Annotated in this window: 53 protein-coding genes (2 of these 53 only partly in view); 29 read left to right on the forward strand and 24 right to left on the reverse strand. The window is 62.2% G+C overall.

Features of this window, described 5'->3' with window-relative positions:
- Positions 1-705, reverse strand: the 5' portion of a protein-coding gene (locus N3C12_01515; protein MCX8071117.1) for a sugar ABC transporter permease. Its footprint begins 186 nt before the window's first position; the window shows 705 of its 891 coding nt (coding positions 1-705); the start codon lies at positions 703-705; its stop codon lies beyond the left edge, outside the window.
- A 15-nt stretch (positions 706-720) separates the two neighbouring features.
- Positions 721-1,962, reverse strand: coding sequence for a sugar ABC transporter substrate-binding protein (locus tag N3C12_01520; GenBank protein MCX8071118.1), 1,242 nt, complete (start codon positions 1,960-1,962; stop codon positions 721-723).
- 143 nt (positions 1,963-2,105) lie between these two features.
- Between N3C12_01520 and N3C12_01525 the strand changes: the two genes are divergently transcribed.
- Positions 2,106-3,413: an NCS2 family permease gene (locus N3C12_01525; protein ID MCX8071119.1), complete on the forward strand. Its 1,308-nt coding sequence runs from the start codon at positions 2,106-2,108 to the stop codon at positions 3,411-3,413.
- Between the two features lie 1,548 nt (positions 3,414-4,961).
- Positions 4,962-8,075, forward strand: coding sequence for an Ig-like domain-containing protein (locus N3C12_01530; GenBank protein MCX8071120.1), 3,114 nt, complete (start codon positions 4,962-4,964; stop codon positions 8,073-8,075).
- Between the two features lie 15 nt (positions 8,076-8,090).
- On the opposite strand, the gene N3C12_01535 is transcribed toward N3C12_01530, so the two are convergent.
- Positions 8,091-8,483: a thioredoxin domain-containing protein gene (locus tag N3C12_01535; GenBank protein ID MCX8071121.1), complete on the reverse strand. Its 393-nt coding sequence runs from the start codon at positions 8,481-8,483 to the stop codon at positions 8,091-8,093.
- A 142-nt stretch (positions 8,484-8,625) separates the two neighbouring features.
- Between N3C12_01535 and N3C12_01540 the strand changes: the two genes are divergently transcribed.
- The 14 genes from N3C12_01540 to rplS all read left to right on the forward strand — a co-directional run bounded on the left by N3C12_01540 (position 8,626) and on the right by rplS (position 19,257).
- Complete coding sequence (locus N3C12_01540; GenBank protein MCX8071122.1) at positions 8,626-9,267, forward strand: deoxynucleoside kinase; 642 nt, start codon at positions 8,626-8,628, stop codon at positions 9,265-9,267.
- Between the two features lie 188 nt (positions 9,268-9,455).
- Positions 9,456-10,304 (forward strand): 3-methyl-2-oxobutanoate hydroxymethyltransferase, encoded by an 849-nt coding sequence (gene panB, locus N3C12_01545; GenBank protein ID MCX8071123.1) that lies wholly within the window; start codon positions 9,456-9,458, stop codon positions 10,302-10,304.
- Positions 10,305-10,315: 11 nt separating this feature from the next.
- Complete coding sequence (panC, locus tag N3C12_01550) at positions 10,316-11,215, forward strand: pantoate--beta-alanine ligase (protein MCX8071124.1); 900 nt, start codon at positions 10,316-10,318, stop codon at positions 11,213-11,215.
- Positions 11,212-11,607 (forward strand): aspartate 1-decarboxylase, encoded by a 396-nt coding sequence (locus N3C12_01555; GenBank protein MCX8071125.1) that lies wholly within the window; start codon positions 11,212-11,214, stop codon positions 11,605-11,607. Before panC ends, N3C12_01555 begins: the two co-directional genes overlap by 4 nt.
- On the forward strand, positions 11,564-12,709 hold the full coding sequence (locus tag N3C12_01560; GenBank protein ID MCX8071126.1) for a hypothetical protein: 1,146 nt from the start codon (positions 11,564-11,566) through the stop codon (positions 12,707-12,709). Before N3C12_01555 ends, N3C12_01560 begins: the two co-directional genes overlap by 44 nt.
- Entirely contained in the window at positions 12,706-14,385 is a 1,680-nt protein-coding gene (locus tag N3C12_01565) for an amidohydrolase (GenBank protein MCX8071127.1), read from the forward strand. The genes N3C12_01560 and N3C12_01565 overlap by 4 nt, the downstream gene beginning before the upstream one ends.
- A 330-nt stretch (positions 14,386-14,715) precedes the next feature.
- Complete coding sequence (locus N3C12_01570; GenBank protein ID MCX8071128.1) at positions 14,716-15,021, forward strand: hypothetical protein; 306 nt, start codon at positions 14,716-14,718, stop codon at positions 15,019-15,021.
- 101 nt (positions 15,022-15,122) lie between these two features.
- Entirely contained in the window at positions 15,123-16,457 is a 1,335-nt protein-coding gene (gene ffh / locus N3C12_01575; protein ID MCX8071129.1) for a signal recognition particle protein, read from the forward strand.
- 40 nt (positions 16,458-16,497) lie between these two features.
- Positions 16,498-16,797 (forward strand): 30S ribosomal protein S16, encoded by a 300-nt coding sequence (rpsP, locus tag N3C12_01580; GenBank protein ID MCX8071130.1) that lies wholly within the window; start codon positions 16,498-16,500, stop codon positions 16,795-16,797.
- Positions 16,794-17,030 carry a KH domain-containing protein gene (locus N3C12_01585; GenBank protein ID MCX8071131.1) on the forward strand — a complete coding sequence of 79 codons (237 nt, stop codon included), beginning with the start codon at positions 16,794-16,796 and terminating at the stop codon, positions 17,028-17,030. The genes rpsP and N3C12_01585 overlap by 4 nt, the downstream gene beginning before the upstream one ends.
- A 52-nt stretch (positions 17,031-17,082) precedes the next feature.
- Positions 17,083-17,580, forward strand: a complete 498-nt coding sequence (gene rimM / locus N3C12_01590) for a ribosome maturation factor RimM (GenBank protein MCX8071132.1) — start codon at positions 17,083-17,085, stop codon at positions 17,578-17,580.
- Positions 17,577-18,314 carry a tRNA (guanosine(37)-N1)-methyltransferase TrmD gene (gene trmD, locus N3C12_01595; GenBank protein ID MCX8071133.1) on the forward strand — a complete coding sequence of 246 codons (738 nt, stop codon included), beginning with the start codon at positions 17,577-17,579 and terminating at the stop codon, positions 18,312-18,314. Before rimM ends, trmD begins: the two co-directional genes overlap by 4 nt.
- Positions 18,307-18,867 carry an RNA methyltransferase gene (locus N3C12_01600; GenBank protein MCX8071134.1) on the forward strand — a complete coding sequence of 187 codons (561 nt, stop codon included), beginning with the start codon at positions 18,307-18,309 and terminating at the stop codon, positions 18,865-18,867. The genes trmD and N3C12_01600 overlap by 8 nt, the downstream gene beginning before the upstream one ends.
- Positions 18,868-18,912: 45 nt before the next feature.
- Positions 18,913-19,257, forward strand: a complete 345-nt coding sequence (rplS, locus tag N3C12_01605; protein MCX8071135.1) for a 50S ribosomal protein L19 — start codon at positions 18,913-18,915, stop codon at positions 19,255-19,257.
- Between the two features lie 123 nt (positions 19,258-19,380).
- Here the strand turns inward: rplS and N3C12_01610 are convergent, their stop codons facing one another.
- The 6 genes from N3C12_01610 to N3C12_01635 form a co-directional block, all read right to left on the reverse strand.
- Positions 19,381-20,169 carry an alpha/beta fold hydrolase gene (locus tag N3C12_01610; protein ID MCX8071136.1) on the reverse strand — a complete coding sequence of 263 codons (789 nt, stop codon included), beginning with the start codon at positions 20,167-20,169 and terminating at the stop codon, positions 19,381-19,383.
- Positions 20,170-20,211: 42 nt separating this feature from the next.
- Positions 20,212-22,140 carry a SurA N-terminal domain-containing protein gene (locus N3C12_01615; protein ID MCX8071137.1) on the reverse strand — a complete coding sequence of 643 codons (1,929 nt, stop codon included), beginning with the start codon at positions 22,138-22,140 and terminating at the stop codon, positions 20,212-20,214.
- A gap of 53 nt (positions 22,141-22,193) precedes the next feature.
- Positions 22,194-22,535, reverse strand: a complete 342-nt coding sequence (locus N3C12_01620) for a BolA family transcriptional regulator (protein ID MCX8071138.1) — start codon at positions 22,533-22,535, stop codon at positions 22,194-22,196.
- Positions 22,536-22,597: 62 nt separating this feature from the next.
- Complete coding sequence (locus N3C12_01625; GenBank protein MCX8071139.1) at positions 22,598-23,038, reverse strand: response regulator; 441 nt, start codon at positions 23,036-23,038, stop codon at positions 22,598-22,600.
- An 85-nt stretch (positions 23,039-23,123) separates the two neighbouring features.
- Positions 23,124-25,118 (reverse strand): alpha-galactosidase, encoded by a 1,995-nt coding sequence (locus N3C12_01630; protein MCX8071140.1) that lies wholly within the window; start codon positions 25,116-25,118, stop codon positions 23,124-23,126.
- Positions 25,119-25,239: 121 nt separating this feature from the next.
- Positions 25,240-27,015, reverse strand: coding sequence for a mechanosensitive ion channel family protein (locus N3C12_01635; protein MCX8071141.1), 1,776 nt, complete (start codon positions 27,013-27,015; stop codon positions 25,240-25,242).
- Positions 27,016-27,133: 118 nt separating this feature from the next.
- On the opposite strand from N3C12_01635, the gene metG reads away from it, so the two are divergent.
- The 6 genes from metG to N3C12_01665 all read left to right on the forward strand — a co-directional run bounded on the left by metG (position 27,134) and on the right by N3C12_01665 (position 32,635).
- Positions 27,134-27,457 (forward strand): methionine--tRNA ligase subunit beta, encoded by a 324-nt coding sequence (gene metG, locus N3C12_01640; GenBank protein MCX8071142.1) that lies wholly within the window; start codon positions 27,134-27,136, stop codon positions 27,455-27,457.
- Between the two features lie 95 nt (positions 27,458-27,552).
- Positions 27,553-28,779, forward strand: a complete 1,227-nt coding sequence (locus N3C12_01645) for an acyl-CoA dehydrogenase family protein (GenBank protein ID MCX8071143.1) — start codon at positions 27,553-27,555, stop codon at positions 28,777-28,779.
- Positions 28,739-30,262 carry a sulfatase gene (locus tag N3C12_01650; GenBank protein MCX8071144.1) on the forward strand — a complete coding sequence of 508 codons (1,524 nt, stop codon included), beginning with the start codon at positions 28,739-28,741 and terminating at the stop codon, positions 30,260-30,262. The genes N3C12_01645 and N3C12_01650 overlap by 41 nt, the downstream gene beginning before the upstream one ends.
- A 119-nt stretch (positions 30,263-30,381) precedes the next feature.
- Positions 30,382-30,891 carry a hypothetical protein gene (locus tag N3C12_01655; protein ID MCX8071145.1) on the forward strand — a complete coding sequence of 170 codons (510 nt, stop codon included), beginning with the start codon at positions 30,382-30,384 and terminating at the stop codon, positions 30,889-30,891.
- A 350-nt stretch (positions 30,892-31,241) separates the two neighbouring features.
- Positions 31,242-31,820: a hypothetical protein gene (locus N3C12_01660; protein MCX8071146.1), complete on the forward strand. Its 579-nt coding sequence runs from the start codon at positions 31,242-31,244 to the stop codon at positions 31,818-31,820.
- A 128-nt stretch (positions 31,821-31,948) separates the two neighbouring features.
- Positions 31,949-32,635 (forward strand): matrixin family metalloprotease, encoded by a 687-nt coding sequence (locus N3C12_01665; GenBank protein MCX8071147.1) that lies wholly within the window; start codon positions 31,949-31,951, stop codon positions 32,633-32,635.
- 78 nt (positions 32,636-32,713) lie between these two features.
- Here N3C12_01665 and N3C12_01670 read toward each other — a convergent pair whose 3' ends face one another.
- A complete protein-coding gene (locus tag N3C12_01670) occupies positions 32,714-33,574 on the reverse strand; it encodes an EamA family transporter (protein MCX8071148.1) in 861 nt (286 codons plus the stop codon).
- Positions 33,575-33,673: 99 nt separating this feature from the next.
- On the opposite strand from N3C12_01670, the gene N3C12_01675 reads away from it, so the two are divergent.
- Complete coding sequence (locus N3C12_01675; GenBank protein ID MCX8071149.1) at positions 33,674-34,078, forward strand: VOC family protein; 405 nt, start codon at positions 33,674-33,676, stop codon at positions 34,076-34,078.
- Positions 34,078-35,472 (forward strand): M20/M25/M40 family metallo-hydrolase, encoded by a 1,395-nt coding sequence (locus N3C12_01680; protein MCX8071150.1) that lies wholly within the window; start codon positions 34,078-34,080, stop codon positions 35,470-35,472. Before N3C12_01675 ends, N3C12_01680 begins: the two co-directional genes overlap by 1 nt.
- 102 nt (positions 35,473-35,574) lie before the next feature.
- On the opposite strand, the gene N3C12_01685 is transcribed toward N3C12_01680, so the two are convergent.
- The 4 genes from N3C12_01685 to N3C12_01700 form a co-directional block, all read right to left on the reverse strand.
- Positions 35,575-36,321 (reverse strand): succinate dehydrogenase/fumarate reductase iron-sulfur subunit, encoded by a 747-nt coding sequence (locus tag N3C12_01685; GenBank protein ID MCX8071151.1) that lies wholly within the window; start codon positions 36,319-36,321, stop codon positions 35,575-35,577.
- Positions 36,321-38,234 carry a fumarate reductase/succinate dehydrogenase flavoprotein subunit gene (locus N3C12_01690; protein MCX8071152.1) on the reverse strand — a complete coding sequence of 638 codons (1,914 nt, stop codon included), beginning with the start codon at positions 38,232-38,234 and terminating at the stop codon, positions 36,321-36,323. Before N3C12_01690 ends, N3C12_01685 begins: the two co-directional genes overlap by 1 nt.
- Positions 38,234-38,929, reverse strand: a complete 696-nt coding sequence (locus N3C12_01695; GenBank protein MCX8071153.1) for a succinate dehydrogenase cytochrome b subunit — start codon at positions 38,927-38,929, stop codon at positions 38,234-38,236. Before N3C12_01695 ends, N3C12_01690 begins: the two co-directional genes overlap by 1 nt.
- Before the next feature lie 507 nt (positions 38,930-39,436).
- Positions 39,437-40,405, reverse strand: coding sequence for a DHHA1 domain-containing protein (locus N3C12_01700; protein ID MCX8071154.1), 969 nt, complete (start codon positions 40,403-40,405; stop codon positions 39,437-39,439).
- A gap of 51 nt (positions 40,406-40,456) precedes the next feature.
- On the opposite strand from N3C12_01700, the gene N3C12_01705 reads away from it, so the two are divergent.
- Entirely contained in the window at positions 40,457-41,272 is an 816-nt protein-coding gene (locus N3C12_01705; GenBank protein MCX8071155.1) for an SDR family oxidoreductase, read from the forward strand.
- A gap of 13 nt (positions 41,273-41,285) precedes the next feature.
- On the opposite strand, the gene N3C12_01710 is transcribed toward N3C12_01705, so the two are convergent.
- From N3C12_01710 to N3C12_01730, 5 genes are all read right to left on the reverse strand, one after another.
- Entirely contained in the window at positions 41,286-42,077 is a 792-nt protein-coding gene (locus N3C12_01710; GenBank protein MCX8071156.1) for an enoyl-CoA hydratase-related protein, read from the reverse strand.
- A 329-nt stretch (positions 42,078-42,406) separates the two neighbouring features.
- Positions 42,407-42,559 (reverse strand): hypothetical protein, encoded by a 153-nt coding sequence (locus tag N3C12_01715; protein MCX8071157.1) that lies wholly within the window; start codon positions 42,557-42,559, stop codon positions 42,407-42,409.
- Positions 42,556-42,864, reverse strand: coding sequence for an Ig domain-containing protein (locus N3C12_01720; protein ID MCX8071158.1), 309 nt, complete (start codon positions 42,862-42,864; stop codon positions 42,556-42,558). Before N3C12_01720 ends, N3C12_01715 begins: the two co-directional genes overlap by 4 nt.
- Positions 42,865-42,906: 42 nt before the next feature.
- Positions 42,907-43,980, reverse strand: coding sequence for a hypothetical protein (locus N3C12_01725; protein MCX8071159.1), 1,074 nt, complete (start codon positions 43,978-43,980; stop codon positions 42,907-42,909).
- Between the two features lie 182 nt (positions 43,981-44,162).
- Positions 44,163-45,398: an alkaline phosphatase family protein gene (locus tag N3C12_01730; GenBank protein ID MCX8071160.1), complete on the reverse strand. Its 1,236-nt coding sequence runs from the start codon at positions 45,396-45,398 to the stop codon at positions 44,163-44,165.
- 296 nt (positions 45,399-45,694) lie between these two features.
- On the opposite strand from N3C12_01730, the gene N3C12_01735 reads away from it, so the two are divergent.
- Positions 45,695-47,188: a hypothetical protein gene (locus tag N3C12_01735; GenBank protein ID MCX8071161.1), complete on the forward strand. Its 1,494-nt coding sequence runs from the start codon at positions 45,695-45,697 to the stop codon at positions 47,186-47,188.
- 7 nt (positions 47,189-47,195) lie between these two features.
- Here N3C12_01735 and N3C12_01740 read toward each other — a convergent pair whose 3' ends face one another.
- From N3C12_01740 to N3C12_01755, 4 genes are all read right to left on the reverse strand, one after another.
- Positions 47,196-48,155 (reverse strand): acyltransferase, encoded by a 960-nt coding sequence (locus N3C12_01740; protein MCX8071162.1) that lies wholly within the window; start codon positions 48,153-48,155, stop codon positions 47,196-47,198.
- A gap of 266 nt (positions 48,156-48,421) precedes the next feature.
- Positions 48,422-49,099 carry a hypothetical protein gene (locus N3C12_01745; protein MCX8071163.1) on the reverse strand — a complete coding sequence of 226 codons (678 nt, stop codon included), beginning with the start codon at positions 49,097-49,099 and terminating at the stop codon, positions 48,422-48,424.
- 37 nt (positions 49,100-49,136) lie between these two features.
- A complete protein-coding gene (locus N3C12_01750) occupies positions 49,137-49,745 on the reverse strand; it encodes a nitroreductase family deazaflavin-dependent oxidoreductase (GenBank protein MCX8071164.1) in 609 nt (202 codons plus the stop codon).
- A gap of 180 nt (positions 49,746-49,925) precedes the next feature.
- Positions 49,926-51,017, reverse strand: coding sequence for a prolyl oligopeptidase family serine peptidase (locus tag N3C12_01755; protein ID MCX8071165.1), 1,092 nt, complete (start codon positions 51,015-51,017; stop codon positions 49,926-49,928).
- A 109-nt stretch (positions 51,018-51,126) separates the two neighbouring features.
- Between N3C12_01755 and N3C12_01760 the strand changes: the two genes are divergently transcribed.
- The 3 genes from N3C12_01760 (at position 51,127) to N3C12_01770 (ending at position 56,330) form a co-directional block, all read left to right on the forward strand.
- Positions 51,127-52,455 carry a glycine--tRNA ligase gene (locus N3C12_01760; GenBank protein MCX8071166.1) on the forward strand — a complete coding sequence of 443 codons (1,329 nt, stop codon included), beginning with the start codon at positions 51,127-51,129 and terminating at the stop codon, positions 52,453-52,455.
- Complete coding sequence (ppdK, locus tag N3C12_01765; protein ID MCX8071167.1) at positions 52,452-55,397, forward strand: pyruvate, phosphate dikinase; 2,946 nt, start codon at positions 52,452-52,454, stop codon at positions 55,395-55,397. The genes N3C12_01760 and ppdK overlap by 4 nt, the downstream gene beginning before the upstream one ends.
- A 93-nt stretch (positions 55,398-55,490) precedes the next feature.
- Entirely contained in the window at positions 55,491-56,330 is an 840-nt protein-coding gene (locus N3C12_01770; GenBank protein MCX8071168.1) for a shikimate dehydrogenase, read from the forward strand.
- 88 nt (positions 56,331-56,418) lie between these two features.
- On the opposite strand, the gene N3C12_01775 is transcribed toward N3C12_01770, so the two are convergent.
- On the reverse strand, positions 56,419-57,536 hold the 3' portion of the coding sequence (locus N3C12_01775) for a hypothetical protein (GenBank protein MCX8071169.1). The gene runs 349 nt beyond the window's last position; 1,118 of the gene's 1,467 nt are visible here — the last part of the coding sequence; its start codon lies off the right edge, out of view — the gene reads right to left on this strand; it ends in the stop codon at positions 56,419-56,421.

The raw sequence follows: 57,536 nt of genomic DNA on the forward strand, positions 1-57,536 counted from the left end.
ATAAGGTTCCGCGAACAATTGGAAGGATCCTATCATGGTGATCAGTGCCACGAACGACAGGGCCGGCCGCAAAAGCGGAAGCGTTACGTGCACAAACTGCTGCCGGCGGTTGGCACCATCGACGGCTGCAGCCTCGTACAGCCGCTGCGGAATGCTTTGCAGTGCCGCAACGAAGATGACCATGTGGAACCCGAAGTTCTTCCACACAGAGAAGAAAATGATGGCCGGCATCGCCCAGCGCGGATCGCCAAGCCAGTCCACCGCTGGCAAGCCCAGCGAATTGAGGGTGAAGTTCACCAAACCCACGCGCGGGTGGTACCAGGCACGCCAAACCACCGCTGCGGCAACCAGCGTGGTGACCACCGGAAGAAAGAACACGGTTCGAAATACTGCTTGCAGCGCTCGAGCGGCTGCGGAAACGGCGAGTGCAGCAGCGAGGGCAACGAGCACCGTGAGGCTGCCCCCGGCAACGACGAACACGAGCGTGTTCTTGAGTGCTTGCCAGAACAACGGGTCAGCGAGCAGGGTGCGGTACTGTTCCAGGCCAATCCACCGCAAGTTCCGCCAATGCGCGAGTGTGTAGATGTCGAAGTCGGTAAAGCTGAGGAACAAGCCAGCGAGCACGGGAACGACAAAGAAGGCAACAATGGCGGTCAGTGCTGGAGCAAGAAAGAGCCAGGCGGTGAGGTCGAGCGCGCGTCGCATGTCGCAACCGAGTTCTTAAGGCGCCGTTGCCGAGCGTTGCAACAGCCAGCGGCGTTTTGCCAGCACGCGATCGGTCTCTTCGTCGAGCTGGGTCAGCGCGGTATCGATAGTCAAATGGCCCCGAACGACGAGCTCGGTGTAGCGAACGAGTAAGCCTGCGATCCGCTCCCATTCAGGAATGGGCGGTGTGCTTCGCGCGTGCTCGAGCTGGAGTCGAAAGGCCAGCAAACGCTCGGCGTCGTTGCCTCCGAGCAGCTTCCAGGCGCTCCGTCTTGCCGGTAGGTCCCCAGTAGCTCGATGCAGGCGCACTTGTTCGTCGGTGCTGAGCAAGAAGTCGATGACTTGTTGTGCAGCCTCCGGCTTGGTGCAGGACTTGGTGATCGCCAGGCTCGCCCCGCCCATGACCGACACCGACGGCCTCCCGAGCTCGGGCGTGGGCAGCACAGCCGTTGCCCAGTGCTCTTGCAGCCCCGGGGGAAGGCGACGGCGAAACTCGCCGAGATTCCACGGCCCGGTTACGTAAAACGTGAACAAGCCGGCAGCGAAATCCTGGTACACGTTTGCCACCTGAGCGGGCCCCTGAAACGGGGCAAAGCCATCGTGGAAGAGCGACACGTAAAAAGAGAGCGCTCGCCGAAATGCTGCGCTGCGGAAGTTTCCCCGCGTATCGTGCTCGCGCAGTAAGTCGGCGCCGGCTTGGAATGCGAGGGCAACCAGGAGCTGCCACTCGTCGAGCGGGGCGAGCAGGCCGTAGTGGTCGGGGCCGAGCTCGCGGATGCGCGCCATCGCCTGGCGCCACTCTTCCCAAGTCCGTGGTGGATCGGCAAAACCAGCCCGAGTCAGCAGATCCCGGCGGTAGAACAGCACTCGGGTGTCGACATACCACGGCGTTGCACACCAGGCACCGCCGCTGCGGCTGGATTCTATGGCTCCCGGGAAGAAATCTCTGACCAGCTCTGCCTTGGCCTCGTTTTGGCAAGCCAGAGCGCCCACCGCGACGAATTCGGGAATCCAGGTGCTACCGAGCTGGATCACGTCGGGCAGCGTGCCCGCTACGTACGCGGTCAAGAGTTTCTCGTGCGCCGCGCTCCAGGGAATCCGTTGGACTTCGACACGATGCCCCGCAACGCGTTGGCCATCGACGGTTTGGAACAAGTATTCGGCCTCCTTGCCCATTGCCCAAACCTTGAGCGCCGGTGCGCTTTCCGCCGTGCCTTGGCAACCGGTGAGAACCGCGAATGCTGCCGTGCTCAACATCCACACCCAACCTCGCGCTGGTGGCAATCGCGCCGCACCCATGGCAGAGGTGCTGTAGTGCGGAGGAGTCCGGCGGTCTAGCCCGCGGGTCGTAGCTTCGAACTCTCGCGCATTGAGCGGGGTTGCGGTACGGAGGGTGCGTGCTGCGGGCGCTGGAAGAGTACTTCGAATTCTCCATCCATGGCACCACTTGGGCTCGGGAGATCATGGCCGGTGCGACCACGTTTCTCACCATGGCCTACATTATCGTGGTCAATCCGGCAATCTTGGCCGCGGCCGGCTTGCCGCGCGAGGCGTCGGTCACGGCCACGGTCGTCGTCGCTGCAGTCGGGTCGTTGGCCATGGGTGTTTACGCGCGGCGACCCTTCGCCGTTGCACCGCTGATGGGTGAGAACGCGTTCGTCGCCATGACAGTGGTGGGCGTGTTAGGCGAGCCGTGGCCGGCAGCTCTGGGTGCAGTGTTTTGGAGTGGCGTGACCTTTGCCTTCCTGACGCTTGTCGGTTTGCGACAAACTTTGGCAGAGGCGATTCCCCCTTCGCTGCGCCACGCCATTGCTGCCGGTCTGGGCCTGTTTTTGACGTTCATCGGTTTGCACAGTGCCGGGCTCGTCGTGCCCAGTGCCAGCGGCCCGCCTGTCCGGTTCGGCGATTTTCACGACACGCGCGCGTTGCTTGCCACGCTCGGCTTTCTCGGCACCTGCATCTTGCTCTTGTACCGCGTGCCGGGAGGCGTTCTCTTGGGCATCCTGTTTGTCACGTTCGCTTCCATTCCGCTTGGGCTGGCGGAGCGGCCCGCGGCGATCGTCGCCTGGCCGGCGAGTTTGCAACCGATCGCAGGAAAGTTGGAGTTCGCAGCCATCCTTTACCCACGGCTGTGGCCCATCGTGCTCACCATCTTCATTATGGTGTTTGTAGATACGCTGGCCACGCTTTACGGTCTGTCCATTCGTGCTGGCCTGCTGGATGGTCGCGGCCAGCTACCGCAAATCGAGCGTCCCTTGCTGGTGGACGCGCTCGCCACGGCACTGGCAGCACTGTTGGGTACAACTACCGCGGGTGCGTATGTCGAGTCGGCAACTGGAATCGTGGCTGGAGGTCGCACGGGAGTGGTGGCATGTGTGGTGGGTTTACTGTTTTTGGCGAGCTTGTTTTTTTGGCCGCTGGTGACGGCCGTGCCGAGCCATGCTTACGGCCCCGCGCTCGTTCTCGTCGGCTTGTTGATGTTGGAGACGATCCGCGGCGTGGCCTTCGACGACTGGACTGAGCTCGTACCGTCTTTCGTGACCATCGCGCTCATGGTCTTCACTCTCCACATCGGCATGGGAATGACTGCCGGATTTGCCACTTACGTGGCGATGAAATTAGCCGCAGGGAGGGCGGCGGAGGTCCCTCTTGGGCTTTGGTTCTTGGCCGGTATCTCCGTGCTCTTCTTTCTCGTTGCACCCCACTGATGCGGAGAACGCGCAAGCGTAGAGTTGCCGCGCTCTCACGGGACCAGTGCTCACCCTGTTTCCCTCTCCCCCTTGCGGTGGAGAGTGAGGGTTTTTGTGAGGGGCGGATATCCTTGCCGAGCAATCGCCCACGCCGTGCCATCCACACCCGTGTCGCCTCCAGCGGCGAGAGAGGATGTTTGTCCGCGGCGGACATCGTCGCCAAACACCGGTCGCGCCGCAAGAGGCCCACACCGTCGCCCCTGCGCGCGAGAGCGAGGATGTTTCAGCTGCGGTTGCACGCTTGCCGCACATGTGGTGGCGCCATCCAGACACCCTCGCCTCCTGCTGGGGGAGAGACTGCGGCGTTAGCCGCGGGTGAGGGGGCACAAGTGGCGAGTTACCAGTAGCGAGTGGTGTGGCCCGGCGATTGGCGAATAGCGAATGGGGAACACCCCGATTGGCGGATGCTGTTACCACCGGTGCCCCGCGCGGGCGCTCTTGGCGTGCGGCAACAACACGATCGTAGAGGCGACGCATGCGTCGCCCGTAAGGCTGGGTGGGGCGCCAGCGGCGACCGGAGGGAATCGACGAATGCCGGAACAAGTGCTGTGGGGAGTGTGTGGCGAGCGGTGCCACGTGCGCTGCCATCTTGCCAGCCTGCGCCAACCCGTTCGTAGGGGCGGCCCTTGTGGCTGCCCTCGTTGCCGGCCACCACGCCGCCGCTGCCTGCTCCACGGCCGACAACCCCAACCCCGACGGGCAGGCACAAGGCCTGGCCGTACAATTTCTATTTTTACACGCTTTCTGGCGCCGCGGTCGCGGCGCCCCTGTGCGTGGCCCGGCACACGTGATGAGCCCACCGTAGAGCCACAACCGCTCGTTATTCGCCGCTCGGCCCTCGCCGACCTATTCGCCCTTCACCACTTGTTCGCTGCGGGTGAACGGGCAAGCGAGATTTTGTAGGGGCACGGCATGCCGTGCCCCTACGCTTGTTTGGCACTTCTGGCGTGCCGGGGTAGGGAAGAAAAAATAGCGCATCGAGCTCGTAGTCGAGCTGAAAGCGCCGCTCGCGGTCGTAGCGGAACGGTGAAATAAGCGACAGGCGCGGCAGCGAGCAGCGAGCGGTGAGTGGCGAGTGGTGTGAAATGGGGAATTGTGAATGCGGGACACGCTTCATGCAGCTTGCGGCCCTGCGCCGACGCTATTCGTAGGGGCGACGCATGCGTCGCCCCTATGTTGCCACCGGCCGCAGCGTGCTAGGTGGTGCGAGGGCGCCCCCTTGCGTGTCACCTGTCCGCGCGGATGGAGAATGCTCGAAGCTATGCCCCGGCTTTGAACGCCACGCTGCGGTATCGCGGATTGGTTGCCCTCGCCCGAATGCTGCTTCGGCGCCCGAAGTCGCCGTTCGTGCCCTGAAACGGATCGGTGTCGAGAGGCGCAAAAGGTAAGAACGCGGTTCGCTGCGTTGTTGTGTTGACAGACCGAACCGACCGTGGCAAAACAACTTCTGTTTAAATCAAAAACGAAGGCAGCCAGGAGCAAAGGTTGCCACAGGAGGCAGTGACCATGCGCGTGCGACGATGGCAGCGAAACCTGTTGCTCGGTTGGATTGGCGCTGTGGGATTGGCAGCTTGCGGCGGTAATGGTGACAACGGGCCGGCTTCCCGGGCCACAGCGACTTCGGCACCAACATCGACGAAGACGCGCACGCAAACCCAGATCGCCACACCCAGTCCTACGGCCACACCAACGGCGCCAGGGAGTGCGGTGGAGGGCGTGGTGGTGCTTCGGCGGGAAGTACCGACTGGACCGCAAGACGGCGTTGCCCCGGCACCGCCAGGTTGGGCCGAGGGTGGAGATGCAGAATCGTTCGACCGCGGACTCGGCTACGCCACGCTGCGCTTGGTGGGAGAGGAAGTCGTTACGGTGGAGAGCAACCCGGACGGCACCTTTACGATTCCCCGTGCCCCCCGCGACGTGCGCAGGCTCGAGGTGGAGAAGGTTCTCAACGGCAATTTGATTCAGGCTGCGGTGCCACTGCCCGCTATGCTCGTGGGCCCTCTCCAAGTGGTTGTGCAGGTTGGCTGGGGTGAGATTCGCGTTTGGGTGCGCGGAAGTGATGGTCAGACGAGCGTCGCGCAGGTGTTAGGACCCGAACAAGTCTCCATCCGCTTGCAGAACGGGCTCATCGTCGAGCTTGTGCAAGGGTCGTACATCTGGCGTGACGAGGACAGCGACGGGGTGCTCGAACCGGTCGAGTGCCCGCGCACATTGTGGGAGTGCGCCAGCGACTTTACCTGCGCGGATGGTAGCCGTTGCTCGTGCACGGCAAGTTGCCCGGCATGCGACGACTGCGGGCCGGGAGTGTGTGGCCTCGTGGATGGCAGCGTTGCTTACCGCTGCACAGACGATGGCCAGTGTGCTCAACCGGGCGACGCCTGCGTGTGCGTGGCGAGCTGCCCCACCTGCACCGACTGCAGCCGCCGCGTTTGCGTGCCGGAGTGCAGCCCACTGGAGATCAAAGGCATTGACATTGCGGGCCCCGCGGAGGCCGTTGTTGGGCGGTGGGCTCAATTGCAAGCAACAGCGTATTTTTCCAACGGCACGAAGCTCGACGTGACTCGCTTGGTGTCCTGGCAGGTTTCCGACGAGAACGTTGCCAGCATCGATTCGTGGGGCCAGCTCAGTGCCAAAGCGGTGGGCGAGGTGGTGGTGAGCGCGAGTCTCGGCGAAGTCGCAAGCTCTCGGTTCACCGTGCGCGTGGTCGAGCGAAGTTCTCTGCAACGGATTGTCGTGCGGAATCTTTCCTGCACCTGCCCGGTGTTCCTGCGAGAGCCCGTGGTCGCGCCGCCCGATCCGTCTCTCCCTCCGTGTATCCTGCTCGAGCGGCCCGCTGTGGACCTCTTGCCTGTGCCTCCGTGTCGCGACGTGATCTTGGTAGGCCGCACGCTCCAGTTGGCCGCGCTCGGCGAGTTTGTCGACGGGTCGGTGGAAGACCTCACCGACCTTGTCGAATGGATCGTGGAACCAGCGAGTGCAGCGCGCATCGAGCGGGGAACGCTGACAGCGTTGTCCGCCGGGCCTGTGTCGGTGCGCGCACGGTACGGCGGTGTCGTGAGCGATCCGCTGCAGCTCCGAGTCGTCGAGCGGCCAACGCCAGTGACCCTACGAATTTTCGCGCAAGGCCCTGTTCCCGGTGTTCAACAGGGTGGCTCGGACCCAACGGTCCCCCCGGGAGAGAACCCGTGCCTCGGTTGCGATTACGTGATGACCATGTTGGTGGGTGACCGCTTGGCGTTCAGCGCTTCGGTCGAGTACGACACAGGCGAGTGGGAAGAGGTGACGCAGCGGGTCACGTGGCGCAGCAGTAACGAAGCGGTTGCTGCGTTCGCGGAACCTGGCAGTCTGCTCGCGCTGGCGGTTGGTCAAATTCGGGTGGATGCAACGTTGGGTGAACTTACGAGCAACACCGTTGGAGTGCGCGCAGTGGCTGAGGCATCGGTTACCGGGCTTTACGCGTACGTGGAGAGCAACGACCGCGTGGTAGCCAAAGGAGGCAGCCTCTTCCTCCGGGTGAACGCTACCTATGACTTGGGCTTCGTGCGCGATGTGACCGACGAGGCGACGTGGCGGAGCGCGGACGAGACCGTCGGCACATTTTTTCGCGCGGGGGAATTTGCTGGCCGGGCCGCCGGGCGCACGGAAGTCTGGGCAGAATTCGGTGGCATTGCCAGCAATCGCATCCCGTTGGAAGTCTTTGAGACCAGCGAGCTCGAGTATTGCGATGCCGCAAACGTGAACCGCGCGGTTTGGTCGGACGCGTTCAACCGTGTCGTCCTGGAGTCCGATTGCAACCGGTACGAGATTCCAGCCATCGTCAACCTCCGCTACACGGTCACCGAGATGCAACCCCACGGTGGCATTTTCGACCCCTGCTTGGATTTGTACGTGTACCGTGGCGTCGAACTGATTCGCGTGTTGCGGGAAGAGGGTTGTGGGCAGCCATTTTTGTCGCCCGCCGTTCCCGCGAGTGAGGATGAGGTGCTGCGTTACCAAACCCGGGCTTTTTGGGACTTGCGGGACCAACGTGGGGAACTGGTTCCTCCCGGGGTCTACCGGATCTACGGAAGGTTCTTCCTGTACTATGACCCCGTCGTTTACATTGATGTTACCGTGGGGCAGCCAGGCCCGGAGCCATCGCCAACCCCTGTGTTGTCGGGCGCGGGCTGCTTCTTGGGCGACTGTGGCGCGCCCTTCATGTTTGGCAACCTCGATCGTGCCGGGTGCTGTGCTTATGCGCGAACCAGCGTGCTGCAAATGTCCTGGTGTGAGCAAATCACGAATGGCAAGTGCGCGCCGGGCGCCTGCCGCCATCCTTGCGAGAGTGAGCCGACGTGTTGCCCGCCGAACGCCCGTTGCCTCCCCGAAGTGCCACTGTGCGAAAGCAAGTGCTGCCCGCCGGGGGCCGTTTGTGACCCGACCACGCTGCCCTCGTGCGTGTCGTGCGCCGACGGCGGCAAGATCTCTGGCTGTGTGCCTAATCCTGGTGCGGCTTGTCCGGCTGTGTGGATGCCGGTTTGCGGCTGCGACGGGCGAACCTACGGAAATCGCTGTGAGTCGATGGCGGCGTGCGTTATGCCCGCACACGAGGGTGCCTGCGCGGCCGTACGCTCGCCGTGACCGGATCTTGTTGCGTCACGACGGGCGGATTGTCGTGAGCCAGCGCTGCATCTCCGTTGCCGGCACAAAACCGGAGTGCTCGAAGGCGACCGAGCCACGGTCAAACACGATGAAGTGCGGGATTCCCATCACGCCGTAGCGTGCTGCTAGCTCGGGGTAGCGATCCGTGTCGACTTTGAGCACGATCGCTTGTCCCGCCAAAGCGCGGGCCACTTCCTCCACTTCTGGTGCGGCCCGGCGACATGGGCCGCACCACGCGGCCCAGAAATCCACCAGCACAGGAACCTGCGCATCGCGAACGATCTCTTCGAACGTTTGCGGGTCGACGTTGATCGGCTCAGCAACCGGAGGTAGTGGTGCTTTGCACGCCCCACAGCGGCCGGTGTCCGCCAGGTGTTTCGCAGGCACTCGGTTGTTCCGCCCGCACTGACGACATACACGCAACATGAAATGCTTGTGGCACAACTCAGAGCAGCCGCCAAGCAGAAAGCGGCGGAGTTTGCGGGGAGTAAAATCTGTGGTACGAGCCAGGTTGAAAGGCCCGAGCGAGATGGGGAACTTGCGGTACATTGCTGTCGAGGGGCCGATTGGCGCAGGAAAAACCACGCTAGCGAATTTGTTGGCGGCGGAGTTCGGAGCGCGCGCTGTGCTCGAGCAGGTGGAGGAGAATCCCTTTCTCCGCCGCTTTTATGAGGATCCTCGTGCCTGGGCATTTCAGACCCAGTTGTTCTTCCTGCTGTCTCGCTACCGCCAGCAAAGCTTGCTGCGGCAGCAGGAGCTCTTCGATGCTGGGGTGGTCAGCGACTACCTGTTCGCCAAAGACCAAATCTTCGCTCACGTAAACCTAAAAGGCGAGGAGCTGAGCTTGTACCGCCAAATTTACCACCTGCTCGATTCCCGCTTGCCGAAACCGGATCTTGTAGTATACCTTCATGCCCGTCCAGAAATTTTAATCGAACGGCTACGGAAACGGGATCGTGACTACGAGCGGCGCATACCGCGTGAGTACATCGAAGCCTTGGCAGCAGCGTATCGGAACTTCTTCTTCGATTACAACGAAACCGCGCTGCTCGTTGCGGATGTGTCGGCCGTGGATTTCGTTAATAGCCGGGACGACTTTGTCGATCTCGTCCGCGAGATTCGTTCGATGGGAAAAGGAGTGCAACATTACATTCCGCTTGGATCCAGGTGACCCCAGCGCAATGCGCCCGGGGTGCGGACCGAGACGGAGCGCCTCGCAGCAAGGAATGGTGAAGAGTGGTTCTGAGTACGTCCGCGCGGTGACCGCAATCGGCACCGACCGGTGCTGGGCGGCTGAGTTCCCTTCGCCTGTCCTCGTGCACGAAAGCCCTCCGGGTTCGGTCCCAGGAGGTGCTTTCGATGCAAGGCAAGGTTACCGTACCGGACATTCGCGCGCGTAAGGGATCGGGCGTACCGATCGTTGCGCTCACTGCGTACGACTACCCCTTTGCGCGTTTGGTGGATCAGGCCGGCGTCGACTTGATTCTGGTCGGCGACTCCGTGGGCATGGTGGTCCAGGGGTTGGAGACCACGCTCCCCGTCACGGTGGACGAAATTGTCTACCACTGCCGCATGGTGGCGCGCGCTCGCGAGCGGGCGCTGTTGGTGGCTGACTTGCCATTTGGCTCCTACCAAGTGTCGCCGCGCGCGGCCATTGCCAACGCCGCACGCCTTTTGAAGGAAGGTGGTGCCGAGGCGGTGAAGTTGGAAGGGGGTGTACGGGTAGCGCGCATCATCCGGGCCTTGGCGGAAATGGACATTCCCGTGATGGGCCACATCGGCCTCACCCCTCAGTCGGTGCACCAAATGGGCGGACACAAGGTGCAGGGACGGCGCCCGGCGGAACAAGACCGGCTGGTAGAAGACGCCTTGGCGGTGGAAGAGGCAGGTGCATTTGCTGTGGTTCTCGAGGGGATGCCGCGCGAGCTGGCCGCGGAGATTACAGCAAAGCTCTCGATCCCGACAATCGGCATCGGCGCCGGGCCGGATTGCGATGGGCAGATCCTGGTTTTGCACGATGTACTGGGGCTGACCGAGAGCCGTGCCCCAAGATTCGCCAAGCGATATGTGAATCTCCGAGAAGTGGTTGGCGCTGCGTTGAGCGCGTACGTGGAAGAGGTGCGCACCGGCGCTTTCCCAACCGATGCTCACTCATTTCACACCCTTGTGGGTGTGCCGCGCGACCGCGCCGCGGGGGCGGCTTCGTAGCCGAAACAATGATGCGCTTGGTTGAGAGCGTCCGCACGATGCAGGAATGGGCGGATCGAGAACGCGCCCAAGGCAGGCGGATCGGTTTTGTGCCGACGATGGGTTACCTACACGAAGGGCATCTGAGCTTAGTGCGGTTGGCTCGCGAGCGCGCGGATTCCGTGGTCGTGTCGATCTTCGTGAACCCCTTGCAATTTGGCGCCAATGAAGACTTTGACCGCTACCCGCGGGACCCTGTCGGTGATCGCCGCAAGCTGGAGGCTGCCGGTGTGGATGTGCTCTTCTTTCCGGAGGCCAGCGAGCTGTACCCGCCCGGGTTCCAGACGACGGTCGAGGTTTCCGAGGTCACCCGCGGCTTGTGCGGAATCTCGCGGCCAACCCACTTCCGGGGGGTAACTACGGTGGTGGCGAAGTTGTTCCTTGCGGTCAAGCCGCACGTTGCTGTTTTTGGCGCCAAGGATTTTCAGCAGTTGGTTACGGTCAAGCAAATGGTTCGGGATCTCAATTTTGACGTCGAGATCATTGCCGGGCCGATTGTTCGAGAGGCGGACGGCTTGGCCATGAGCTCGCGCAACGCCTACCTCACTCCCGAGGAGCGGCAAGCCGCGCGGGTCATTCCTGAGTCCCTCGCTGAGGCACGCCGGGCGTTTGCTGCCGGGGAATCGAGTGCCGAGCGGTTGCGGGAAATCGTGATTCGACGCCTCTCCGCCGAACCACGTGCGCGAGTGGACTACGTCGAGGTGGTCGACGCCGAAACTCTGCAGCCAGTAACGGCAATCGAGCGAGCGGCTCTGTTGGCGATCGCTGCCTTTTTTGGCCGAACCCGGTTGATCGACAACTGCGTTCTCGCTCCGTCCGACCGAGCTTTAGAGCACAACACCCAAGAATGTTTCACGGAGGGCAACGTATGAGGACCATGCTGCGAGGCAAGATTCATCGAGCCACGGTGACCGCTGCGGAACTTCATTACGAGGGCAGCGTGACGATCGATGCAGAACTGCTCGAGCTTGCTGATATTTTGCCTTACGAACGCGTGGACATTTGGAACGTGACCAATGGCGAGCGGTTTTCAACTTATGCGATCGCCGGTCAGCGCGGCTCTGGCGTGGTGTGCATTAACGGCGCCGCTGCCCATAAAGCGCGCAAGGGCGACATCGTGATCATCGCGGCGTTCGCCACAGTCGGGGAAGACGAGGCCCGCTCGTGGCAGCCGCGCTGCGTGTTTGTTGACGAGCGGAATCGCCCGATCGAGATCCGCAGTGAACAAGCGGGGCAAGCTCGAGTGGCGAGTGGGTGGCAGTAACTTCGGCTTGTCGCTGCGTTACGCACGAATTCCGCTGTTGCTCGCCGGCGGCGTGAGTTTGCTTGCCGGGCTGTGGGCAGGTCTCGCGCGAGCGGGGTTACCGCTGCCGCGCGTCGGACTCGCCGGACTGCACGGCCCGCTGATGATTCCCGGCTTTCTCGGCACGCTGATTGGCCTCGAGCGAGCTGTCGGCCTGGGCCGCCGGTGGGCTTACCTCTCCCCGCTGGCGAGCGCTGTGGGCACCGCGTTGCTGTTGCTCGGTGCCTCGGCCACTTGGGTTGCAGTGACTTACAGTGTCGGGGCAGTGTGCTTGCTGGCCACGATGATCAGCCTTTGGAGCGGGCACCGTGCTTGGTACACGTTCTTGTTTGTTCTGGGGGCCTCGTGTTTGGTCATGGGAGATCTCTACTGGCTGGCCGAGGGATCCCCCACTCATGGGGCCGGTTGGTGGCTCGCGTTCTTGATTGCCACGATCGCTGCTGAGCGCATGGAGCTCAGCCGAGTGATTGTCCCGCCTCGATGGGCGCAGCCTGCACTGGTAGCGGTATTTTTCCTTCTGGTTGCGAGTCTGGTGAGCGGCGGGCTTGGCACACGCCTCAGTGCAATCGGCATAGGAGTTGCGTTGGTTGCCATCGCGCTCTGGCTCGTTCGCTTCGATGTCGCTTGGCGCACAGTGCGGCATCGGGGCTTGCCGCGCTTCGTGGCCATCGCCCTGCTCTCCGGCTTTACCTGGCTCGGGGTGGCGGGAGCGTTGGCGACGACGCAACCTGCGGCTCTTGCAGGCACGGCCTATGATGCCGTTTTGCATGCCGTGTTTCTTGGCTTCGTGTTCTCGATGATTTTTGCGCACGCTCCGATGATCTTCCCGTCGATTTTGGGGTTGCGCGTGCCGTTTCATTGGATGTTTTACATTCACCTCGCCGTGCTGCATGTTTCCGTGGCGCTGCGGGTGGCGGGCGATGTTGGTCAGGACTGGTTCGTTCGGACCTGGGGAGTGCTCGGCAACGCGGCAGCGATCGTGTTGTTTCTTGCAGTGACGATCAGCCGAATTCTTTTCTCTTCCCAGGAGAAGCATGCAGTGGTGGAGGTGAGACGGGCATGACGAGGCCTGGTGACCACCACAGCGACGGTGGCTGCATTCTCCCCGCAGAGGATGAGCCCCATCCCGTTGTGGTGTTCCACAATGGCAGAATGCTCACGATGGAACGCGGCGCTCCGCCGGATGCTACGGTGCTCGTGACACGAGGCGGGCGCATCGAGGCCGTAGGTGGCCGCGAGCTGCTGCAGCGCTACCCCCATGCATCCCATGTGGATTTGGCAGGATGCTGGTTGTGCCCGGGTTTCATCGATGCCCATAACCACCTGTCGATTGCGGCCTTGCATCCGCTGTGGGCCGACTTGTCTGCCGTGCGCAACGAAGAAGAGCTGGCAAACGTGCTGCGCGCGCAGGCGGCGCGCGACCCTCACGCGCCGTGGGTTCGGGGGGCGAATTGGAACGAAGTGGAAACCGGGCTGCTTCCCGACCGCCGCATGCTCGACCGCATCGGTCTCGATCGCCCAATCTTGATTGCGCATTACACCCTGCACCAAGGAGTGGTGTGTTCCCGCGGGCTCGATGAGCTCGGCATTGGTCGCAGCACGCCCGATCCACCCGGGGGCATGATTGCGCGCGACTGGGAAGGCAACCCCAGCGGCTTGTTGGTGGAGCGAGCCTGGAGCGAAGCCCATGCGCGGTCGGTGATGCCGTACCGTGATCGTGATCGCCACGATGATTGGATTGTGGAGCGGGCTCAGTTGCTGCTTGCTGAGGGGATCACGTGTGTGCACGACGCTGCATGCCCGCCCGCAGCAGAGCAAGCCTATTGGCGGTTGGCGCGTTCGAACCGACTGCCGATTTCGGTGCTCGTCATGCCCCACGCGGAGGCCATCTTGCGCGGCCAGGATCCCCAGCGATGGCATGGTCCACCCACGGGAGAAGGAGACGAATGGCTGCGCGTAGGGCCAATGAAGTTCTTTGCCGATGGCGGCATCGCTCCCGCCTTGGACGTGTGCGCGGCTGGCATCCGCATGCAAATGGGCATGGAGTTCACTGACTTGCAGGCAGAGCTCGAGCGAGCGGTGGCTCACGGCTTTCGGGTCGCCGTGCACGCGATCGGTAACGCGGGGCTGGAACGCGCGCTCTCTTCGTTCGCTGAGATTCGCCGGCGGAACCCGAGCGCAGATTTGCGTTTTCGGGTGGAGCATGCGTGTTTGGCGTCTGAGGAGCAGTTGCGCCGCTTACGCGAGCTAGGAGGTGTCGCGGTGGTCCAACCGGGATTTCTCCACCACTTGGGCGAGGCCGTGCTCGAAGTCCGTTTCGATAATGCCACCTGGCTCCCCTTTGGAACGATGATGGAGATCGGACTTCCCCTGGCAGCCTCCTCTGACGACCCGTGCGCGTTGCGACCACCGTTACTCACAGCCAGCTACGGTGCCAGTCGCCGAACTGCGTCCGCACGCATTCTCGATCCCAGCGAAGCCGTACCCTATGAAGAGTGGCTGCGTGCTTACACGATCGGCGCGGCCTACGCCGGTGGTCAGGAGCATGAGCGTGGCTCGCTTGCCCCGGGTAAGCGAGCCGACCTTGTTGTCTTGCACGGTGAGTTGGACTCTATGGCTCCGCCACGAGTAGTGCAAACCTGGGTGGCGGGTAAGCTTGGCTGGGGTGAACTGGCGCCGCTTGCAGATGCTGGCCACTTTCGCGTTCCTGTGTCCGCGCCTGGTTCTGACACCCTCTGAATTCGCGGCCCCCCCGCTTCAGAGAACAGCCGTGGCAGACGCTGATTCAAAAGTCGGCAGCGTTGGGCAAGTTCCGGGCGGCATACGCGCGGCAAGCAAAGTGAACAAGCAGGCAGAGCGTGGTCGCAAGGCGAGCCGGCAAAGGAGTGTAAACCGTTCTCGGTGCAGACGAGGCGAAATCAGGTAGGCCGGGCGACGCTGATCTTCGCCGCCGAACTTGCAGAACAGTTTGTCGGCGCCGTCGCAGCATCTTCTCACGTCGGAGAGGGTGTGTTAAACAGTTGTTTACCTCTCTACGGTATCTGGCGTTCCACGAAATCGGGGTGTTGCATGCAAGCGTCTTCGTCATTGTCCGAGCGCCAACAGCTACAGGAGAAGTTGTGGACGTATGCGCAGCGTATCGTCGTGCTCCTCGTTGCTGTCGGAGTGGGGGTATTCATCGGCTTTCAATTGTGGGGCGAGGCCGGGCAACTGCGGCAAGAGGTTCGAGAGCTCAAGGATCGCGTGCTCATGCGGGAAAAGGAACGGGATACTCTAAAAAGCCAAATGGCGATTATCGATCGCGACAAGAAGGAATTGGAAAAGCGTTTCCAAGACCTTCAGGCCCGCTGTGGCGCAGAAGTGCAGCCTCGGTGACGGTGGGCAGGGGCGGTCGGGTCGGATTGACAGGAGCGGGAGGCTCGTGTAGCTTGCAGTGCTCCCAAAGTCAGGAGTAATTCACACCACTGGCATCACGCATGTTCGACTCGCTTTCCGAGAAGCTGGATCAGACCATCCGTCGGCTTCGGGGGCTCGGCAAAATCACCGACCGTAACATTGAAGAAGCTGTGCGGGAGGTGCGTTTAGCCCTGCTCGACGCGGACGTGCATTTTCAGGTTGCCAAGGAGTTTACTGAACGCGTCCGCCAAAAAGCGCTCGGGCAAGAGGTTCTCCAAAGCCTCACGCCTGCCCAGCATTTCGTGAAGATCGTCGCCGCGGAGCTCACTCGGGTAATGGGCGGCGAGGCGGTGCCACTTGAAATTAAGGGCCCGCCGCCTGTGGTGCTGTTATTGGTGGGCTTGCAGGGTTCGGGGAAAACCACCTCGGCAGCAAAGCTCGCTCGGTATTTGGCCGAAGAACGAGGCCGGAAGCCGTACTTGGTTTCTGTCGACGTGTACCGGCCTGCGGCGATGGAGCAGCTTTCCATCCTGGCGGGGCAAATTGGGGTGCCGGTGTATCCCAGCCAGGCGGAACGCGATCCGGTCGAAATTGCTCGCGAGGCCGTGGATGCCGCAAAGCAGCTCGGGTGCGACACCGTGCTCATCGACACGGCTGGCCGCTTGCACGTGGACGCAGAACTGATGGAGGAGCTCGAACGCATTCAAAAAGCGGTTCGCCCCCAGCATGTGCTTCTGGTTGTCGACGCGATGACCGGTCAAGACGCAGTGCAAATTGCCCGCGGGTTTCATGACCGATTGCAGGTCAGCGGCGTCATTTTGACCAAGCTCGATGGAGATGCGCGGGGCGGGGCAGCGCTGTCTATCCGGACGGTGACCGGTGCACCCATTCTGTTTGCGGGCACGGGGGAGAAGGTCGATCGGCTAGAAACCTTTTATCCGGACCGCATGGCTCGCCGTATCCTGGGAATGGGGGACGTGCTGAGCCTCGTGGAACGAGCGGAGCGAGCGTACGATGCCAAACAGGCTGAGGAGCTGCAACGCAAGCTCCGGCGCAATGAGTTCACGATCGAGGACTTTCGCGAGCAGCTTCGCGCTGTGCGCAAAATGGGGGCCATGGGTGAGTTGCTCGGCATGATTCCCGGAATGAAAAAGTTCGTGCGTGGTGTCGACTTGGGCGCGGCCGAGGAGGAACTCAAGCGCATCGAAGCAATCATCAATTCCATGACCAAGGCCGAACGCCAGAACCATCTAATTCTGAACGCCAGCCGGCGGCGGCGCATTGCTCAAGGAAGCGGCACCAGCGTGGCTGAAGTGAACAGGTTTTTGAAGCAATTCGAGCAAACACGAAAAATGATGAAGCAAATGACCAAGGCGATGGGCCGGGGTGGGCTTCCTTCGCGCCTCGGCTTCTGAGCTTGGTCGTGGATTTGACTGTAGGGGAGGAAAATCGCACATGGCAACCACAATCCGCTTAGCCCGGCACGGATCGAAGAAACGCCCTTTTTACCGCATCGTTGTGGCGGATTCGCGCGCGCCGCGCGACGGGCGCCGGTTAGACCAAATCGGGTACTACGATCCGACCCGCAACCCGGCGGTTGTACACATTGACGAGGCGAAGCTGAACACGTGGTTGCAGCGCGGAGCACAGGTGAGCTTGACGGTATCGCAGTTGATTCATCGGGTTCGCCGGTCGCAAGGCGCGGCGAGCGAAGCGATCGGGTCGGCACCACAAGCTGGGGAGGCAGAAGCATGAAGGAACTGGTTCAGGTTTTGGCGAAGCACTTGGTCACGAAGCCGGACGCCGTCGAGGTGCGGGAAACGCAGGGGGAGACCGCTTCCGTGGTGGAGCTGAAGGTGGCGCGGGAGGACCTGGGGCGGATTATCGGCAAGCAGGGGCGGATGGCGAAGTCGATTCGCACCATCCTCAACGCCGCGGCGTCGCGTGCCAATCGCAAAGTCATTCTCGAAATCATCGAAGAAAAGTAAGAAAACTTCGATTGCACGTGGGCGCACGCCCGTAGGCGAACGAGCCGGGTGGGTGCGCATCGGCAAAATTGTCGGGTTGCATGCTTTAGCAGGGGAAGTGCGCCTGCTGCCGGATAATCCAGACGCGGCGGTACTCCCACCTGGAACCAACGTCGAATTGCGGCGCCCTGGCGAGGTGCGCTCGGCCGAGGTGCGCGGCGCCCGACGCCATCAGCGCCTGCTGTTGCTGCAGTTTGCTGGCGTGGAGGATCGCTCGACGGCCGAGCAGTATCGCGACTTCGAAGTTTGGATCCGTACCGAGCAACTGCCGCTGGCCGGTGCCAACGAGTACTACTACTTCGAACTCGAAGGCATGGAGGTATACACCACGGCCGGTGCATGGCTTGGAGTCGTGACCTCGGTGATGCCCACTGCAGCCGCCGATGTGCTGGTGATTCAGGGCAAGGAAAAGGAGTACCTCGTGCCGATGGTGGGGCAGTTCGTGAAGTCCATCGACCGGACGACTCGCCGTGTGTGCATTGATCCCATCCCTGGGTTACTGGAACCCTGATGCACTTTTTCCTTCTCACGCTGTTCCCGGAATTCTTTCACTCCCCGCTTTCGAGCTCCATGCTCAAGAAGGGTCAAGAGCGTGGCGCAGTGTCCTTCGAACTCGTGAACATTCGCGACTTTGCTACGGACAAGCACCGGGTGACGGACGACACCCCGTACGGGGGCGGCGAGGGCATGGTGATGAAGCCAGAGCCCATCGTGGCCGCGCTCGAGTCGTTGGACCAAGGGTGCGAACGCCCTTATCGGATCCTGCTGTCTCCGCAGGGGCGTTTGTTGAATCAAGCCCACGTGGAGGAGTTAGCGCGCAAGGCAGCACTGGCGCTGGTGTGCGGTCGCTACGAGGGCGTGGATGCACGGGTGAGCCACTTCGTCGATGAGGAACTTTCCATCGGAGATTATGTGCTTTCGGGTGGCGAAATCGCTGCTTTGGTTGTGGTGGATGCTGTCGCTCGCCTGGTGCCCGGCGTTCTAGGTTCCCCCGCCTCGATCCACTGCGAGTCGTTTGCCAACGGGCTGCTCGAATACCCTCAATACACGCGCCCGCAAGAGTTCCGCGGCTTGCGCGTGCCCGAAGTGCTGCTTTCCGGCGATCATGAGGCCATCGCACGGTGGCGCCGCCAAGAGTCGCTACGGCGCACATGGGAAAGACGCCCCGATTTGCTCGCCCGTGCTCAACTCACCGCCGAAGATCGCGAATTCTTACGATCCCTAGGGGCAGTGATCGATGGCTGACCTGTACCTAGCCTTACTCCATCACCCAATGCTGGACAAAAATGGTCAGATCGTTGCCACCGCGCTGACCAACATGGACATCCACGATATCGCCCGCAGTGCGCTCACCTACGGGGTGCGGCGTTTTTATGTGGCCCACCCGGTGCGCGCGCTACGCCTGCTGGCACAAAAGATCATCGACCATTGGCAAACCGGCTACGGTGCCAGTTACAACGAAACGCGTAAAGAAGCCCTGGAAATTGTAAGCCTAGAAACCGATTTGGACGGGGTTTTGCTGGCAATCGAGCGAGAAGGTGGGCGCCGACCCCTGGTCGTGGCCACGTCGGCAAAACGAGGACTTGGGCGGGTGAGCTTTGCGGAACTGCGGAGGCGCTTAGAAACCGATTCGGATCCCTACCTGCTCGTGCTCGGTACGGGATGGGGGTTAGCCCCGGAATTGATTGCCCGCTGCGACCTATTTCTCGAACCGATCGAAGGAGTTGGAGATTACAATCATTTGTCGGTGCGCTCTGCAGCGGCGATCATGCTTGACCGATTGCGCGGCCAGCGCTAGCAAGCTGGGCTTCGGTTCGCCGACGAGCTTGCAAGGAGAGCCACCATGAACGTGATCGACGCTATCGAGCAAAAGCAGCTACGGTCGGATATTCCAGACTTTCGCCCGGGTGACACGGTGCGCGTACACTGCATCGTGGCGGAAGGGGATAAGGAGCGCATTCAGGTGTTCGAGGGCGTGGTTCTTAGGCGGTCGCGCGGTGCCAACCGGGCTACGTTTACGGTGCGCAAGGTCTCTTACGGGGTCGGCGTGGAGCGAACGTTTCCCCTGCACTCGCCGCGCATCGAAAAGATCGAGGTGGTCAGCCGCGGTAAAGTGCGGCGGGCCAAGCTCTACTATTTGCGCGGGCGCACGGGCAAGGCAGCACGGATTCAGGAAATTCAGTCCTAGCGGCACTGTTCTCTTGAGGCTGTTCGACCGGCGTTTGGAAGCGCAGCTTGTCAGCCTGGGCTCCGGGCAAAATGCGCGGTGCGGGCAACCGTGGCTGCAGCCCTGGGTTGCGAGCGGCGCCGCTCACGTTCCACCGCCAGCCCGCGGGAACTTGGCGAGCACGAAACCTCGCATCGCAGCGGCAACTTCGGCTCGCTCGTAGTCGAGACTGACCACGTGAAAACTTCTCTGTAGCCGCAGTATTTGTACCGGACCGGCTAGGTGCTCGCGCAGGTATTCCACCCCTTCCCACAGGCAGGTGTGGTCGAGTTCGGATTGCACAACCAACGTGGGCTGCGCCACTTCCTTCACCTCGCCGCGCACGACCCTCTGAAGCTTGACGAGTTCGGCCACGGCACGCAGTGGAATCACGTCATAACCGACCCGCGCACTCCGTGCTGCGGGATCGGCAATGTCGCTTTCTCCTTTGGGCCAATATGGGCGGATGCGGGCCAGCAGTGGCAAGAAGGCTGCGGCCTTTTCGATCCACCACGCGCGCAGAAATAGGGCGGGTGCGAGCAGGATTAACGCGGCCACCCATCGTGCGCGCGTTGCCGCAAGATGCAACGCGAGCAGTCCCCCGAGCGACTGCCCGACCACGACCACCGGCGACCCTTCTGCCCCGGCTTGCCGGGCCGCCTCTTCGGTAGCCGCGTACCACTGCTGCCATGAGGTCACGGCAAGCGCTGCGGGAGAGGCGCCGTGACCCGGCAACAGCGGAACCAGAGCTTGGTGTCCAGCGCCCGCTGCGGACTCGGCGAGAAACCGCATTTCATCCGGTGTGGCGGTAAACCCATGCAGAAATAGGTGCGCGGGCGCGCCGCCCGCATAGGTTAAAGCAACCGCTGTCTTGGCAGGAACCGTGTTGTTCATACCGGCTCGGCTACCTGCCAACGGCTCTTTTTGCTCCAGGAGTTAGCGGCGTGTGGCTCCGGGTGCCGCCGCAACTTGAATTGGGCTGAGCTCGATCTTGGCCTTGGCTTGCAAGGAATTCACGAACTCTTCCAGCACGTAGGCGCGCCTCTGGGCCATGGTTTGCTGGGCGAGCTGGTCCTTACGCGCGGCAAACTCTTCGTCGGTCGGTTCAACCCGATCGAGTAAAGCCGCAACGACAAAGCTGTCTCCTACGGGGAATGCACGGGGAACCAACGGAGCCTCGGGAGTGAGATCGAATGCCGCTTGCTTGAGTTCCTGACTGTCCCCAATTCGCGGGATGAAGGCTCCGTCCCGCCCAAACGCGGGAGTTTCTTCGACTTCGACGCGCTGTGCCTCCGCAACCGACCGCAGGTTCGACTTCTTAGCTTCCTCCAAGAAGCTTTCTGCCTTTTGTCGCGCGAGCTGACGTGCTTTCGCCAGTTTGGATTTCTCGGCCACCTTGTCCTCGATCTCCGCAAGATCGGGAATCTTCGACGGAATGCGCTCGAGAACCTTGAACACCACAAACTCCCCGGGGGCGTTGACCACGGGCCCAATTTCTCCTGCGTTCACTTGGAAGGCCGCGCGCGACAACGGGTGATTGCTCCCGAGACCCTCGATGGTGTCGTGCTCGGCAAACGGAGCGGGAGTGCGAAGGGTGAGGCCGCTGGCCTTGGCAATGGCTTCGAGTGGCTCTCCATTAGCCGCACGCGTGCGATCGCTGTTCGCTTGCTGCTGTGCCAGCTCGCGCGCTTTGGTGTTTTGCAACTTGGTGCGGATGGTCTCGCGCACCTCATCGAGAGGTTGCGTGCTCGCTTCCTGCTTCTCCTCGACCTTGACGATGTGGAAGCCGAAGTTGGTTTGCACCAAGTCGCTAATGGTTCCGGGCGGCAGGGAAAATGCCACGGCATCGAAGGCGGGCACCATTTGACCACGTGGGAAAAATCCAAGGTCACCGCCCTGCGGGCCACTGCCAGGATCTTCCGAATACGTTCTCGCGAGCTCCGCAAAGTCTTCTCCCTTGCGCGCCTTCTCCAATACCTCCGCAGCCCGCTTGCGGATCGCTTCCTTTTGCTCCGCCGTGGCATTGGGCTCGACGCGGAACAAAATGTGCCGGGCGTGTACACGCTCCGGCCGCTGAAATTCGCTCTCATGACTTTCGTAGTAGGCGCGAATTTGCTCGTCGCTCACTTCCGCGCGGGGTTTGAAAGCGTTCTCCTCGTAGGCAATGAATTCCACACGCACCCGCTCGGGCTCACGGAATGATTCCCGATGCTGCTCGTAGAATTGAGCGACTTCCTCCTTCGATACCGTAATCTCATCCGATAGCTTGGCGGCGTCGAACTCGACAAAAGCCAAGCGGACTTTCTCTTGCTCGTACCGGAAACGACGCTTGAGATCGTCCTCGCTCGCTTGCACTCCGGCAAGCACAATATCCTGTAATTTGTTTACCAGGATGTCGCGCCGGACATTGTCCTCGAATTCCGCTGGCGTGAGGCGATTGGCCCGCAGAACCCGGATGTAAAAGTCACGGTCAAAACGGCCGTCGCGCTGGAAGGAATCCATCTTGGCGATAAATTCGCGCACCTCGGCGTCGGTCGCCTGAAGTCCCAGGCGCTGCGCCTCTTGGACCATGAGCTCTGTGCGAATCAGGCGGTCCAACGCCTGGGAGCGGATGTCGATCCCTTGCAACAACTCAGGACGGAATTGGTCGCCGTACAGGGTGCGATAAAAATTCCGCAGGTTTTCCTCGCCACGCTGCAAGTCTTTGTCCGTAATCGGCTTCCCGTTCACGCGGGCCACTGCGGTGTAGCGGCTGGTGCCGCGCAGCCCAAAACCAACGCCCCAGTAGATGAACACCGCAGCCAAAACGCCGAACAAAACCTTGACCCAGGTGGCGGAGGCATTGCGCCGGATAAACTTCAACATAAGGCTAGCGACCTCGCGGACCGACGATAGACGAGCCCCCAGGGGAACGCAATTCAAGGCTCGGAGGAGGGTGGCCGTGCCCCGCCATTGTTGCAGATCAAGCACGTGCACGGCTCGGATACCGTGGCGGCGGAGTGCCATTCCTCGGGTGTTGCAGCTTGCAAGCGCAAGGCATGCAAGTCGCGACCAATGCGACCGCCGATCGCCCCGTAAACCATGCGATGACGCTCGACTAAGGACTTTCCCTCGAATTCGGGCGAGACGATGCGAACGAAGTAGTGGCTGCTGCCCCCGCGATCCCCGGGGTGGCCGGCGTGCTGAGCACTTTCATCCTCGATCCACAGGTGCGTGGGTTTTAGCTCGGTGATCAGAGCCTTGCGCAAACGCTCGGGCATGGTGAGTCGCGAAACGGTCTAGCTGGATCGCAGCGTCCGCTACGCGACGCAAGGGGCAAGACTCATTCGGAGAAGCAGGGAGGGTAACACGCGTTTTGCCTCGTCCAGTAAGTGGCCAGTTGGACAAAGCAGCGCAGATACTGTTCCCAATTGCTCGGCTTCACCACGTAGCTGTTCGCCCCGGCCTGGTAGCACGCCCCGACCTGAACCGGATTCGCTGACGAAGTGAATATGACCACGGGCAGCGCCGCTGTGTGCGGGTTGGCACGGATGTGCTCCAACACTCGGAGGCCGTTGAGACCAGGCAAATGAAGGTCCAACACAACGACGCGGGGAAGTTCCTCTCGGCGGCGTCCGCGCAGCCAAGCGAGTGCCTCATGGCCGTCAGTAAGAGCGAGAATAGCGAGGCCTCCCAATTGGGACCGCGCCAGTTCCAGGATCAACTCCCGGTCGGCCGCATCATCCTCGACCCACAACAAATCCACCAATCTCCCGGACTCCATCCGCCCGAATGCCGCCGTCCTCAATTGCTGTGGTGCGCAAGACCATGCGCTGTTCCAGCGCAAATTGCAAGAACGTTTTTGGCTCTCACCCGGCCGGTAAGGTGAGCACCCGGACCCCGTGGGGCGGCACGGAGGGGAGTGTGACTCCCCCGTTGTGCAGTTCGATTACTTGCCCAGTCCAGTGCTCGAAGGCGTGCGCGAGTTTACTCCCGTGGGCGAACCACTGAGAAAGCGTTGCCTGTCGGGTGGAAGGCAAGTCGTCGAAATTGAACAGGGCGAGAGCAAATTGGTCGGATGCTCGGGCAATCAAGATGTTCGGTGGATCGGCCGCCATGAGATTTGGCAGGCTCGCTTGGTAGCGATCGTCTCCCTGGAGCTCGAGGATTAGCCGCAACCGCTCCAGCTCTCGCTGGGTAAGGTGCGAGAGGCGATCACTCAGAACGAGCATCCCGTCGGTTAACACGATGGCAGTGGCAAGCGTACGAAACTCTTCTTCGGTCAGCCGGGTCCGCTGCGCGCGCACCATCAAACAGTCGGGATCGTTCAGCCACCAACGGCGATGCAGGAAGGCACGCGTGAGGGTGTTCCGTACCGCGTGCTTGGTGGCGACGCCGTGAAGATCGCGGAGCGGAACACGACTGAGGAAATTGCTCCAGTAGGGGGCGACGTCGGGGCCAATCCGCATCGCATCCACGATGCCCACGGCCGGACCCAACGGGCACCCGCATCCGATCAGGAAGGCATTGTCGCCGGCAGCCGCGCGGATCGTCTCCAAACCTCGCCGAAGCGCTTCTGCGCGCGTGGCACCGGCATCGGACCGTTGCCCGGGCAGTGCGGCTGCGTAGAGGAAGTCGAGCTTGAGGACGGTGAAGTTCCACTTGCGCACCAGGGTGTCGATGACGGAGGCGATCCACTCGAGCGCAGCCGGATGTGTTGTGTCGAGCGCGTAGCAAGGCGTGCGGCCCCACATGGGGTTCCAGAGGGCAAAGCGGGGTCTCTGGTCGTCGTTGCGGACAAACCACTCTGGATGTTCGGCAAACAACCGAGACTCGCGTTTGGCAATGAACGGCGCGAGCCAAATGCCAGCCGCAAAACCGGCCGATCGGATTTCGTTGGCCAAACGTGCCATGCCGTGGGGGAACTTTGCGTTTGGCAGCAACCAGTCGCCAATGGTGGCTTGGTACCCGTCGTCGACCTGGAGGTAGTCGAACGTCACAACCCCCCGGAGGTTGCGCGCCGCGTCGATGTTGTCGCGAATCGCACCTTCGTCGATCTCAGTGAAGTATTCGTACCAAGAACACCACCCCACGGGGCTACGCTCGCTTACACGCGCGCCCATATGTTGCCCGCTTCTTTGGGCGTAGGCAGCGAGCCCACTGTACGCATCCGGCACCACGGCAAGCGCCAGCGGCGGCACGGAAACGGTAGCGCCGGCCGGCAGCGGCTTACTCTCATAGTGCACGGTGGCGGCCCAACGGCCACAGCGCTCTCCAACGATGGCAAGCTCGATATCGGCAAAGGTAAAACGGGCATCGAGAAAGCCAACAACCAAAACCTCGCCGCTGTGCAGGTTCGCAATGGCGGTGAATACGTCGGACCGGAAGTGGCCCGGGGTACCCGTGGAGGGACGGGCGATGTCGATGAGCCCGATCTTCAACAATCCGGAAAACGGATCCGGATCGGCTTCGTGGGCACGAAAACTCCTTGTGCCCGTCCAGGACTGATAGCCATTGCGAAACACACTCCAGCTTCGGGCCGATTCCCCGATGCAAACCTCGCCAAAGTCTGGCAGCCACAAGGGCGCGACTGACTGCAGGTGGACCGTCTCGTTGCCCCGGTTCGAAATTCGCGGGTAGAGCACCAAGAAAAGTTCCTCCGTGCGCACGGTGAACTCGAGGGAAAGACCGTGCTGCTCGCTGGCCGCGCGAACCACACCGTTGCCGCCCTGGTGGAGCAAGGGACGATAGGAAAACGGCTGGCCCCTGATTTCGTAGCGCACACTTGGCCGCAAGCCCTCGAGGCGCACTGCACCTTCCGCGCTGTAGAAGAACCATCGCCCGTTTCGAACCTCGTACCGCATGGCCACCACTCGCCCTCCTCTCCGCGTTGTTGTGCGACGAGCACCGTACTTGCGACCTTACGGCAGTTCCCACTTGCGAGCCAAGGTGCGCACGTGGAATTGTCGCCGCGGTCAGATCGTTTCAAGACAGTGCGGAACCCGGTGGCGGATACGCGAGCGTTCCTCGTAAGGCAGCAACCTCCTCCTCGGGAGGGTAGGGCAGCCAGAGTCGATGTTCTTCTCGCCACGCACGCACTTGCGCTTCGGCTTGTGCCCGGCGGGCAGCGTCCAAGCCCGAGTCTTGCCCGCAGTAAACGGTTTGCGAGGGGAAGGCGAAGCTCGTGCCGCTTTCGGCAACGATGTCCATGATGCGCAAGAATAAGTCCTCGCGCACCGCGAGGAACTCGTCGTGTTCGGTCGTTTCGATATAGGCGAGGATCTCCAGATCGAGCGAATACGGGCCAAAGCCAACAAAGCGCACGCGTGCGGGATCGGGAGACACTTTGGGGTGGGCAATCAAAAGCTTCTTGATTTCCACGAGCACGTAACGGAGTTGGTCGGGGGTGGTTTCATAACGCAAACCCAGATTCGCCGTGAGCCGAATGCGGTCGCGCCGGCTGAAGTTTTCAATTTGCATCGAGGCGAACTCGCCGTTGGGGACCGAGAGCACCGTTCGATCCAAGGTGCGGATGCGGGTGGAGCGCAGGCCGATGTCTTCTACGACTCCAAGCTTGTCGCCAAAGCGGCAAAACTCGCCCACGCGCACGGGTTGATCGGCAACCAAGGTGATGCCGCCGAAGAAGTGTTCCAGCGTTTTCTGCCCGGCGAGTGCCACCGCCAAGCCGCCGATCCCGAGACCGGCGAGCACGCTCGTGACGTTGAAGCCGAGGTTCTGTAACGCCACGAGCAAGGTGAGGATGGCCAAGAATACCTTGGTGGCACGCCGGCCAAGCGGGAGAAGCGAAACCACTGCTTGCCGATTCGCAGCGCGCTCCTCGATGGCGCGCGCCGCAACGTCGACCGAGCGCATGAGCAGCCAGGCCGTCAGCAGGATCATGCCGGCGCTGGTGAGCGACTGCACCGCATGCGCAGCACGCACCGACAACGCTAGCAACGGAAGCTCGCTGCGGAAGATGGCGAAAGTGAACAGCCCGTGTAACGGTGCGCGCATGACGATGACTGCGTCTTCGCTCAACGGCACCCAAGACTGCGACACAATTGCTCGTCCGACCCGCACACTGATGCGGGTGAGCACCCAAGCGAGGAGCCAGGCGACGACGGCGAGTATGGCAAAACCGATCCACTGCCAGAGGCGTACGCCGAGGAATTGCAACTCGAAAAATGGCTTGGGCAGGTAGGTTTCCAGCGGGCCGTAACCGAATTCCTGGTACAAGGCCGGAATGCGAGCAACCGTGTCGGGCGCCACCCGCCAAATGAGAGCTCCGTCCTCGCGTGGCCCCCGCTCGAGGTAAACACGGGTTGGCTTTTCGGCGGAGGGGATGACGGCAATGCTCTCGCGCCGCGCAGGCAAGCCGTCGTCCCGGTCGCCCTCGGGAGAATCGCTCACTTGCTCAGGGTCGAGCCATACCGTGCGGTCGATGACGACGCATAACTGCCGGGCAAGTTGGGGCCCCACCTCTTCCCGCTCGGCCGTGCGGATTCGGCGCAAATCGAGGAACTGCGCTGCCCGCGCGTAGTCGCGCGCGCCGCACGCCTCGAGGAACCCGCGCACCGTAGAACGCGGCGTGCCCCGCCCGTAGTCGTCGACGGGCCCGGCACTCGTCGGCGTCGGCGGAGGAGCCATGCCAAGCGGCGTCTCGGTTACTTGCGCGAGTACGGACTGTGGCCGCCCGCCGATCGTGGCCAGGAGAGCACACGCCACTAACCAGCCGCGAGTCGTGAACCAACGCTGCTTCATACCGTTCCTCCTCCGCAAATTTGCCCCGCGAGCTTGCTGTCTTTGGCAGAGCAACGCAAGGATGCATCCAGTACTCGAGCCGTTTCCTTGACCCCTGCCTACGGCTAGAGGGCCACTCATGTTGACGATCGAGGAGTTCAGCAAAGTTGAGCTGCGCGTGGGCACGGTGCTTGCCGCCGAAAACCACCCCAATGCCGATCGGCTTTTGGTCTTGCGCGTGGACCTTGGGAGCGAGGTGCGGCAAATTGTGGCTGGCATTCGCGCGCACTACCGGCCGGAGGAGCTGGTTGGCCGGCAAATCGTCGTGGTTGCGAACTTGCAACCCGCAACCTTGCGCGGAGTCGAAAGCCAGGGAATGCTGCTCGCGGCCAGCGACGAAGACGGGAACCTTGCTATCCTCACACCCGACCGTCCGGTACGCCCAGGCGCGCGCGTAAGATAGCAAGCCCCCTGAAACCCGCGCCCACCCGCTTGGTTGATACGCTCACTCGCGATAAGCACGCGCGTGCACCCAGAGTAGACGAAAGGAGCTTGCCAATGGCTATCGACTTCTCCTTCCCGTCGGAAATCGAAGAGGTTCGTTTGAAGGTCCGGGAGTTCATCCGCGAGGTCGTGCGCCCACGGGAACAAGAAATCGAGCAGCACCCAAACGACCGCTCCTTCTTGATCCGCAAGATTATCGAAATGCGCCAAGCTGCTCGGGAGTGGGGCTTGTGGCTGCCCCACATGCCGAAAGAATACGGCGGTATGGGGCTCGGCCATGTGGCGATGGCAGCGGTGCAAGCCGAGGCAGCGAAGTCGGCATTTGGACCGTTTGCCCTCAACGCGCAAGCACCCGACGAGGGCAACATGCACACCCTGCTCCATTGGGGCACGGAACAGCAAAAGGAGAAATACCTCCGGCCGCTGTGCGAAGGCATCATCCGCTCGTGCTTCGCCATGACCGAGCCGGAAGTTGCCGGTTCGGATCCGACCTTGATCCAAACCCGTGCCGTGCTCGACGGCGATGAGTGGGTGATCAACGGCCACAAGTGGTTCATTTCCGGTGCACGCGGGGCGAGCTTTGCGATTTTGATTGCGCGCACCGAGGACAATCCGCCGATTCCCCAAGCGGCAAACTCTGCGTTTATCGTCGACCTTCCTGCTGAGGGCTGGACGATTGTGCGCGACATCGAAACCATGGCCGGAAGCCACAATCACTGCGAGATCCGCATCGAAAACTTGCGGGTGCCGCGGGAGAATCTCCTGGGGCAGCGCGGCCAAGGGCATTTGCTCGGGCAAAGCCGATTGGGTCCGGCACGCCTCGCCCACTGCATGCGGTGGATCGGGCAAGCGGAAATGGCTTTGGACATGATGGTCGACCGCGCCCTGAAGCGCTACGCCCATGGCTCCTACTTGGCGGAAAAGCAGGGGATTCAGTGGATGATCGCAGACTCCGCCATGGAGCTCTACCAGTGTAAGCTCATGGTGTTGCACGCCGCCTACAAGATCGATCGGGGCGAAGATTTTCGCAGCGAGGTTTCGATGGCAAAGCACTTCGTGGCGAACGCGTTGAACCGCATCATCGATCGCGCCATCCAAGTCCACGGCGCGCTCGGTTACTCGCTCGACACACCGCTTGCCCGCATGGCGCAGCACGCGCGGTGGGCGCGGTTTGCGGATGGCGCGGACGAAGTGCATCAGTGGCGCATCGCTCAACGAACGATCGAAGCCTACAAGCGCGATGGCACCACCAAAGCGGCAACCGGCGGACTCCCGCTTTAAGGCGTGGTCGGCCATTCGCACTGCGTCTAGGGGCTGCTTGGCGGTCGCTTCGGCGTTGTCGTTCGTGTTCTGCGGATGCCGGCAAGCGGATTCCGCTGCGCCGCTTCGCGGGGCCGACGTCGTTTTGATCGTCGTCGACACCCTGCGGGCCGACCATCTGGGATTCGCGGGCTACGCCCTACCCACATCGCCGTTCTTGGATCGATTGGCCGCGGAATCCACGGTTTTCACGGATGCGTTAGCGCCCTCGTCGTACACGCGGGAGTCAGTGGCCGGGCTCTTCACGGGCATGTGGCCGGCATGCAGCGGTGCGATTGGCTGGAATGCTGCGCCCGAGCAGGTTGCCACCACATTGGCCGAGGAACTTGCGCAGGCTGGTTACGAAACAGTCATGCTTACCCTCACGACGATGCTGCAAGCTCCACCCTTTGCCCGCGGCTTCGCGCGCGTGGAACACTTGGCTAAGCAGTGGGGCGTTAGCCGTGCGGGTTGGCAACTCACCGAGCGGGCCTTGGAAATTTGGCGCGAACCACGGAACCGCCCGTTGTTCTTGTACTTGCACTACCTCGATCCCCACGGCCCCTACGACCCGCCGCCGGAAATGCTGGCCCGTTTTCCGGAGAGATCCGAGGTTGTCTTGGATCTTTATCGCGACGTGCGCCCAAAGCTTCCGCAGCTACGCGCCGCGGGGTTCGACCGCAGCGATCCTCGGTTGCAAGAAATGGTGCGCCGTTACGACGCGGAAATCGCCCACACGGACCAAGCGTTGGAGCAACTCTTCGCTGGTCTTCGCGCAAGCCAGCGGCGTCCGCTACTGGTCGTGGTCACGGCGGATCACGGCGAAGAATTCCTCGAACATGGTTTCGTGGAGCACGCGTGGACACTCTACGAGGAAAGTGTGCGCGTCCCCCTCCTGTGGTGGTCTCCTGGAAGGCTCCCGCCGCAGCGCTCCTCTGCCCCGGCGTCGCTGGTGGATATATTCCCCACCATCCGAGCGCTGGTGGGCATCGCGCCCACCCCGGCGCGCGGGCAAGTTCAAGGTGCGGTGCTGTTTGCGCTGGACCGCGGCAGGTTACGGGTGGCGGAGATGGCGAACCGCCAGCGCTGGGCCGAGTTGGGCATTACGGAGCGCAATGTCGTGCGCGCGCTTTGGTGGCAAGGCTGGAAGTACGTGGTCGCACGGCGCTGGCTGGATCCGGATCAACGCTCGCACTCGAGCAAAATCGAAGAGCAACTCAGGTCGACAGGGAACACGCCACCCCTGCCGCCGGCTGGCGCGGAAGTGCGCGAAGAACTGTTCCATCTTGCCAGCGACCCGCTAGAGCAGCGCAACAGCATCAGCGATGCCGGTGAGGTGCTCGCGGGGTTGCGCACGCACGCGCGCGACCAGGAGGAGCGCTGCCCGCTGGCTGGGACGCGGCCGAAGGCACCCGTCACGTTGGCTCCTCACGAAGCCGAGGCGCTCCGGCAACTCGGCTACTAGCAGGGCGGAGCTCGGTCTTGAGGGGCGTCTGGAGGGATTCCTCTGCTTGGAATTCTCTCTTACTTTGGGTCGCGTGAGGGAGCAGGCCCCTCGTCAGAGGGGAAAAAAAGGAGGCGACGATGCGCAACGTGCAACGCATATGGTTGGCGAGCCTTTGCGGGTTGTTGGCCCTGGTCTCTGCGGGGCCGCTGTTTGCAGGCGGTCCGAACCCAGGTTGCGTGGCGGATGCCGCTCATGAGCGGAACCTCTGCCGCGACCTTTGCCGGGAGAACTTCCAGGCGGCCAAAGACCTGTGTCGCAACATTAATCATGGCTGCGCCGACGCCTGCCGGGCCATGCGCCAAACTTGCTTAGAGGGTAGCCCGGACAATCCCGGACCGCTGGCCACGCTGCGGAGCTGCATCGACACCTGTAACGCTGCACTCGACGCGGAGAAAAACCGCTGTCGGACTGAGCAGTGCCCGGAGGGAAGTCCAGATCGCGAAACTTGCCTCGATGCCTGCATCGATGCGGCTCAGGTGGTTGCCTTCCACTGTCGCGACGGGTGCCGCGAGCGGGCCCGACCGGGTATTAAGCTTTGTCGCGATTCCTTCCGCGCGTGCATCCGCGCTTGCCCGCCAGCGCCGTAAGCATCGTTGCAGCAAAAGTTAGAATGGGGACTGCATCGCGAGGCGTGGCCGACGGTGCGCAATATTCGGCTCGCTTGAGCTCGGCTCCCGCGCGGCCGTGACCGGCCCGTTTTGGGGGGAGTGGCACGGGCGGGCCGGGGCCGGGGCTTGGTCATCCAAGTGGCTTCTCCCCCCGAATTTTGCGTTGCGGAGAACGAGCGGAAAACCGTGCTACGCGGCTGGCTCCACTGGTAAGCCTCGTTCGGACTGCCAGCTCAGAGCCCGGAGACAGCTCCCCAGAAGCGTTTTCCAAGAGCGAAGGCGCGGATTTGTTCTGGTGACCGCTCAGCCACCTTGCTAACGTGAGCGCGGTGTTGTGGCACAAGATTCCGGGGCTGCTCCTGGTGGTGTTGGCGTGGCCGGCGGCTGCGTCCGCCTTGGTGGTCATCGATCGTGACTTCCGGGAGCTCGTCCAACGCGCGGAGCTGATTGTCGAGGGTACGGTTGCCCGCATCGATGAGGCTCCGGACGCTGCGGGCATTCAGCGTACGCTCGTCGCCCTCGCAGAGCTCACCGTTCACAAGGGCGAGTGGTCCGAGTCGGAATTCGTTCTCGATGTCGCGGGCGGGAGCAAGAACGGGCTCCGTGCGCAGGTGTTGGAATTGCCTTCGTTTCGAGTCGGCGAGCAAGTGATCTTGTTCGTTCGCGGCAACGGCCGAGAGGTGTTTCCTGTAGTTGGGGTGCATCAAGGTTACTTTCGGGTGGTGAAGGCTCTCGATGGGGAGGAGAGGGTAGTGCGCTGTGACGGCCTGCCGGTGGTGGGGCGCACGCAACGTGCGTTGCGGTTCGCTCCGCGAGCCCCGCGCGGTGAAAGCACGGGCATTTCGCTTCGCGAGTTTCGTTCGTGGATCCACGAGGAGCTCGACCGATTGCCGCGAGGTGACGAATGAACCGGCTTCTGGCCTGCCTCGTCGGCACCGCGGCACTCGCTTGGTGTTGCGCTCGCGTGCTCGCGTGGGATTGCATCCGGCCGAGTCCGTCGGCCTCCTGCATATTCTGGCCGGGCGGGCGCGTCACCGTGAAGTCGTTCTTAGGCGCGCCTAGCCGTGGCCCGCTCCTCAACGGCACCCGCACTTGGGACGAAAACACCACCTTGGCGGCAAACGAGTGGAATGCGCAAGGCGCGAATGTCTCGATGACGGTGCAGGTCGGCGGGTCGTTCTTCGATCCGTGCGGGCGCCAAGGGCCCAACCATGCGTGCGATAACACCGGACCGGCAGGGGACAACCCAGTAATGTTTGCCAACGACTTTTGCGGACGGGACTTTGGCGACATTATCCAGCTCACCAACAACTGTTACCGCCCGGACACGGGCACCATGGTGAACGCGCCGGTATTCATCAATGCTCGCGTGCGCTGGAATGCGTACGACGGGCCGCTCCGTTTCGATGTGTCTACGGGCACGCCCGATCCGGTTTACGACATCCGCCGCGTGCTCTTGCACGAGCTCGGGCATGTGCTCGGGCTGGCGCATCCCGATGAAGCAAACCCGCCGCAAACTGTGGTCGCCATCATGAACTCACGGGTAAGTAACATCGACCGGCTGCAGCCCGACGACGTTGCCGGCCTTCGTGCCATTTACCCTGCTCCTCCCGCCGTGCAACCGACTCCGTCGCAGGGATGCGCGGTGGCCTCGGGAGGCGACCCGCTCTGGATTTCTGGGTTGTTGGTTTTGTGGCTGATCGCAACGTTGCGGCAAAGGTGAGCTGGCTTTCGCGGTGGAGATTCGTTCGGCGCCACTGCAGCAGCAAGCGACGCTCCCGCCCCAGGGCGTGCTCTGTGGTCAGCCGTACAGAGCGATGAGGGCGCTGCCGAAAGCGATCACGCTGGCGCCCGCGAGACGGTAGCGCGTTTCCAATTCGCGCAGCACGAAGTGCGCGAGCACCACGCCGAAAACGATGCTGCACTGCCGCAATCCCAGGACGTAACTTGCCGGAGCACTGGCGAGCGCCCACAGGATGAGGAGGTAAGAAAATCCACCGAGCATCCCAGTGGCCGCCATGCGCCAGGCGTTGCGCTGCCATTCGTTGCGAAGCCGGGTGGGCGCTTCGCGCCGAAGGAGAAACGCGATCACGCAAGTTTCGCCGAGGCTCACGAAGTACAAGAACACCAGCGGGTGAAGCAGGCTCACGCCTTGTTTATCCACCACAGTGAACAGCGCAACGAAGAGCGCGGTGAGTAGTGCGTAGCGGGTGACGGGCGCCCGCAGCACTGCCCGCAAGCCCTGCGCGCGAATGCTCGGCCACTGCAGCACCACCGCGCCGCCGCCGGCGAGCAGCGCGCCCGCCACACCCGCGGCGGTCACAGGTTCCCCGACAACGAGCGCGTCCCACGCCGCGAGGAGCACCGGGGCCGTGCGACTCAACGGGTAGGCGACGGAAAGATCCCCAGCGTCGTATGCCCGCAATAGATAGACCGCGTAGCCCGCATGGGTTGCGACCGACAGGGCCATCCATAACCAACTGGTTGCGGCGAACGGCTGCGAGACCATCAGCCATAGCGCAAGGGGCGCATAACACACGGCCGCCACGGTTCCTTGGCCGAGGAAGAAAGCCCAACGGTCGGCACTCCCTTTGTTGAAGAGGTTCCACAGGGCGTGGAGAAACGAGGAGAAGAGCACGGCTGCAAGCGCCCCTGTGGTCATGCCCCGCTGCTAGGGAGCGAGCCGACCATTTGCAACATCGCGCGCTGAGGGGTTTAGTGGTTCCCCGAACGATCCGAAATCCACTGGAGGATGGGAGCGATGATTGCCGTACGAGGCTTGGATCATTTCGTCTTGCGGGTGCGCGACCTCGATCGTGCGTTGGCTTTTTACCGCGACGTGCTCGGACTCGACGTTCTCTGCCTCGACGAATTTCGCGCTGGCACGCGGCCATTTGTCTCCGTGCGGATCGGGGAACAGTTGCTCGACCTCGTTCCTGACCCGAGTTTTGCCGGGCCCGGCGGCGGACCTCATGACGGTTTTTTGCACTTCTGCGTGCAGGTAGCAGGCAGCGTGAAGCAATACGTGCCGTTGCTGCGCAACCAGGGTGTGGAGATCGTGGACGAGGAGCCCGCATGGCGCTTGGGCGCGCGCGGTTGGGGTTGGTCGGTCTACGTCCGCGATCCCGACGGATATGTCGTGGAGTTGAAGGAGTGTGAAGCGTGATGTCGAGGTCGAATGCACGACAGTGGCCTTGGATGTTGGTGGCGGCGGCGCTGCTCCTCGGCGCTCACAGCCGGGCTGCAGAGATCGACTGGGCTGCGGTCGAGGCGGAGGGCACACAGCTCTTGCGCGAGTACTTGCGCATCGACACCACCAATCCGCCGGGCAACGAGCTCGCCGCAGCGCGCTTTTGGGAGGAGAAATTTCGCGCCGCCGGACTCTCCCCCCAAGTGTTCGAAACCTCGCCGGGCCGTGGTGGCGTGTGGGCGCGGCTTTCCGGGCGCGGAATGGGTGGGGCTGTGGTGCTGTTGCATCACCTCGACGTTGTGCCGGCAGAGCCCTCGCAATGGAAACACCCGCCGTTTGCCGCGAAGGAAGAGGGCGGATACGTGTATGGGCGTGGAGCCGTGGACGCTAAGGGCCTCGGCGTCGTACAAGCCCTGGCGGTGTTGCTGCTGCACCGCCAGGGGATCGTGCCCGCACGCGACGTCCTATTCGTGGCCACACCCGACGAAGAAGCTGGCGGTCGCCTCGGAGCAGGCTGGTTCGTGGAGCACTTGCTGCCCCGCTTGGGAAGGGTGGAATTCGTGTTGAACGAGGGTGGCCATATTCGTCCGATGCCTTCCGGCAAACTTGCCTTCGAGGTGGCGGTTGCGGAGAAAACCCCGCTGTGGTTGCGTTTGACCGCGCGGGGTAGAGCCGGCCACGGTTCGGTCCCCCCGGCAGAGACCGCTGTGACCAAACTCATCCAAGCGCTCGCTCGGGTGCATGCCACGCCGCGCGCGCTGCGTGTGACCGACGAGGTGCAGCGCTACTTTGCCGCCCTTGCGCCACTTCAGGTGGGTGGCCAAGCGGCGGCCTTCGCCGACTTGCGCGCCTCGCTTGTGGAGGAACGCTTTCGCCAGCAGTTTTTGCTCGAGCCCCGGCAGGCTGCATTGGTACAGGACACTATTGCCATCACCGTGCTCCAAGGCAGCCCGAAAACCAACGTGATCCCCGCCACTGCGGTGGCTGAGCTCGACTGCCGGCTCCTGCCGGGAACGGAGCCGCAGGCTTTCCTCGAACGGCTGATGCAAGCGATTGCTGATCCGACGATTCAGGTCGAAACCTTGCTGCAATTCCCACCCTCTTCATCGTCCGTCGATACGGCCCTGTACGCCGCCATCGAGCGGGTTGCCGAACGGGAAAACGGGCGCGTGGTGCCCAGCGTGCTTACTGGCTTTACCGACAGCCACTACTTCCGCGAGCGGGGAATCGTGAGCTACGGCTTTGCCCCCTTCGTCATGACCGAAACCGAGCTGCAAGGGATGCATGGCATCGACGAACGCATCAGCAAGAAAAACCTGCGCGACGGCACCCGCCGCCTAATCGAAATCCTCAGCGAGCTGGGCAAATGATCTCTTCTAAGGGACTGCGGGCAGACTGACCCTTAAGAGACACACAACACGTCAAGGCACTGGTGTCCGGGATCGGCTCGGAAGGGCCGGCCAGAGGGGGCGCTACGGCTCCAGCAGAGTGGCGCGCAGGTAGTCGCGGTTCAGGCGGGCGATGAAGCGCACGCTAATTTGCTTGGGGCACACGGCTTCGCACTCGAAGGTGTTCGTGCAGCCGCCGAATCCCTCCTTATCCATCTGCGCCACCATGTTGCGCACGCGGCGATAACGCTCCGGTTGTCCTTGCGGCAGCAGGCCCAGGTGCGACACCTTTGCGGCCACGAACAACATCGCGGAGGCATTTTTGCACGCCGCCACACAGGCCCCACAGCCGATGCATGCGGCTGCATCCATAGCGAGCTCCTGTGCTTGTTTGGGCACCAGGATGGTGTTGGCGTCGGGGGCACCACCGGTGTTCACCGAAATGAACCCGCCGGCCTGCATGATGCGGTCGAACGCACTGCGGTCGACGACTAGGTCGCGCAGCACCGGGAAAGGCTTCGCGCGAAACGGCTCCACGGTGATCGTGTCGCCGTCGCGGAAGTGGCGCATGTACAGTTGGCAACTGGCCTTTCCCCGCCCAGGGCCATGAGGAATGCCGTTGATCACCAGCGAGCAGGATCCGCAAATGCCCTCGCGGCAGTCGCTTTCGAAGGCAACCGGTTCTTCCCCGCGCTCGACGAGCTCGCGGTTGAGGGCATCGAGCATTTCAAGAAAGGACATGTCGGGCACGACGTTGTCCTTCACGTACATCACGAAGTTGCCCGGCGAAGAGGCGTTCTTTTGCCGCCAGATCCGCAACGTGAGCCGCATTACTTGTAACTCCTCGTGGTGAGCTGCACGAACTCGAAGCGCAACGGTTCGATGTGGCGAACCGGCCGCTCGTTCGGCCCTTGGTATTCCCAAGCCGCCACGTGGCAGAAGTTCTCGTCGTCCCGCTTGGCCTCGCCGTCTTCGGTTTGGAACTCCTCGCGAAAGTGCCCGCCGCAGGATTCCCGGCGCTCCAAGGCATCGAGACACATGAGCTCCGCAAACTCCAGAAAATCGGCCACGCGCCCAGCACGCTCCAGAGCTTGGTTGAGTTCCTCCGGACCGCCGGTCACCCGGGCCTCGCTCCAAAAGCGCTCGCGAATTTTCGGAATTTCTTCGAGTGCGTGGCGCAAGCTCGCCTCGCTGCGCGACATGCCGCAGTTGTCCCACAAGAGTTTGCCGAGTTGGCGGTGAAAGACGTCCACCGGATGCTTGCCATTGATGCTGAGCAAACGCTCGATTCCCTTGCGGGTCTGTGCTTCGGCCTCGCGGAACTCCGGCGCATCCACACTCGGACGCGGCTGCTTGCTGCGGGCCAAGTAGTCGCCGATTGTGTACGGGAGAATAAAGTAGCCGTCGGCCAGCCCTTGCATCAGCGCGCTCGCTCCCAGCCGGTTGGCCCCGTGGTCGGAAAAGTTCGCTTCTCCGATTACGAACAGCCCGGGCAAATTGCTCATGAGGTTGTAGTCCACCCAGAGACCGCCCATCGTGTAGTGCACCGCCGGATAAATCCGCATCGGTACCTTGTACGGGTCCTCGTTGGTGATCTCCCGGTACATGTCGAACAAGTTGCCATAACGCTCGCGCACGACGTCGATCCCCAGGCGGCGAATGGCATCGCTGAAGTCAAGGTAGACCCCGAGCCCTCCCGGGCCGACGCCGCGCCCCTCGTCGCACACGCGCTTGGCTGCTCGCGACGCGATGTCGCGCGGCGCCAAGTTACCGTAGCTTGGATACATGCGCTCGAGGAAGTAATCGCGCTCGTCCTCGGGAATTTGATCGGGCGGCCTCGTATCCCCCTTCTTTTTCGGCACCCACACGCGACCATCGTTGCGCAAGGATTCCGACATGAGGGTGAGTTTGCTCTGGTGGTCGCCGCTCACGGGAATGCAGGTGGGGTGAATTTGCGTAAAGCACGGGTTCGCGAAAAACGCGCCGCGTTTATACGCCCGATAGGTGGCAGTGACGTTGGAGTTCACCGCATTGGTCGACAAGTAAAACACGTTGCCGTACCCGCCGGTGGCGAGCACCACGGCATCGGCCGCGTGCCGTTGGATCTCACCGGTGAGGAGGTTGCGCGTGATGATGCCCTTGGCGTGACCGTTGACCACCACTAGGTCCAGCATTTCTGTGCGCGGATACATTTTCACCTGGCCGAGACCGATTTGGCGGCAGAGAGCCGAATACGCGCCGAGCAAGAGTTGTTGTCCGGTCTGGCCGCGCGCATAAAACGTGCGCGATACTTGCGCGCCACCGAAAGAGCGGTTCGCCAAGAGCCCACCGTACTCGCGGGCAAACGGAACCCCCTGCGCAACGCACTGGTCGATAATGTTCACTGAGACCTGTGCGAGCCGATACACGTTGGCTTCGCGCGAGCGGAAGTCGCCGCCTTTGATCGTGTCGTAAAACAGCCGCCACACGCTGTCGCCGTCGTTTTGGTAGTTCTTTGCCGCGTTGATCCCCCCTTGGGCAGCAATGCTGTGCGCCCGCCGCGGGCTATCGTGAAAACAAAAAGCCGACACCTGGTAGCCCAGCTCCGCCAAGCTCGCCGCAGCCGATGCACCCGCAAGCCCAGTGCCGACAACGATGATGTGAAACTTGCGCTTGTTGGCGGGGTTGACCAACGCCAGCTCGTTGCGATGGCGATCCCACTTTTGCTCCAGGGGACCCGGCGGTACGCGTCCGTCCAAAATCATCACCTTCCCACCACGGGATAAGGAATCCAGCCAGCCAGCACGGCAAGCGGAATGGAACAGTTGCCGAAGAACACGATGAGCCCAACGATCGGCCCCAAGGCACGGATCACGGCATTGTAGCGCGGGTGGTTGATCCCGAAGGTTTGCAAGAAGCTCGAGACACCATGCTGGAGGTGCAGCATTAACGGCAGCATGGCGAAGAGGTATGTGAGGGACACGAGCGGCTGCCGAAAACCTAACACGACCATGGCATACACGTCGTGCCGCCCCTTGGCATCGTGAAGCTTGAAATGCTCCGGGTGCGTTAGCCCGAAAGTGAAGTGCGCGAGGTGGTAGAGGACAAAGCCAGCCAAAATGAGCCCACCCATGAACATGGTGCGCGCGGCATAGGTGGTGACCTGCGGCGACCACACCTCGTACGGCTGCGGGCGTGCGGCCCGATTCCACTGCGTGATGCGAAACGCGGAAAACACATGCAGCACGAAGGCAACGAGGAGAACGATGCGAGCCGTCCACAACAGTGCTGGCATTTTGCGCAGCGACTCCGCATACGCATTGATTGCGTCGGGACCGAGGTAGATTTGCAAGTTGCCGAGCATGTGCACGACCACGAAGCCGGACAGGATGAGCCCGGTCAGGCCCATGAGCCATTTCAATCCCACGGTCGACTGGAACAGGCTGCCCAGTTTGCTCATCTTGTGCTTGCCTGGTTTCAGGTTCCTACCAAAGCTGAACAGTCGTTCAACCGAAACGGACTTCGATTCTTTTCATGCAAGCTATTAGGAGACTCGCGCGGGTACGGCGCGATGAATGCGGGCGCGGGGAATCCGCCACGGGGCGGCGAGTGGCCAGTAGCGAGTGGCGAGTGGTGGATCGCAGATTAGCGACTAGCGAATGGCGAGTGGCGAAATGGGGAACACGTCGATTGGCGATGGTGTTGTCACCGGCGCCGCGCGCGTTGCCATCTTGGCGCCCGGCACCAACACCAGCGTAGGGGCAGCCCTTGTGGCTGCCCTCGTTGCCGGCCACCACGCCGCGACGGCATCTTTGCAACGAGACGCAACCCGTAGGGGCGACTCATGCGTCGCCCGTGGGGCTGAGTGGAGCATTTGCAGCGAATAGATTCGCGAGTGGCGAATTGCGAATAGCGAATGGCGAGTGGGGAATGGGCCCGCTGGGGGGACCGGCGTTCGCGCGTGTTGCTACGATGTGCGCCGCAGCACAGGCACGACTTCGCGGGCCAGTGCCTGCGCCAGGTCTTGCAGCAAGGCGGGCAGTTCACATCCAGCGGCTGCTGGATGGCCGCCACCACCGAGGCGCTTGGCAATTTGCGAGACATCTACGCTGCAATCCGGCGAACGGCGAAAACTCACGCTGTGTGCGCGCAAGTCGAACAAGGCAAACACCGTGCGCTCGGCCGATCGATTCCAATGGTCCGCAACCTCGCTCGGGTAGCCGTCGCACACCGCGGTCACCAACACCACGCCGACTTCCGGGACCGCCAGTTCCACTCGGCTCCGCTCGGCCAGCGCGATGCTGCGGCTTACATCTTGCCGTGCTGTGGCGTAGGCAGCCCGTAAACGCTCACTCCACTTCCCCGTGCGCGCGAAGGCGAGCAGTTCGTCGTAAGCTGAAGGGCTATTCATGGCATTGACCGCCAACGCCAGCGCGTGCGAGTCGGGGATTTGGTGCAACCAGCGGTCGTTGTCGTCAGCCATGGCAACGAGCTTGGACAACGCAGAGGGTTCTGCCGCCAGCGGGCGTGTTCGGCGCAGGTAGTCGTACACCAAGCGCGAGGCCGCAAAGGACTCGTCCAACACCAAGTCCGTAAAGGGCACGTGGACTCCGCCGCTGCGGTAACGTTCCAGGGCCGTGCGGTGGTGGTCGATCCAGTACAGCCGCACGCCTTGTTTTTGCAGCTCGGTCAAATGCTGATCGACCTCAGGTTCCACCCAAGAGATGTCCGTGATCCAAATTTCGTGTTCCGCCTCCTTGGGTTCGCAGCGGAATTCGCGCAGGGTGTGGTTGACACCGGTGTTGCTGCAAAATACCGCTTCGACCTCGCACTGCGGGTGGAAGCTCGCCAGGACGACAGCGGCGGTGACACCGTCGAGGCATTGCGGGCCGTGGCTGACGACGTGAAGATAGCGGGGCCGATTTTCCTGAGTCACGAACAACGATTATGGCGCAACCAGCGCAACTGCAAAAGGAGGAATCAGCGGATGAAGCTTTCTGACCGGCGGGCTCTGGTGACGGGCGCAGGCTCGGGCCTGGGCCGTGCGATCGCCCTGCGTTTTGCCAATGAAGGAGCACACGTGGCGATCAACGACATTTACCGCGACCGCGCCGAACGGGTTGCGGAAGAAATCCGTTCCTTGGGCAGAGAGACCCTGGTGTTCGTTGCCGACGTTTCCGATTCCGTCGAGGTCCGCGCCGTTTTCGAAGAACTCAGCACCCACTGGCCCAGGCTGGATATTCTGGTCAACAACGCCGGTATTGTCACGCTCGACCCGGCAGCGCAACAGCGGCTTGTGGCCGCGCAAATGGAGCGGCTTGCTGGCGCGGCGCCAGCGCAGCCGCTCGCGATCACGCAAAGCGTGTCCGACATGGATTGGCGCCGCACTCTCGCCGTGCACCTCGACGGCACCTTTTACTGCACCCGCGAGGCGCTGAAGATCATGGAGGCCCAGCGCTACGGCAAGATCATCAACATGGCTTCCGTTGCCGGGCTCGGTGGCCTGGCAGGAGCGGCAGCCTACTCTGCCGCCAAGGCTGGAATCATCGGCCTTACGAAAGCGGTAGCGCGGGAGGCGATTTATGCCGGCGTGTACGTGAATGCGATTGCCCCTGGATTTATCGACACGCCCCTCCTCGAGGACCTCGATCCGCAATTGAAGCGAGCCATTGCATTGCAAACGCCGATTGGCCGCTTCGGAACTGCCGACGAAGTTGCAGCGCTGGCGCTATATCTGGCAAGTGACGAATCGAGCTACACCGTCGGGCAAGTGCTGTCGCCCAATGGGGGCGTGTACATGTGAAGAACGCGATTCTTCAGCGGCCGCGAAAATTGGGCTTGCGCTTTTGGAGAAACGCCTCGACGCCCTCGCGGTAATCCTCGCTGGCAAAGCAGCGCCGAATTTTTTCCTCCACCCCCTGTGCCGCGGGCGGCAACTCCCGCATGAGAGCTCGAATCGCTGCTTTATGTGCGGCCATGGTGAGGGGAGCGTTCTCGACCAACCGCTGCGCATACGCGTGGGTTTCGGCTCGCAGGTCGGGCCGAGGCACGACGCGGGTGAGCAAGCCGACGCGCAGGGCTTCGTCTGCGCTGAGGACCCGCCCAGACAGCAGCAAATCGGCTGCAGCGGTGGGACCGACCGTGCGCACCAAAGGGGCAATCCCCATGTGCAGCGGATACGACAACCCTAAGCGCACCGCTGGCACACAAAAGCGTGCTTCCGACGCCCCCAGGCGCACGTCGCACGCCAGGGCCAGCGCTACGCCGCCACCGAAACAGAGGCCATTGATCATGGCAATCACGGGTTGGTCGAGCTCGGCGATCGCAGCGAGTGCGCGGTGGCTGGTGCGATCGTATTCCAGTGCTTGCTCCGGGTTGGCGCGGGCCGCCGGAAACTCGCGGATGTCGGCCCCGGACACGAACGCCTCTTCGCCACCGCCGGTGAGCACCACGACCCGAAATGGTTGCGTGCGCACCCAGCTCACGACTGCGTAAAGTTCATTCCACGTCTGCAAGCTCAACGCGTTGCGGCAATCGGGCCGGTCGATCGTCACCCATAACGTCCCGCCGTCTCCGTTCAGCCTTAGATGCTCGCAGTTTGGCGCCATGGCGTCGCGGCTCTACCAAAACACAGGGAGCGCGTCAGCTTTCTGCACACAGAGCTCGCTGCCTCTGCGCCCGGTCCCCGTCCGCCAGTGCCAACGCATTGGTGACTCTCCCCACCCCGAACTACCACTCAACGTAGGGGCCGACCCGCCGGTCCCCCTATGGTGTGGTTTTCATGCGCACCACTCGCCGCTCGCTGCTCGCCGACTGTTCGTGCGTGGAGGCATTCCGCCCTAACGGTAACGGGGGCGACCGACGGTCGCCCCTACGTCCCCTATCCATCGGGCACCACGTGCGCTGTCGAGATGCGCGGTCCTTTGCCGCGAGGCCTTCACTCCGGGCAGCCCTGCAACGCGAAACCGACCGCCCGAATCACCGTCGTAATGTCGACCTCCGCGCCCCGGGCATGTCCCTCAGCGCAGCTTCCCGCAGGGAGGAAACCGAGAATCATGTTGATCAGAGTGACGATCTCCTCCACGGTCACGGAGCGATCGCCGCTACAGTCGCCGATGCACGGAGCGACGGCGACGGTCGGACTCGGAGTGGCCGTTGGTTCGTTGGGGATCGTTGGCGTCGGCGTCGCTCCGGCGCACCGCTGATCTCAAGCGCGAAGCTCGCTTGAATTTGCTCGCCGACAGCGTCAGAAGCCGCGAGCGCGAAGTGGAATTCGCCGCCCGCAGTCGGTGTTCCCGAGAGCGTTCCGCTGTCTTGGTTGAGGTGAAGCCCGGGCGGAAGCACACCGTCGGCGAGCGCGAGTCGATAGGGTGGAGAGCCACCGTAAACAAGCACGGCGGGTCCGTACGCTTGTCCACGGGCGCCTGCGGGCAAGTTTTAGTCGGCAGCGGACAGCCCAACATCCACCGCGACATTTTGTGCACCGACGAACTCGCCCAAGTCCGAACAGCCGTTCACCGGTGCTTCGGCCGCCGTGGGAGTGTCGTCAGCCACGCAGGGCATCGCCTCGTTATTCTCCGGATCGCGTGGGCCTGTGTAGCGGTAGAACTCATAGCGGCGCACCACCGCTCGCCGCCCTCGTGGCGAGGCTCCTTCGCGAATGTCAGCGTCTTCCTGATCCCCCTCCGCGTTGCCCGGCTTGGATTGATTGAGTTTCCACTCGGTTTCTACTTCGGTTTCGCCCGGGACGATACTGTCCCGCGCGCCGAGCAGTAGGCGCACGAGATCCGCCGGTTCTAGTTTCTCCTCGGATTCCACCTTGAAGACCCTGAGCCACTGCGGCTCGCCATATTGCCCTTCGTGTTCCTCTTCGAGCGGCTCGAGCTCTGCCCGTACCGCGGCGGCCGCCACATTGCCGGGTGCTGGTCCGACTGCCGGCGGTTGCACATCCCACACCGGCACCGGCAGCGCGACCGTCACCGGCGAGGGAGCAAACGAAGTGTTTTGATTGACGGGCTCGGCTGCGACGAGCCAGCGGTAGGTGACCCGACTGGGATTGGCACGCAAGCTTACTCCGAAACGCTCGCAGTCGCTCTGTTCGTAGTTGCCTACGGGGCCACCGGCAAAACAGTCGTGCCCGTGCGGTTGGATCGCTTGGGCCACCGGCGTCGATGCCCATGCAGAGCCGCTCCAGCGGCGGTAACGCACTACGACCGTGGACGTTCCTGCAGGCACACTGGCGATTTCAGGGTCGCCATAGCGGCTGTACGTGCCACCGAAGGTGTAGGTGACATCCTCGGGATGAAGGCCTTCGATCTCGATTTCGAACCCGTGCGTGGGCTCGCCAGTGTCGTTCACAACGTCGAAATTCGCCAGCGTACCCACGGCTGGGCTTGCGCACGTAGCACGGGCGAACACAAGAACGGTGCAGGCAGCTAGCGTTGGTCCGATGCGGCCACGTAGCCGTCCGCGATGACGGCGTGCGGCGGCAACCTTGCGACGAGAAACCATGCGGCATTGTTGGCCCGCGATCCGGATCCGTTAAGCCACGAAATTTCAACTGGGAGCCAGCGGTCGGATCGGCTTGCGAGCGGTCCGGCAGCGCAGCTTGCACTCCCTCGCCCGAAGTTTGCCCGATTGTGTGTCCTCTCGCACCCTGCAGGCCGCAGCCGTGCACTGCGTAGGGGGCCGGCTCACTCGATGTAGCCCAAGGCCCGCAAGCGCTCCTTCGTGGCTTGGTCTACTTGATCCACAACATCTCCAGCCACACGCGCGCGTCCCTCGACCGCGGGAAGCCGGCTATAACGCCGGCGGTTTTCCAGAGCAGCGAAATCGCGACTGCCAGGGCGAAATGCTTGACGCAAAATGGTTCCTTGGGCGCCCTCGGGCAGTGGCGAGTCCACCAGAGCAAGCAAGGTCGGCAGCACGTCGAGTGGGCTTACCTCGCCCAATTTTGTTCCCGGTTGGATTGCGGGTCCGATTAGCAACAAAACGCCGGCATCCGCGGCTTCTTTGCTTTCGTGAACGCCACGAGGCTCCCCGTTGGGGTTCGCTTCAAAACCATGGTCCGACAGCACCACGAGGTGAGCGCGTTCCCCGGCCCAGGACAGCAAACGAGCCACGTAGCCATCCACAGTGTGCATGTGTTCACGCACCTCCGATCCACCAAGTCTCTCAGGATCGGCGGCGTCCCACGTCATGTGGGAAACACGGTCGAGCCCGTTGAGGTACACCAACAAAACATCTACCGGCACGATCCGCACAGCCGCGTAAGCCAAGTTCAACATTGCCCCATCGAGCATAGCCGCCTCGTTTGCAGACAGTACTCTGGGGAGCTTTTCCGCGCGCGAAGCGCCTAAACGTCCAACGAGTTCCACTGGGTATACGGCGGGGGCCTCCTTATGCGTCGTTCGTCCGTGCGTAATGGCCGAAAGGCCCTCGACTTCCGATTCGAAATAACGATCCGACACCACAAACCCACGCACCGCCTCCGGGGGGAACGAAAACCACCAATTTACCACTCCAATGGTCTTTTCGGCCTCGGATAGCATCTCCCATATTGCCGGAACTTTCCGGTCCAACGAACGAAACAACTCCCAAGCTCCTTCTGGCGTCTCAAACACGAAACCGTGCACTCCGTGTTGCTCGTGCGTGACGCCCGTAACATAGGTTGTCCAAATCGCTGGCGAGATCGCCGGCAAACCGAGATCGGAATTCCGCACAGTGCCCACCGCGCCCCTCCGGTAAAGCTGCGCCAGCGCCGGCAACTCACCCCTGGCGATCATGCCCTCCGCCACTCGATGGTCCAACCCATCAACACCAAGAACGATCAGCTTTGGTGCTGGTGGGTTCGAAAGTTTCTTCCAGACCAGCGTTGCACCTAAAAGCAGAGCGACCAATGCGACGGTGACAATTGATAACTTTCCCATCTTGAAGATGCCGGTGCGGGTAACGATTGCGGAACGCCAATGAACCGTACGTTGGTTACCTTAAGAAACTGCTTCGGCCAAGGGGTCAATTGCCGTTCACAACAGTTCATGGGGGCCTCATGGGTGCCACTTGTCCCACAAGCCTGCTGGGTCACGCAAAGAGAAGGCCGGGAGGACTTTGGAGAGTCATGAAGAAGTTCGAGAGGAACCCTGCGAGGCTTCCTACACTCGCTCGCGAACACCCGTGAATTCGGCAGCTATCTCTCGCATCATCAGATTGAAAGGCGCACAGACCTATGGGTAGTTACTCGGTAGACCGAACTATGCTCATTTCGCGTCGTCGCATCCTGTCGCCCTTGGTCTTAGCTCTGGCGGCAACGGCAATCGTGGTTCAAGCGCGAGTGTACGACTGGAAACTCGACGATGCGTACATCACGTTTGCCTACGCACGCAATTGGGTGGAAGGCCACGGCATCGACTTCAACGTCGGCGAGCGCGTGGAGGGCTACACTTGCGTTCTCTGGGTGGTGCTGAGTGCGCTCGGCCTCTGGGTGGGTTTTTCGATCGAACCGTGGAGCACTTGGCTAGGCGTTACGTTCGCTGTGGGTAGTGCGCTCGCTGCTGCTGGCCTTGCCGCAGAGTTACTGCCCGCCAACTGGCGCCGCGCTGCTGTCGGGGCAGCACTGCTGGTGCCTCTCGGGCCGCCGTTATCGTGGCGGGCTGCCTCTGGGATGGAAACCACGCTATTTGCCTTTCTGGTAACCAGTTCCTTTTGGATGCACGTGCGCACCAGCGGCCGCTCCCCTTGGGTGGGGGTGCTGGCAGCACTGGCTGCACTGACGCGCCCCGAGGGGTGGCTCCTCGGCGTGCTCCTTTCCGCCGACGCTCTCCGTCATCAAGGCCGGAAGGGTGTCGGCGTAGGGCTCGCCTTTGCTGCCATCTTTGCGCCGTACTTTGCCTGGCGGGTTTGGTACTACGGCTACCTGTTGCCCAACACGTTCTACGCCAAGGTGGGCAGCACCGCTGAGCAAGTTGCTCGCGGTTGGGTGTACTTAAAGTTGTTTCTGTGGGACTGGGGGTTGGTACTGTTACTGGCGTCGTGGATTCCATTGCTGACCACGGGCTGGCGCCCCCTCATAGGCATTTACACCTTCTTGGCTCTTTATGCGGCGTACGTGGTCTCCGTAGGTGGAGACGTGTTCCATTTCTTCCGCTTCTGGACCCCAATCGTGCCCACACTCTGCGCGCTCACCTATGCCGGAGTACTGACAATGCTGCAGCGCAGCCCGATCTGGCAAGATCGCCCGCTGCCTGCGGCCGTCACGGTGATGGCCGCCTGCTGGTTAGCCACAAGTACGGCAAAAGCGGTCTCGGCGCATTTACAGCATCGGAAAGCGGAGAATTTCCTCGTTGGAGCGAGCACCAACGTGTGCCGTTGTTTGCTGCGAAAAACCACAGCCGACGATCGCATCGCCGCGCTCGGCATCGGTGTGCTCAAGTGGTGCTCGAACCGGCACATCGTCGACATGCTGGGGCTTACCGACCTGCACATCGCACGATACAGCAAGGTTCCCATGGGCGGGGGCTTGGCTGGGCACGAGAAGTACGACTCCCGGTACGTGTTGTCGCTGAAACCCAAGTACATTTTGCTGCCCCCACTAGAGCCGCACGGGCTCAGTCTCCCCGCGCAGCGGGACATGTGGGGACAACCGGAGTTCTTGGAAATGTACCAAAAGGACGAATGCGGATACCGCCGCAAGGAAGGCGCCGAAGGGTTGCCGCCGCCTTGACCCGGGCTTAACCGAATAACAGGCGCGCCTTGGGGCCGAGTGCGCGGCGAATCAACCAAACAAAGGCAACCGACAGCATCAGCGCGCCACCGAATGCGAAAGTTCTGACAGTGACGCTGGGCCACGGAGGGGTTGGCGGCAACAGGCCGCGAACGAAAAACAGATGATAGAGGTAGATCGAGTAGGAGGCTTCGCTCAGCCAGGAAATAGGCACGACTGGTGGCAGCAACCTGCCCCAAGCCAACAGTGCGACAATCGTTGCCCAAATGAGCGAGAGCTGGGCGACGGCGCGGGAAGCGGAAAGTGTCGGTAGCTGAACAGTAAGGCCGAGTAGCGCAATCGCCGACATCGACAACAACAAGGCGCACATCAGCACGCGGGGAACTGCCCAGATCTGCGTCCTCTCTAACCATGGTCGTGCGACAATACCGGCAACGTAAAAACTGCCCCAGCGTAGCGGATTTCTAAATGCCCAGAAAAGCGAACGAACGCCAAATAACGGGTAATGTTCGAACCAATAGGTGCAGACCAGCAAGAGGATGCAAAAAACAACAAGCAGCCGGAAGGGCAGTCGCAACATGAAGGGTGTAACCAAAACCAAAGCCACAAGCACAAACACAAAGTAATACGGCCCCCAGGCGGAGGCGAATAACAGGGCAAACACCACATCTCCAATGCTACGCGCGCCACCATCGCTGAATCCGCTCAACAAGGTAATCGCGCTCGCAATCACGTAAGGGACCAGCAACCGTTGGAGTCTGCTGCGAATGTACAACGCAGGCGAAGCCACTGGACCCCGCGCGGCAAGAAAGCCAGCCACAAAGAAAAATGCGGGAACAGCAAAACGGGTTCCGACGGCCAAGACATCCAGCGAGGCGGGCCGTGCTTTCTCCCCAAAAAAGAGAAATGAGTGGATCGCAACTACCGCCACGATGGAAATAGCTCTGACGAAATCAATCTCAGGCACCCGCTGCGATTGCGAAGAGGCAGGGGAAGCTTGTTTCTGGGATCCAGGCGGACCGACCTCCAGGACTGCTGTCTCGCGCCCCGCCATGCAAAAAACCCCGCTTTGGGGGCACGCTTACACCACAACGAGGCACCACCGCAACTGTGCCCCACCCTGGCTTGAAGACACCCGCAGCCTAGCCTGGTTTTGCACGTTGTGCATCGCCGTCAACCTTCCGCTGGCCTGCGCAGCCCTGTGCGAACGGTCGATCGTCGCCGCCCAGGGAGTCAGAGCACCAACTGGTTGCGGCGCGGGAAGTACCCGCAGGTGCGGCCGGCGATCAGCTCGTTCCCGATCACTCCGCGCGCCTGGCTCAAGAGCAATGAAAAAGCCGCTGCCAAAACGCCCGGGAGCTTGCCGCAACGAAGAGTCACAGCAATTGGCCCCACCATCATAGGCACGGCGTACGTGTCGGTCTCGAACGCGCCAATTGTCGGATAGAAATCCTCCACGCGGCCGAGGAAGGGGAACTGGAACAACGCATCGTCCTCGAAATAGGAAACGAACGCACCGGTATCGAAAAACATTCGATGCCGTGCGCCAGAAATGGACACCTCGATCACGGGCAGGCCACCCACACGCTCCAAAGGAATTGCCGCGCCGGCGCAGTCGAGCACATCGCTCGACACGACCAGCTTGCCACCCACCGTGTCGAGGATCAAATCGAACCGATCGAGGACATCGACGCCGATGAGTCCGCGACAAACAACACCCACGAAGCGCCCGATGTCACTTGCCGAAACACCAAGGCCGCGAGTGCTGACCGGAAACTCCTCGCCGGCAATACGGAGTTGCGGGTCTTCGCCAAACGTGATCGGTGAGCCTGTATCCAACAGCCACAGCCCACCCGGCAAACGCACAAACCAATGCCCGTGATGGCACTCGAGCGGGAATTCTTCCACCATCGCAGCTTCCTCTCCGCCAGCCCCCGACGACGCCCGTTCACCTGTGCCGAGGAAACTCCAGTACGACGAACCCGGGCAAATCAGCAGCGTACAACACCGAACGTACCACCGGCGGGAGCAAGCGATATGCCTCGTCTCGCCCCACGATGCGCGGGTTGACGAGTTCGTGTTTCCGCCCGAGTTGCTCTACCAATCCGCGACGCGCCTTTATGAGATTTTGCGCCCAATCCACATCCCGCCCGTAGGTGAGCGGGATGACGAACCCCTTTTCCGTGCGAAAAGCCACCACCGGCGTGCGGTAAGGCCGCCCGCTTTTTCGCCCCACGTGGTGCACGATTGCCAGCGGCGGCACGACCCACGCAATCGAGCGCATGAGCGGATTCGTGAACACCCGATTCACTCGCCGCATGAAGTACGGAAAGTGCATACGCTTCGTGTACCCCGACTCGCGCCCGTGCACAAGAGGAGCGGCTTTCCCGAGCAGCGATAGGAAGCGCTCCCGCTCCAATAAAACCTGCGGCAACACCTGCAGCTTTGTCGCAACGGCGCCCCTCAGGCGATCGTCATCTTTCTGTTCGAGCGGATTCGAGGCCGGCAAAACCCACCGGAGTCCCTGTACTGCCCGGCTCCACTCCGCACCCGACAAGCGAGCATCCTTAGCTCGACGGCAAAAACGACGCCGAGCAAAGAACGACCGCCCACTTCCGCTGCTTGCAAGACCAACGCAACGCGCGGTGCCACACCGCCCGCAAAGGTACACCCTCCGCCTCGGCTCCCGCCCTTGCGCCACCGCCGGTGGCGTTGCCGAAGCACCAGTCCCTGGCGTTCACCGTTGGTTGTTGTCGACCAGGTAGCGGACTCCGGGGGGAACGGAGTCCGGACCAAGAAAGAGGGCGAACCGGTGGTCACCGCCGACGAACGAGAGGAGAAAAGGCACAGCAAAGCGAAGAGCGTAAAGGTGGGCCTCTGCCGCGCTCAGGCTCTCCGGTGTGCACTCGAGACAAAAGTCGGAAAAGGGAGAATGGGTCATGCGCTCGATTTCCACCAGCATGCGGGTGCCGGCAAGCAAGTCGTAGCCAAGCCGCGCATCGGCAAGCAATGAATCTAACGTTCCCACTTGAATCATCGTCGGTTGGTGAACGGAGCGGACCTCGTCCTGGATCGTCCGCACCACAGGGGCCAACGCTAAACCAGCGATGAATCGTGCGTCGCGAGCGAGCACCCGTAATGTCGTTAATCCTCCAAACGAATGGCCAAGCACGCCGATCCGCTCTGGATTGATGCGTCGGAACCAAAACGAATCTGGGTCGGCGTTTTCTTGTAGCATACGGTCGAGCACGGCAATGATGTCAGCCGGCCGGTTGACGAACGATTCGGCCAGCGCTGCCGGGGTCATGCACGTTTGAAATTCCGATGTCGTGTTCCCCGGGTGCGGGGGGGCGGCGACGATAAAGCCCCAAGTGGCCAAGCGGCGCACGAGAAAGATCGACTGCCGATCGAAGCCGCAGGATCCATGCGAAAACAGCAACAAGGGTAATGGGGCATTCAGGTCGGGGGCAAACGGGGCGAGGGCTTGTCCGCCGGGCATGCTGTCCGACGGAAAAGTTCCTGGAGCAGCCGGATACCACACGCTGGTCAGCAAGCGCCGAGATTCGCCGGCTCGGGTTTCCGACGGCTTAATGACATCGATCCGGCGGAAGCCCGTGCCATACGGACCGTCCTCGGTGGGATTCTTGTGCCCCAACACTTTGCCCACAAGGTCTGCGGCCGTCGCGCGCCCGTCGGCATTCGTATCTCCAGCCGCGTCGCCAACCACGGGGCGAAAGATTTGGCTCGCTGTGTACGCAACGCTCGCTTCGCTGCCTGTGGCTCCCCAGAAAACGAGGAACAAGACAAACGGAGCGTGTTGCGAACTCATTCTCCTTTGGCACATGATTCTCACTTTGCGCCAACTCGCGCTCGCAAGCAAACACGCGCAAGCGCTGCAGCGTTGAATCTCCTGGGTGGCAACTGTATGCGGTGCGGAAATGAATCGGCCGGTCACCATGGAGAAAATCGTGAATCTCGCCAAACGGCGAGGCTTCGCCTTCCAATCGAGCGAAATTTACGGCGGTTTAGCGAGCTGTTGGGACTATGGCCCCATAGGCGTCGAGTTAAAGCGTAACGTTAAAGATGCTTGGTGGCGTGACATGGTTATGCGCCGCGCCGACATCGTCGGCATCGATTGCTCCATCCTTATGCACCCGCGGGTGTGGGAAGCCTCCGGACACGTGGCGGGCTTCACCGATCCGCTGGTGGACTGCAAGCTTTGCAAGGAACGGTTTCGGGCGGACAAACTCATGGATGCGCAATGCCCGCGCAAACCATCGAAACACCCCGGCGAATGCGAGGGGGAACTGACGGAAGCACGTCAGTTCAATCTGATGTTCAAAACCTTCATGGGTCCGGTGGAAGACACCGCCAGCGTCGTCTTCATGCGCCCGGAAACAGCGCAAGGCATTTTCGTCAACTTCCTCAACGTCCTCCACACTTCGCGGCAAAAGGTTCCCTTCGGCATTGCGCAAATCGGCAAGTCGTTTCGCAACGAAATTACGCCCGGCAATTTTCTCTTCCGCACCCGCGAATTCGAGCAAATGGAGATGGAATTTTTCGTGCGTCCGGGCGAGGACGAGAAATGGTACGAGTACTGGCGGGAGGAGCGCTTGCGCTGGTACACGAAATACGGCATTCGCCGCGAAAATTTGCGCCTGCGCGAGCACGCTCCCGACGAACTGGCGCATTACGCCAAAGCGTGTGTGGACGTGGAATACCACTTCCCCTTCGGCTGGTCGGAGCTCGAAGGCATTGCCAACCGCACGGATTTCGATTTGCGTCGCCACGCTGAGTACAGCGGCAAGGATTTGAGCTACTACGACGAGGAAACCAAGGAGCGCTTTTACCCCTACGTGATCGAGCCGGCAGCCGGAGCCGACCGGGCAACGCTGGCGTTCTTGGTTGACGCATACGACGAGGATGTTGCCGACGGCGAGCCACGCGTGGTGCTGCGGTTTCATCCACGTATCGCGCCGGTAAAAGTTGCCGTGTTCCCCTTACTCCGTAAAGAAGGCCAGCCGGAGAAGGCCATGGAGATTGCGGATCTCTTGCGACAGCACTTCACGGTGCAGTACGACCAGTCGGGTTCCATCGGTCGCCGCTACCGGCGGCAGGATGAAATCGGCACTCCCTTCGGTGTTACCGTGGATCATCAAACGATGCAGGATGGTACGGTTACCTTGCGCGACCGTGACACCATGCAGCAGGAGCGCATTCCGGTGGAGCGTTTGGTGGAAGAACTCAAGAGGCGGATCGAGGTATGAAGAAAAAGGGGAGCAAGCAAGGCAAGAAAACAACTCGCAGCCTGAAAACAGCCGGGCGGAAAAAAACCAGTGCAAGAACCGTGGCCGGGAAGAAGGTAGCCGCGGCGCGCCAGCGCCGGGCGCGCGCGCACCCACGGGCTGTGGCGGCGCTCGACCGCGCCCAGCCCTCGCCTCCGTTAGCGAAAACCCGACCGCAACCGAGCAAAAAGCCGCGCTACGTGTACTTCTTTGGCGGCGGGCGCGCTGACGGCAATGCGCAAATGAAGGATTTGCTCGGCGGCAAGGGGGCCAATTTGGCGGAAATGGCTGGGCTCGGTTTGCCGGTGCCGCCAGGGTTCACGATCACAACCGAGGTCTGCACTTACTACTATGCACACAACCAAACCTACCCGCCTGGCTTGCGCGAGGAAGTGGAACGGGCGCTCGCTCATGTAGAGCAGCTTGTCGGTCGCCGCTTCGGAGATCTGGACAATCCGTTGCTCGTTTCGGTGCGCTCGGGCGCCCGCGCCTCTATGCCGGGCATGATGGATACAGTGCTCAACCTCGGCCTCAATGACAGCACCGTGCAAGGCCTCATCAAAATGAGCGGCAACGAGCGCTTTGCTTACGACGCCTACCGCCGTTTCGTGGCGATGTATGGCGATGTGGTGTTGGGGCTCAAGCCGCAGTCGAAAACCGAGATCGACCCCTTCGAAGCCATCCTGCAGCGCAAAAAGGAGCAGCGCGGTGTGCGCCTCGATACCGAGCTCACCGCTGCGGATTTGCGCGAGCTCGTGATGGAGTTCAAACAGGCGATTCGCGACCGCCTGGGCGTGAACTTTCCCGAGGACCCGCAGGAACAATTGTGGGGCGCGATCGGCGCTGTGTTTCGTTCTTGGATGAACGAGCGCGCCATCGTCTACCGCAAGCTCAACAACATTCCGGAAGATTGGGGCACGGCGGTCAATGTGCAGTCGATGGTGTTCGGCAACTTGGGGGAAGATTCCGGCACCGGCGTGGCCTTCACGCGCGACCCGGCCACGGGGGAAAACGTACTTTACGGCGAGTTCCTGATGAACGCGCAAGGGGAAGACGTCGTCGCCGGTATCCGCACGCCCATTCCGATCGCCGCGCTCGAACGGGAAAACCCGCGCGCGTATGAGCAACTCCTGCAAATTCGCCGCATTCTCGAGCGCCATTATCGCGACATGATGGACATCGAGTTCACCATCGAGCGCGGCAAGCTGTACATGTTGCAGTGTCGTGTCGGAAAACGCACCGGCGTGGCGGCGCTGCGCATTGCCGTCGACATGGTGCGGGAGCGCTTGATTTCCGCCCGCGAAGCGTTGCTTCGAGTAGAACCCGAACAACTCGAGCAGCTCTTGCGTCCGACCTTTGTCCCCGCAGCCAAACAGCAAGCCATTGCCGAACATCGCCTCCTCGCCAAGGGGCTGAACGCTGGCCCTGGGGCGGCAACCGGACGCATCTACTTCCACGCAGAAGATGCTGAAGCCGCCAAGGCGCGGGGAGAAAAAGTGATTCTCGTGCGCATCGAAACCTCACCGGAAGACATCCGGGGGATGGCAGCGGCCGAAGGGATTCTCACGGCGCGCGGCGGCATGACCTCGCACGCCGCGCTGGTCGGCCGGCAAATGGGCAAGGTGTGCGTGGTGGGCTGCGAAGCTTTGCAAATCGACTACGCCGCCGGAGAAATGCGCGTCGCCGGCACGCCGCACGTTCTGCGCACGGGCGATGCCATCGCCATCGACGGCACAACCGGTGAGGTGTTCCTCGGGGAAATTGCCACACAGCCGAGCGACATCGTGCGCGTGCTGGTGGATAAGACCCTGGCACCGAGCGACTCGCCGCTGTACGAGCGTTTTGCGCAGCTCATGCAGTGGGCCGACCGCGAGCGCAAACTCGGCGTGTGGGCCAATGCCGACCTTGCCGAACAATGCGCGCAAGCAGTGGCGTTCGGGGCGGAAGGGATTGGGCTCTGTCGCACCGAGCACATGTTTTTCGGCGAAGGCAAGATCGGCCCGATGCGCCAAATGATTTTGGCGGAAACCGCCGAGGAGCGGCGCGCGGCGCTCGCCAAGCTCTTGCCGCTTCAGCGCAGCGACTTCGAAGGGATCTTTCGCGTGATGCGCGGCAAACCCGTGACCATCCGCACCCTCGATCCGCCGCTGCACGAATTCCTACCGCATGACGAACAAGGTCAGCGTGAGCTCGCGGCGGAAATGGGTATCCCGTTCGAGCGCGTGCGCGCGCGTGTGGAAGCGCTGCACGAGTTCAACCCAATGTTGGGCTTCCGCGGTTGCCGGCTTGGCATTGTGTATCCCGAAATCACCGAAATGCAGGCACGAGCAATTTTCGAAGCTGCAGCGAATGTGGCACAGGAAGGCATCCCCGTGATGCCCGAGGTGATGATTCCGTTGGTCGGACACCGAAAGGAACTCGAGCTGCAAGCCCAAGTGGTGCGGCGGGTGGCGGAAGAGGTGTGCCGCGAACGGGGCGTCAAACTGCGGTACCACGTCGGCACCATGATTGAAGTCCCGCGCGGTGCGGTGACGGCCGACGAAATTGCTCAGGAAGCCGAATTTTTCTCCTTCGGGACCAATGACCTCACGCAAATGACTCTGGGGGTGTCGCGCGACGATGCCGGGCGTTTTTTGGTCCGCTACGTGGCCGATTTCGAAATCTACCCGCGGGATCCGTTCGAGTCGCTTGACGTCGCTGGCGTCGGCGCACTGATGCGGATCGCTGTGGAAAAGGGCCGGCGGGTGAAACCCAAGCTAAAGATCGGGATCTGCGGCGAGCATGGGGGCGATCCGGCGAGCATCAAGTTTTGCCACGCTCTCGGGTTGGATTACGTGTCGTGCTCACCGTTCCGCGTGGCCATCGCTCGGCTAGCCGCTGCTCACGCGGCGCTGACCGGCGCACAAGCGCGCGCTGGCGACTGAACCTGGGCACGCTCTGGAATCCCGCTGCGACTGATGGTCAGACGGCAACCCCGGGCGCGAACGGTTAAACGCACGGGGATCGAAGGCGTCACCGTGCGGGGCTCGACGCGCGTCGTGGGCATTGTCGGAGATCCTGTCGCGCACTCGCTATCGCCGGTGATGCACAATGCCGCTTTTGCCGCACTCGGGCTCGACTGGGTATACGTGGCTTTTCCAGTAAAGGCCGTTGGGCTCCGCGCCGCGCTGCGTGCCCTGCCTGCTCTCGGCATTGCTGGGGTGAATGTCACCGTGCCGCACAAGGAGGCCGCGTTGTCGATCGTTGACGAAGCTTCGCCTCTTGCACAGCGAGTGGGCGCTGTGAACACCATCGTGGTGCGCGGCAGCCGTTTGTGGGGAGAGAACACCGACGTCTTCGGCGTCCGCCAATCGTTGCGGCGGCTGCGGTTGCGCGGTAGCACGGCGGTAGTCATCGGCGCAGGCGGCGCGGCGCGCGCTGTTCTCGCGGCACTCGAGCAAGCCGGTGTGCAACGGGTGGTGCTTGCCAATCGCACCCTGGCCCGCGCCCAGGCATTGCGCCGCCGCTTTTCGACGGGGGAGTTTATCGTCGAAGCGCATCCGCTTGCAGCGCTGCGCAACCCAGCTTCGTTGCAGCACGCGCGGCTGGTGATCAACACGACATCGGTGGGCTTGCACGGCGAGCCGTTCCCGCCAATGGCTATCGAAGCCACCCCGCCGAATTGCCTGTTCTTCGATTTGATTTACGGGCGGGAAACTGCCTTTTTGCAGCAGGCGGCCCGCTTCCGACGCCCGACGCTCGATGGCGTGGAGATGCTGCTGCATCAAGGGGCCGCGGCGTTCCGACTGTGGACCGGGCGCCGTCCGCCTTTGGCAGTGATGCGGCAAGCCTTGCAAGCGGCAATCCTGCATAGGTGAGGGATCAAGGCGCGGTAGCGCACCGGCACCTCGGGCGACGCCTGCGTTGCTCCGAGGAAACGCCGCAAGGCCCCACCGCCGTTCGCCATTACATTGGCGGGCAGCCGGACAGTGCGTGGCTTACGGCGAGCAAGATCTCGTCGATCGTCACGCTGCCGTCGCCATCCTGATCCATTGTGGGGCATTGCGTGACCGGCGCCTCACCGAGCGCGGCTCGCACGCCGGCGACGATTTCGTCCACAGTTACGGTGCCGTCGCCATTGCAGTCGCCGCCGCAGGCCGCTGGCGGCGCACCAGGCACCTCCACGATCATTTCCCGTGGCCAGCCTAGGTTCCCGGCTTCATCGCGCAGCCGGACCTTGACGATGGTTCGCCCCGGCCGAAACGCCCATGCCGAGGACATGACTGCGCAGAACTGCACCGTGCTACGGGGAGAGACGAAGTGGTCGGAACCATCGGGGAACGACGTGCAGGCAAAATCCGCTTCGTCGCGGCCAAGCGGAGCTCCGGTCCCGTCGTCTACCCGGCAGCCGAAGTCATTGACCACGCGGATGACACCTTCCAAATCGAGAAATTCCAGCGACGGAGTGGCGGGAACGCCGCCAACCGTCGGGCGCCGCGTGTCGCACAACACAGGGCTTCCGTCACCTAGAGGACGCGACAAGAGAACTTGCAGGTCCGGCCAGCCATCGTCCACAAATGCGCGCAGGCCTACAGGTGCGCCGCTGCGACCGGGCCGGCCCTCGACAACAAAGAAAAAGCCGCTGCCTTGGGAAACTCGGTAAATCGGGCGGCCTTCGCTGTCGTATTCGTCGGGCGCGAACGGCCGCCCATCGGCGCGGGCCAAGCCCAAGTAAGTCAGCTCTGGTCCTGCCGGGCACGTCGGGGCATCGAAGGCAATCCAGTATGGCTGGTTCTCCGGCTTGCCGCAGCTACTCACGAGCAAGGTATACTGGCCAGTCACAGGCGCCCGCCCGCTGAGGCGACCACCACAGGAATCACCGCGCGTCAGTGGCGTGCCATCCGGTTGAAACAACCGCAAGCGCATACGTTGCTCGCCGGCGCGCGGGAGCCCTTGCCCCGCCCACACGTCGATCTCGTCGCCCGCGCGCGCAAAAAAGCTGTACGCGTGGGTTTCGCCCACGGTCGCAAACCGGCGCACGAAGGGTACGGTGCCACAGGGGAGCGGCTCGCTGCAGTTACCCG

It is taken from the genome of Candidatus Binatia bacterium, from assembly GCA_026415395.1.
Classification (GTDB): domain Bacteria; phylum Desulfobacterota; class Binatia; order HRBIN30; family HRBIN30; genus HRBIN30.

Coding starts and splice junctions, on each gene's coding strand:
- N3C12_01520 (MCX8071118.1), bottom strand. CDS start 1,962: ATGTTGAGCACGGCAGCATTCGCGGTTCTCACCGGTTGCCAAGGCACG.
- N3C12_01530 (MCX8071120.1), top strand. CDS start 4,962: ATGCGCGTGCGACGATGGCAGCGAAACCTGTTGCTCGGTTGGATTGGC.
- N3C12_01540 (MCX8071122.1), top strand. CDS start 8,626: ATGGGGAACTTGCGGTACATTGCTGTCGAGGGGCCGATTGGCGCAGGA.
- panB (MCX8071123.1), top strand. CDS start 9,456: ATGCAAGGCAAGGTTACCGTACCGGACATTCGCGCGCGTAAGGGATCG.
- panC (MCX8071124.1), top strand. CDS start 10,316: ATGCGCTTGGTTGAGAGCGTCCGCACGATGCAGGAATGGGCGGATCGA.
- N3C12_01555 (MCX8071125.1), top strand. CDS start 11,212: ATGAGGACCATGCTGCGAGGCAAGATTCATCGAGCCACGGTGACCGCT.
- N3C12_01565 (MCX8071127.1), top strand. CDS start 12,706: ATGACGAGGCCTGGTGACCACCACAGCGACGGTGGCTGCATTCTCCCC.
- N3C12_01570 (MCX8071128.1), top strand. CDS start 14,716: ATGCAAGCGTCTTCGTCATTGTCCGAGCGCCAACAGCTACAGGAGAAG.
- ffh (MCX8071129.1), top strand. CDS start 15,123: ATGTTCGACTCGCTTTCCGAGAAGCTGGATCAGACCATCCGTCGGCTT.
- rpsP (MCX8071130.1), top strand. CDS start 16,498: ATGGCAACCACAATCCGCTTAGCCCGGCACGGATCGAAGAAACGCCCT.
- N3C12_01585 (MCX8071131.1), top strand. CDS start 16,794: ATGAAGGAACTGGTTCAGGTTTTGGCGAAGCACTTGGTCACGAAGCCG.
- N3C12_01600 (MCX8071134.1), top strand. CDS start 18,307: ATGGCTGACCTGTACCTAGCCTTACTCCATCACCCAATGCTGGACAAA.
- rplS (MCX8071135.1), top strand. CDS start 18,913: ATGAACGTGATCGACGCTATCGAGCAAAAGCAGCTACGGTCGGATATT.
- N3C12_01610 (MCX8071136.1), bottom strand. CDS start 20,169: ATGAACAACACGGTTCCTGCCAAGACAGCGGTTGCTTTAACCTATGCG.
- N3C12_01615 (MCX8071137.1), bottom strand. CDS start 22,140: ATGTTGAAGTTTATCCGGCGCAATGCCTCCGCCACCTGGGTCAAGGTT.
- N3C12_01620 (MCX8071138.1), bottom strand. CDS start 22,535: ATGCCCGAGCGTTTGCGCAAGGCTCTGATCACCGAGCTAAAACCCACG.
- N3C12_01625 (MCX8071139.1), bottom strand. CDS start 23,038: ATGGAGTCCGGGAGATTGGTGGATTTGTTGTGGGTCGAGGATGATGCG.
- N3C12_01630 (MCX8071140.1), bottom strand. CDS start 25,118: ATGCGGTACGAGGTTCGAAACGGGCGATGGTTCTTCTACAGCGCGGAA.
- N3C12_01635 (MCX8071141.1), bottom strand. CDS start 27,015: ATGAAGCAGCGTTGGTTCACGACTCGCGGCTGGTTAGTGGCGTGTGCT.
- metG (MCX8071142.1), top strand. CDS start 27,134: ATGTTGACGATCGAGGAGTTCAGCAAAGTTGAGCTGCGCGTGGGCACG.
- N3C12_01645 (MCX8071143.1), top strand. CDS start 27,553: ATGGCTATCGACTTCTCCTTCCCGTCGGAAATCGAAGAGGTTCGTTTG.
- N3C12_01650 (MCX8071144.1), top strand. CDS start 28,739: ATGGCACCACCAAAGCGGCAACCGGCGGACTCCCGCTTTAAGGCGTGG.
- N3C12_01655 (MCX8071145.1), top strand. CDS start 30,382: ATGCGCAACGTGCAACGCATATGGTTGGCGAGCCTTTGCGGGTTGTTG.
- N3C12_01670 (MCX8071148.1), bottom strand. CDS start 33,574: ATGACCACAGGGGCGCTTGCAGCCGTGCTCTTCTCCTCGTTTCTCCAC.
- N3C12_01675 (MCX8071149.1), top strand. CDS start 33,674: ATGATTGCCGTACGAGGCTTGGATCATTTCGTCTTGCGGGTGCGCGAC.
- N3C12_01680 (MCX8071150.1), top strand. CDS start 34,078: ATGTCGAGGTCGAATGCACGACAGTGGCCTTGGATGTTGGTGGCGGCG.
- N3C12_01685 (MCX8071151.1), bottom strand. CDS start 36,321: ATGCGGCTCACGTTGCGGATCTGGCGGCAAAAGAACGCCTCTTCGCCG.
- N3C12_01690 (MCX8071152.1), bottom strand. CDS start 38,234: ATGATTTTGGACGGACGCGTACCGCCGGGTCCCCTGGAGCAAAAGTGG.
- N3C12_01695 (MCX8071153.1), bottom strand. CDS start 38,929: ATGAGCAAACTGGGCAGCCTGTTCCAGTCGACCGTGGGATTGAAATGG.
- N3C12_01705 (MCX8071155.1), top strand. CDS start 40,457: ATGAAGCTTTCTGACCGGCGGGCTCTGGTGACGGGCGCAGGCTCGGGC.
- N3C12_01710 (MCX8071156.1), bottom strand. CDS start 42,077: ATGGCGCCAAACTGCGAGCATCTAAGGCTGAACGGAGACGGCGGGACG.
- N3C12_01725 (MCX8071159.1), bottom strand. CDS start 43,980: ATGGTTTCTCGTCGCAAGGTTGCCGCCGCACGCCGTCATCGCGGACGG.
- N3C12_01730 (MCX8071160.1), bottom strand. CDS start 45,398: ATGGGAAAGTTATCAATTGTCACCGTCGCATTGGTCGCTCTGCTTTTA.
- N3C12_01735 (MCX8071161.1), top strand. CDS start 45,695: ATGGGTAGTTACTCGGTAGACCGAACTATGCTCATTTCGCGTCGTCGC.
- N3C12_01745 (MCX8071163.1), bottom strand. CDS start 49,099: ATGGTGGAAGAATTCCCGCTCGAGTGCCATCACGGGCATTGGTTTGTG.
- N3C12_01755 (MCX8071165.1), bottom strand. CDS start 51,017: ATGAGTTCGCAACACGCTCCGTTTGTCTTGTTCCTCGTTTTCTGGGGA.
- N3C12_01760 (MCX8071166.1), top strand. CDS start 51,127: ATGAATCGGCCGGTCACCATGGAGAAAATCGTGAATCTCGCCAAACGG.
- ppdK (MCX8071167.1), top strand. CDS start 52,452: ATGAAGAAAAAGGGGAGCAAGCAAGGCAAGAAAACAACTCGCAGCCTG.